Raw genomic sequence first — 46063 nt, forward strand, 5'->3', positions numbered from 1 at the left:
GATGGGTTGGCGCAACCACTGACCTTGTCTCCTAGTCGTTCAGCGAGACGATTGCCTCGATTTCCACGGTGATATTGCCCGGCAGCGAGCCGAACCCGACGGCCGAACGGGCATGCTGTCCCGCATCCCCGAACACCGAGATGAAGAGGTCCGAGCAGCCATTGATGACGCTCGGATGATCCTCGAAATCCGGTACGGCATTGACCATGCCGAGCAGCTTCACCACCCGCTTCACCCGTGAAAGGTCGCCGAGCGCCTCGTGCATGACGGCAAGCAGGTTGATGCCCACCAGCCGCGCATGCTGATAGGCGAGGTCGACGCTGACATCGGCGCCCACCTTGCCAGAATGCAGATGGCCATCCGCCTCACGCGGCCCCTGGCCGGAGAGGTAGAGCATGTTGCCTTCGCGGACATGCGTGACGAAATTGGCGATCGGCGGCGGCGGCGGCGGCAGCTTGATACCGAGCGCGATCAGCCGATCGTAAGGTGTCTGTGCCGCGGGAGCGGCCTTTGCTGAAGACGTGTTCACGTCAACTCCTGTCATGCGATTTCAACAATGCGCCTCAGCGCCACGAGTAACCGTGGCTGTGGCGGACGAGCTTGCGGGCCCGTGGGATATAGCGGCTGGCGGTGATGGCTTCCGAACCGATGACCGCGTAACGCGGCTCGAACAGTTTCTGGAGACGCGAAACGTCGCCGTTGGAATCGGTCGCTTCCAGATCGGCATCGATGAGATCGAAGATCGTGAAATCGGCGCGTTCGCCGACCGACAACCGGTTTTCCATCGAAAGCTTGATAACCGAAGCCGGCGCGTGGGTGACCGCTTCGACAACCTTGTCGAACGGCATGCCGACCGACAGCAGCTTGGACATGGTGGTCGCCAGGTCCCAGACCGGGAAGTTCATCGAATGGCCGTGCAGGTCGGTCGAGATCGAATAGGGCAGCAGTCCGCGGGCGATCGCCGCCTCCGCCACTTTGAACGAGAAGGACGCGCCGCCATGGCCGATGTCGAGGCGGATCCCTTCGCCGGCGCAGCGTTCGGCGAGATTGTAGAGGTCCTCGTCTTCCATGATGCTCGAACCGGCCTTGCCGTTGAAACAATGGGTGACGACGTCGCCGGGGCCGAGGATTTCAAGCACCTCATCATAGAGCGCCGGCGGCTCGCCGACATGCACCATCATCGGCACCTTCAGGATCTTGGCGATCTTCTTGCCGAGCTTGACCGGCGTGACGCCCCAGGAACCGGTGATCACATGGCTCGCCCGCACCTTGATGCCGACGATATACTCCTTGTTCTCCGCGTAACATTCGAGGATGCGGTCGAGATCGATATCACGGATGTCGCGCAGTTCGGCGACGCGATTGCAGGCGACGAGGCCGATCGAACCGAGGTTCAGGAACGCCTTGATGCGCTCCCTGGACGGCTCGATGATGTACTCGCGAAAACCATGAAAATTGGCCTCGCCCGCAGAACCGGCGTCGACCAGCGTGGTGACGCCGCGCTCGGCGCCGCATTCCGATGGGCGGATCGAGATATCGGTGCCGCCATGCCAGATATGCACATGCAGGTCGATCCAACCGGGAGAGATGAAGGCGCCCTTGCCGTCGACGCGGATCGCCTCGGCAGGTGCTGCGAGCGACGAGCCGATAGCGGAAATCCGCCCGTCGGCGCCGACCAGGATATCGGTCGTGCCGGAGGCCGCATTGCCGCCGAAAGCCATCGGCTTCACATTGGTGAGGAGGAGCGGCTGGCCCGCTGTTTCACCGGTCATTTAGAGGTCCTTTCGAAGTCTTGGATCGAGCATGTCCCGCAATCCGTCGCCGACCATCTGCAGCGACAGCACGGAAAGAATGATGGCAAAGCCGGGGAAATAGGTCATCCAGTCGGCCTGGCCGATATATTGGCGCCCGCTGGCAATCATCGTTCCCCAGGTGGGAATTTCCGGGCTGACGCCGAGGCCGAGGAAGGAAAGTCCGGCTTCGGCGAGCATGGCGCTGGCGAACAGGAACGTGCCCTGCACCAGGATCGGCGATATGAGGTTGCGCAGCACGTGCCGCGTCATGATGTGGAAGGTCGAGATGCCCAGCGCCTTCGCCGCCTCCACGTAAGGCAGTTCGCGGATCACCAGCGTCGAGGCGCGGACGATGCGGGCGAGCCTCGGCGAATAGACGATCGACAGCGCGATGATCACCGTCACCAGCGATGGCCCGAGCGCTGCGACCAGCGCGATGGCAAGCAGGATATCCGGAAAGGCCATCATCGCGTCGATCAGCCGGGCGATCGGCGTATCGAGCTTCTGGAAGAAGCCGGCCAGCAGCCCGAGCGTCACGCCGATGATCGCCGAAAGGCTGACGACGGCAGCGCCGACCAGCAGCGACAGCCGCCCCGCAAAAATGGTGCGCGAGAAGATGTCGCGGCCGAACTCGTCGGTGCCGAACCAGTAGATCTCGCTCGGCGGCTTCAGCCGGTTGACGATCGACAGTTTCGACGGCGAATAGGGCGCGATCCACGGCGCGAAAACCGCAAGCAGGACAAAGACCACGATGACGATCAGTCCGAGCGCGACCGTCTTGCGTTTCAGGAAACGGCGAAAGAACTTGGCTCCTTCGCTCGAGGCCGGCTTGGTGGTGACAATCTCCGCCATCAGTAGCGCACCCTTGGATCGACCAGCAGATAGAGCATGTCGATCGCGAAATTGATCAGGACATAGAGGGCGGCGATGACGAGCAGCGCGCCCTGGATGACGGGGTAGTCACGCCGCAGCACCGCCGAGACCACCAGATTGCCGACGCCCGGCAGGCCGAACACCGTTTCGGTGACGACGGCACCGGAAATCAGCACGGCGGCAGTGAGGCCAAGCACTGTGAGGATCGGGATCAGCGCGTTCTTCAGCGCATGTTTCAGCACAACCCGCCGCTCGATCAGCCCCTTCGCGCGGGCGGTGCGGATATAATCGTCGCCGAGTACGTCGAGCATCGAGGCGCGGGTAAAACGCAGGATCAGCGCTGAGGAGACGAGGCCGAGCGCGAAGGCCGGCAAAGTCAGGTGATACATGCGCTCGGCAAAGCTGGCGCCCGGCCCGCCATAGCCGGAAACGGGGAAGAAATTCATCCGCACGGCGAAGAACTGCATCAGGATGAGGCCGAGCCAGAAGCTCGGAATGCTGGCAGCCAGCATTGCGACCGTCGTCGCGGCCTGGTCGACGAAGGACCCGCGCCGATAGGCGGCATAAATGCCGATCGGCAGTGCGATGACGCTGGCAATCGCCAACGAGAAGATCGTCAGGAAAAATGTCGGTTCGGCGCGGTCAAGAAGCGCTGACGTCACCGGCATGTTGAGAAATATCGACTGGCCGAGGTCGCCCCTCAGAAGCTGGCTGATATAGAAGACATATTGAACTGCGATCGACTGATCGAGGCCGAGACGCGTGCGCAATTCGGCGACGTCCTCGGCCGTGGCATCCGGTCCGAGCATGACCGCGGCCGGATCGCCGGGCGTCACCCGAACGATCACGAAGACGATCGTGACGACGAGGAACATCACCACGATCATGCCGGCAAGGCGTTGAAGGATATAGCGTATCATACGACGGTGTTCCTGTGTCCGGCATTGCGGACATCATCGAAGACGGATGCCGGTCCGTAAACCGGCATCCGATCCCTGGGAGGATTATTACTTCTTGATCGATGCATTCCAGAAATAGGGCCACGGAGCCGGATCTACGCCCTGAAGCTTGGTCGAAATCGCGGAAACCGCGTTGAAATCGCCGATCTTCATGAAAGGCGCCTCGTCATAAAGGGCCTTCTGGACATTGGCCCAGAGCTCGACGCGCTTCTTCGGATCCGACTCTGCCGAGAAAGCGTCAACGGCCGCCTTTCTGGCAGGTGTATCCCACCAGCCCGGCGAGCTCGGCGCCAAAGAACCGATCAGTGCCGGCTCCGGCAGGAAAGGGCTGTGGGTGATGTAGATGTCCCAGAGCGCCTTGTCGGTGCGGCGCTGGGTAAGCGTTGCCCAGTCGACTACCTGCATGTCGACCGCAAAGCCGGCAAGCTTCAGATACTCGGCAGCGACCTGCGCCATCTTGTAGTGGAACTCGTATTGGCGGCTGGTCAGGATGCGGATCGGCTTGCCGTCATAGCCCGCGGCCTTCGCGGCAGCGGCAGCACCTTCCGGATCGGCGGCGTTATAGTTGCCTTTCACGCCGGCATCCGTGCTCCAGCTGAAGGAGGCCGGGTAGATATTGCCGTTGAGGGCGTAGAAATCCTTGCTGCCGAAGGCGGCGGCCAGCATGTCTTCCATGCTGAGCGCCTGGCGGATCGCCTTGCGGACGGCGAGGTTCTTGGCAGCGCCTTCCGCGGTGTTGAAGACGAAGACCGGATAGCCGAACGGCTTCAGGAGCAGCGGCTGGGTGGCCTTCGAGGCTTTCAGCTTGTCGAAGGATTCGACCGGCAGGGAATCAATATAATCGTATTGCCCGGAAACGGCAGCTTCCACGCGGGTGTTCGGGTCCGGAACCGGCACGAAACGGATCTCGTCGAGATATTGGTGGCGGGCGCCGCCATAACCATCGCTCCCGCCCGAACGCGGCTTGTAGTCCTTGAAGCGGACGAGCTGGATATATTGATCCGCCTTGCGCTCCTTCAGCATATAGGGTCCAGTACCGACAAAGTCGGTCATCGTGTCTGCCTGCTTCTCAGCCGGGATGATGATTGCGGCGGAGTTGTTGAAGGCGAGCAGCGAGACGAGCGGCGCATAGGGCTGCTTCAGCTTGATCGTTACGGTCGCCGGATCGGCGGCGGAGACGGACTCGATGAAGCCGGCGGCCTGCTTGCCGCGCGAGGCGAGCTTGGTCCAGCGGGTGAGCGAGGCGACGACATCTTCCGAGGTCATGTCGCTACCGTCATGGAATTTGATGCCGGTGCGCAGCTTGATCGTATAGGTTTTGCCGTCGTCGCTGACCGCAGGCAGGCTTTCCGCGAGAAGCGGCGTGACGCCCCACTTCTTGTCGAACGTATAGAGCGTCTCGAAAATGTGCTGCGTGACGATACCAACAAGGTCCGCCGTCGACGTCATCGGGTCGAGCGTCGGCGGCTCGCCGATGGTCGCGACGTTGATGACGCCGCCCTTCTCCTGCGCCATCAGGAATGACGGCGTGGCGACGAGCGCGGTTGCAACAAGGAATGCAAGCTTCAGCTTCATGATAGTCTCCCGTTTTTGTTCCACAATTATGTTATATAAGCTTTTATAACAGAATACAGAACGCAAATGCCCTGTCAATGGGGAGGTGGAGACGAGCAGCGGCGGCCGCTGAGAACGGGATTTGCAGCTCAAACGCCGAGAGGTTTCAGCCGAGGTGGTTTGCCGAGCTCCTCGATCGGCAGTGCGACGCGCCGGCGCCCCCACAAAATCTCGATCTAATTTGTCGCCTGGGGCTGGACGAATGCGTCTTCGACAGCGAAAACACACAGCCTTGGCTGCGAGCTGGAAACCGGCTTCGCGCCAAGCGGCAGAACAAGACAAGATAGAGTGGCCCGTTCGGCCACATCTAACGGGAGGAGATACACCAGCATGACCGACAATCTCATCGATACGTTTGCCAACGGACTTTTTGTCGGCCGCGTCTGGAATCCTGCTGTTTCCGGCCCGAGCGTCGTTACCCTGCGTGACGGTGCCCTGGTCGATATCACCAGCAAGGAAGCGCCGACCCTCAGCGCGCTTCTGGAGCGCGCCGATGTTGCGGAATTTGTCCGAAACGCTACTGGCCCGGTCATCGGCACGTTGGAAGAGCTTGCCAGGAACAGCGCAGGCAAGCCCGATCCGTCGCGTCCCCATCTGCTGGCGCCCGTTGATCTCCAGGCGATCAAGGCCTGTGGCGTGACGTTCGCGCAATCGATGATCGAGCGTGTCATCGAGGAGAAGGCCGCCGGCAATCCGGACAGGGCGGCCGCCATCCGGCAGACCGTCAGCACGATCATCGGCGGCAGCCTCAAGGACCTGAAGGCCGGCTCCCCGCAATCCGCAAGCGTCAAGGAAGCGCTGATCAGGGAGGGCATGTGGTCGCAGTATCTGGAAGTCGGGATCGGCCCGGATGCTGAAGTCTTCACCAAGGCGCCGGTGCTTTCCTCGGTCGGCTGGGGCGCGGATGTCGGCCTCCACCCCGTATCGACATGGAACAACCCCGAGCCGGAAATCGTGCTGGCGGTCAACAGCCAGGGCGAGATCAAGGGAGCGACCCTCGGCAACGACGTCAACCTGCGCGACGTCGAGGGGCGTTCCGCGCTTCTGCTCGGCAAGGCAAAGGACAACAATGCCTCCTGCTCGATCGGGCCCTTCATCCGCCTCTTCGATGAGGGTTACGGACTGGACGATGTCCGCAATGCCGAACTCGACCTGCGCGTCACCGGGCCGGAAGGATATGTCCTCAACGGCAAGAGCTCGATGTCGCAGATCAGCCGCGACCCGCTCGACCTCGTCAAGCATACATGCGGCCAGCATCATCAGTATCCGGACGGCTTCATGCTGTTTCTCGGCACGCTGTTTGCACCGACCGAGGACCGCGACGTGCCGAACCAGGGCTTTACCCACAAGATCGGCGACATCGTCGAGATCTCCTCTCCGGGCCTCGGCACGCTGCGCAACACGGTACGCCTCTCGACCGAATGCCCTCCCTGGAGTTTCGGCATCTCGGCACTGATGAAGAACCTCGCTGCCCGTGGGTTGCTCTAGATAGAGCGACCCTCCTTTCTTCTCGCATCGCCGACTGCCGACCCTCGCCACGGCAGCCAAATCGGTCTATGAGACAGGCATGGACGAGACGGGACGCCGAACAGAATGAATACGCCTTGGAACAAGCCGGTCGTCATATCGATCGGCGAGCCGCCGGCCGAAACCGCGATCGAAACGACGCAGGCCGCAGCATGGGCGATGATCGAAGACTGGCCGGTAGAGGATGGCACGGCGCTCGACCGGGCGCTCGAGGTCTGCGCCGCGGTGGATGCCGGAAAGCGCAAGCCTGAAGAAGCCAGAAAGGCCTTCGTCGACGCTGCTATGGAAGCGCATATCCTGATCCGCGCCTGACCTTTCCGCCCGATCGATCCGCGTCATCTCCAAGGACGAAACAGGCTGCTCGCTCCCTTGCCGGGACAAGCGTCAGACGCTGCGCTCGTCGGTTACGCGAAGAAAGGCGTTGACAGGCGCGCGGCCGGTTGGGGACAACGGGGAGCTGATTTCGCGCCTTGCCTGGTTCGCGGCCCGCGTCGAAAATGAGGATGGCCGATCGAGTTGACCGGCAGGATGACAAAAGGGGATTTGAGAGCATGACCGATTTCGATGCGGTGCACGAACGCCGGGGCACCGGCAGCTCGAAGTGGAGCAAGTATCCGGACGACGTGCTGCCCATGTGGGTCGCCGACATGGACTTCCCCGCGGCACCGGAGATCGTCGATGCCATCCGCAACCGGCTCGAGCATCCCATGCTCGGCTACGGCGTCGCCCGCGACGAGCTGCGCACCCGGATCGTTGCCGACATGCAGGAAAAATACGGCTGGACGGTTTCGCCGGACGAGATCGTCTTCCTTCCGGGCGTCGTTCCCGGTTTCAACATGGCGCTGCACGCGATGCTCAAGCCCGGCGACGGCGTGCTGGTTCAGCCGCCGGTCTATCGTCCAATCCTCGAAGCTCCGGCGGACTGGAACCTTGTCCGCCGCGAAGCGCCGCTTTTGCCGACCGCCGAAGGCCATGTGATGGACACCGACGTTCTGGCCGCGGAGCTGGCGAAGTCAAAGGCGCTTCTTTTCTGCAACCCGCAGAACCCGACAGGCAAGGTATTCACGGCGGAGGAGCTGAAGACGATCGCCGACCTCTGCCGTCAGAATGACACGCTGATCATCTCCGACGAGATCCATTGCGACCTCCTGTTCGACGGCCGCCGCCACGTGCCGATCGCCGCGCTTTCGGAAGACGCCGCAAACCGCACGATCACCCTGATGGCCGCCAGCAAGACCTACAACATCGCCGGCCTCAAGACCGCCTTCGCGATCATCGGCAACAAGGCGATCCGCGAAAAATTCAATCAGGCACGCCTCGGAATGGTCGACAACGCCAATATCATCGGGCTTGAAGCGACACTTGCGGCCTTTTCGAAGGCCGGCGACTGGAAGACCCGGATGCTCGCCTACATCGAGGCGAACCGCGATTATCTGTCCGCCGAAATCGCGCGCCGGTTTCCCAAGATCAAGCTCATCCCCTCGGAAGGCACGTTCCTCGCCTGGCTCGACTGCACGGAAGTCGGTCTGGAACCGGATGCTCAGAGCTATTTCCTCGAGCACGGCAAGGTCGGTTTCAATGCCGGATCGGACTTCGGCGCGGCCTACGGCAACTTCGTCCGCGTCAACTTCGGATGCCCGCGCGCCCTTCTCGAGGAGGGCCTGAGCCGCATGGAACGCGCACTCGGCCGGAACACCTGATCGGATCACAAGAATTGACCGCCGGCGGAGCTCATCCGCCGGCATCATTACAGGCTGGAGGGATCAGACGATCCCGCCGCCGCCGCTGGTCGAGGCCGGGCGTTCCGCGGCGACCTGTTTCCGATAACCGCTGGCGCGATAGGTCGCAACCGGGTCGATCGCTCCGCCTGCGCGGCGGCGGGCTTCGGCAAGGATCGGTTCCACATCGGTGCGATAGGCGCGCTTCAGCGTCTCGGACGCCATCAGCGCATCGTTTTCCTGCTGGAATCCGTCAAGCGCTGTCCGGTCGACCAGCAATGCCTGGGCATAGGCGCGGCGAATTTCGTTGGCGCTGGAAATCAGGCTCTCGATCGGATCGGTAACATTGTGCGACTGGTCGATCATATGCGCCGGGCGGAAATCCTTGATCCCGCGATGTTCTGCATCCACCAACTCGTTGAAGACGAGGAAAAGGCGGTAGGGCTCGATCGCACCGGCATCGAGGTCGTCGTCGCCATATTTGGAATCGTTGAAGTGGAAGCCGCCGAGCTTTCCGAACTGGATGAGGCGGGCGACGATCATCTCGATATTGGTATTCGGCGCATGGTGGCCGAGATCGACGAGGCAGAAAGCCTTTGGTCCGAGCGTATTGGCGATCAGGTAATTCGTGCCCCAGTCCTGCACCACCGTCGAATAGAAGGCCGGTTCATACATCTTGTGCTCGGAAAACAGCCGCCAGTCCTCCGGCAGCGCCTTGTAGATTTCCGCCATCGAAGCGAGATAGCGTTCGAAAACGCGGGTAAAATGGCTCTGGCCCGGAAAATTCGATCCGTCGCCGATCCACACCGTCAACGCCTTGGAGCCAATCGCCTGGCCGATCTCGATACATTCGAGATTGTGCTCGACCGCCTGGGCGCGCGTCGCAGCATTCGTATGGCTGAGCGAGCCGTATTTGTAGGAATGCGCCTGCCCCGGTGCATCGGAAAACGTATTCGAGTTCATCGCGTCGAAACCGAGCCCAAGCGCATCGCCCTTGGCCAACAATTCCTTCGGATCCGCCTTGTCCCACGGGATATGCAGCGAAACCGTCGGCGTCGCCCGGGTCAGTTGTTGAATGACGGCGCAGTCATCGAGCTTGTCGAAAATGCCGCGCGGCTCGCCTTGACCGGGAAAACGGGCGAAACGCGTACCACCGGTGCCGACGCCCCAGGAGGGCACTGCGACGAAGAACTTTTCGACATCCCGGGTGATCGTTTCGATATCGATGCCGCGCCGCGACAGGTTCTCGCCGAGCGCATCGTAATCGGATTTGAGAGCTGCTGTGCGTTTGTCGTTTTCAGCGGCGATCACATTGGTCGTGATCTTGAGTTCAGTCATTGAAAATCCTCCCTTCGGGGTCTGCCCCTCATCCGGCTGCCGCCACCTTCTCCCCATCATAATGGGGAGAAGGGATATGCCGCGCTGTCATCAAGTCCCTTGAACGTATCGTGTGCCACGTCCCCTCTCCCCGCATGCGGGGAGAGGGCTAGGGTGAGGGGCAAGTTCGCCTACCGCGTAAAGCTCTGGGCGTTGCCGGCATCCACGTTGATGATGTTGCCGGTCGACTTAGCCGATGCGTCCGATGCGAGGAAATAGATTGCCTCCGCAATATCCTCCGGGAAGACATTGAGCTTGAGCAGCGACCGCTTGCGGTAGTGCTCCTCCAGGTCGTCGACCTCGATCTTGGACGAGGCGGCCCGCTGTTCGCGCCATTCGCCGTTCCAGATCTTCGAACCGCGCAGCACAGCGTCCGGATTGACCGTATTGACGCGGATGCCGGCCTCGGCCCCTTCGAGCGCCAGGCAGCGGGCGAGATGGATTTCAGCGGCCTTGGCGGTGCAGTAGGCCGACGCATTCGGAGAAGAGGCAAGCCCGTTCTTGGAAGCGACAAAGACGACATTGCCACCGAGCTTCTGGCGCCGGAACAACCGGAAGGCCTCGCGCGAAACGAGGAAATAACCCGTCGCCAGGATGTCGATATTCTTGCTCCACATGGCAAGCGTGGTTTCCTCGACCGGCGCGGAAGACGCGATCCCGGCGTTCGAGACGAGGATATCGACGCCGCCGAATTCGACGCAGGCCTCGGCAAACGCAGTGATCACCGCGTCCTCGGTCGTCACGTCGAGCAGAACCCCACGCACCGCGTCTTTGCCGAACGACTTTTCGAAATCGGCTTTGGTCGCGTCGAGTGCGCCGCCGTCGATATCGGCAAGCACCACGCAGGCGCCCTCGCCCATCAGCCTGGCGGCCGTCGCCCGCCCGATGCCGCCGGCGCCACCGGTGACGAAGGCCACCTGTCCGGCAAGGCTTTTCGGCTTCGGCATGCGCTGCAGCTTGGCCTCTTCGAGCAGCCAGTATTCGATGTCGAAGGCCTCCTGCTCCGGCAGACCCTGATATTCGGAAACCGTGGACGCCCCTCGCATCACGTTGATGGCGTTGACGTAGAACTCGCCGGCAATACGGGCCGTCGCCTTGTCACGCGCAAACGACAGCAGGCCGACGCCCGGAACCAGGAAGATCACCGGGTTGGGGTCGCGCATGGCGGGCGAATTGCTGTGTTTGCAGGTCTCGTAATAGCGGCTGTAATCGGCGCGATAATCTTCGAGCGCCTTGTCGAGCGCGGCGATCACCGCATCGACATCCGGCTTTGCGGGATCGAAATCGACGATCAGCGGACGGATTTTCGTGCGCAGGAAATGGTCAGGGCAGGAGGTACCGAGCGCGCCGAGCGGCTTCAGGTCCTTGGAATTGACGAATTCCAGCACCGCGTCCTGGTCGTCGAAATGGCCGAGCTTGCGCTCCGCCCTGCCGATCCGGCCGCGGATTTCCGGCATCAGTTTCGAGACGATCGCCCGACGTTCCGGCGCGGGCAGGCTCTTGGTCGCGGCGCCACCGAAGATCGTCTTGCCTTCGGTCTCCTTGGCGAACCATTCGATCGCCTTGTTGATGATGTCGAGCGTCAGTTCGTAGCAGGCCTTGGCATCATTTGCCCAGGTGAACAGGCCGTGGCTTTCCAGCACGACGCCCTTGGCATTCGGGTTCGCCTTGACGAACGCTTCGAGATCGAGCCCGAGCTGGAAACCCGGCCGCCGCCAGGGCAGCCAGCCGATTTCGGCGCCGAAGACCTGTTGCGTCAGCTCCTTCGAATTCCTGGAAGCCGCAATCGCGATGATCGCATCCGGGTGCATGTGGTCGACATGCGTGAACGGCACGAAACCATGCAGCGGGGTATCGATGGAAGCGGCGCGCGGATTGAGGTTGAAGGTGCAATGCGGCAGGAAGCCAACCATGCGGTCCTCGTCCTCGACGCCCTTGTAGATCCCCTTCAGCGCTTCCAGCTTGTCCATGTAGAGGGTGGCGAAACCGTCGAGCTTGATCGTGCCGACATCGCCGCCCGACCCCTTCACCCACATGACCTTCACTTTTTCGCCGGTCAGCGGATCAATTTCCATCACCTTGGCCGAGGTATTGCCGCCGCCGTAATTGGTGATGCGCTTGTCGGCACCGAGAAGATTGGAGCGATAGAGCAGCTTGCCGGGCTCATCGAGCTTGGCGGCCTGGGCATCGTCCCAACGGTTTTCGAGAAGGCGGGTTTGGCCCGACATTGCTTGTCCTCCCAACGTGTTTCGGCTCACGGCGACGAGGCGGCCGCCATCTCCCTGTTGCCGGTATCGCGCATAGTCGCGTCGTCTGTCAATCATAAACGATCATAAAGTTTCATTGTGCAGCGCATCAAAAGCGAATTTGATCGTTTGTGATTGACAACGTAAATTTTCCAGTAATAGTTGTCGCCGAGGAGGAGCCAATGCACGAACGTGAACGCCATCGCATCATCTTGAGCGCTATCCAGGAAAAGCCTGTCATCACGGTGCAGGATATCGCCGAATTGACCGAGGCCTCGGAAGCGACGATCCGGCGCGATATCGCTTCGCTGCACGTCCAAGGCAAGCTCCGGCGCGTCCGCGGCGGCGCGGAAGCCGTTCATCCTCCGCAGATCGGCCAGCTTTCGGCCCGATCGTTCCGGGTGTCGGAATCGGTCAACATCGACAAGAAGCGCGCAATCGCCCGCCGCGCAGTCGAACTTTGCGACGAAGGCGACAGCGTCATCATCAACGGCGGCACGACGACGTTCCAGATGGTGCATTTCATGTCGGCCCGACGCCTGCAGGTGATGACCAATTCGTTTGCGATCGCCGAACATCTGGTCAAGCATTCGAAGAACACGGTGACGATACCGGGCGGCGCCATCTATCGCGAGCAGAGCCTGATCCTGTCGCCCTTCGACAACGATGCGATCCGCAATTTTTATGCACGGCGCATGTTCATCGGCGCGCAGGGGGTCGGCCCGCTCGGCGTGATGGAAGCCGACGCGCTGGTGATCCAGAGCGAGCAGAAGCTGATGCACCAGGCCGAGGAGCTGATCGTGATGGTGGATTCGTCGAAGTTTTCGCGCCGATCGAGCCTCATCCTCTGCCCGCTCGACCGGGTGACGACCGTCATCACCGATGACGGCGTGACCGACGATGCCGCACGGATGATCGAGGATGCGGGCGTCAAACTGATTATCGCCGGTGCCGCCGCAGCGGACACGGCCAAGGAGGATTCTTCGTCGGCCGCGTGAGGAGCGACCGGCGGGAAAGAGATTAAACTATCAACTGGGAGGACCAACAATGAAACTTGCAAAGAAACTCGCCCTCGGCGCGGCATTCGCCTTCGCCGCCCTGACATCGACAATGACGACGGCGGCAAGCGCTGCCGACATGAAGATCGCGCTGGTCGTCAAATCGCTCGGCAACGGCTTCTTCGAAGCGGCCAACAAGGGCGCGCAGGAAGCTGCCAAGGAACTCGGCGGCGTCCAGGTCATCTATACCGGCCCGACCTCCACGACGGCCGAAGGACAGATCGAAGTGATCAACTCGCTGATCGCTCAAGGGGTGGATGCAATTGCCATCTCCGCCAACGATCCGGATGCCGTCATTCCGGCGCTAAAGAAGGCAACTCAGCGCGGCATCAAGGTCATTTCCTGGGACTCGGCGGTGGCCAAGGAAGGCCGCATCATGCATTTGAACCCGTCTTCCAACGACTTGATCGGTAAGATGTGCCTGACGCTTGCCAAGAACCACCTGGAAGGTGGCAAGGGCGGTTTCGCCATCCTTTCGGCCACCACCACCTCGACGAACCAGAACACCTGGATCGCCGAGATGAAGAAGCAGCTCAAGGATTTTCCGGGCCTGAACCTCGTCACGACAGTCTATGGTGACGACCTCGCCGACAAGTCCTATCGCGAAGCACAGGGCCTCCTGACCTCGCAGCCGAACGTCAAGGTCATCGTCGCTCCGACCACGGTCGGCGTTCTCGCTGCCTCGCAGGCCGTCAAGGATGCCGGCAAGATCGGCCAGGTCTATGTGACGGGTCTCGGCCTGCCGTCCGAAATGGCCGGCGCCATCAAGTCCGGCGCCACCAAGGAATTCGCCATCTGGAACCCGATCGACCTCGGTTACTCGGCCACCCAGATCGCCTATCACCTCGTCAAGGGCGATACCGACGCCAAGCCCGGTTCGGCGATCAAGGCCGGCCGCATGGGCTCGATCAAGGTGGGCGACAATGGCGAAGCCGCCATGGCCGACCCGTTCGTCTACAACGCCAAGAACATCGACGAGTTCTCCAAGATCTTCTGATCTGAAGAACTCGACCTGCCGGCAGGCGCGAGCCCCCTCATCCGCCTGCCGGCACCTTCTTTCCCACCGGGGGAGAAGAAATATGCTGCAACGTCTCCGTTCCTCCTCTCCCCTTGGGGAGAGGGTGACCGAGCGAAGCGGAGGTGGGTGAGGGGCGCTGCCGCCTCGACGCCACGATTCTTGCCATCGGAAAACGGCCACCCATAATGAACGGCGTTACGAAAATTCAAGACCGATCGCCCCGACCGGCACCGACGACGGAAGCAAAGCCGATCCTGGAAATGCGCGGCATCAGCCAGATCTTTCCGGGCGTCAAAGCCCTCGATGGGGTCAGCATCAAGCTCTATCCCGGCCAAGTAACGGCGCTGATCGGCGAAAACGGCGCGGGCAAGTCGACGCTCGTCAAGATTTTGACCGGTATCTACCGCCCGAACGAGGGCGAGATCCTGATCGACGGTCAGCCCACCACATTCACCAGCGCGCAGGCGGCGATCGACGCCGGTGTTACCGCAATCCATCAGGAAACCGTCCTCTTCGACGAGTTGAGCGTCGCCGAGAACATCTTCCTCGGCCATGCGCCGCGCACCCGTTTCGGCACGATCGACTGGCGGAAGATCAATTCCGGCGCCAAGGCCCTCATGCTTCAGCTCGAGAGCGATATCGACCCGACGATCCGCCTGCGCGACCTCTCGATCGCCCAGCGCCATCTCGTGGCGATCGCCCGGGCGCTGTCGGTCGAGGCCCGCATCGTCATCATGGACGAGCCGACCGCAGCCCTTTCGCGGAAGGAGATCGACGATCTCTTCCGCATCGTCGAAGGCCTGAAACGGCAGGGCAAGGCGATCCTCTTCATCAGCCACAAGTTCGACGAGGTCTATGAGATCGCCGAAAACTTCGTGGTTTTCCGCGACGGCCGCGCCGTCGGCCAGGGCCGGTTGAAGGAAACGCCCCAGGACGAGATCGTCCGGCTGATGGTCGGCCGCGACGTCAAGGACGTTTTCCCGAAAGTAGAGGTCGCGATCGGCGCACCGGTTTTCCGCGTCGAGAACTACTGCCATCCGACCGAATTCCGCGACATCTCCTTCGAGCTTCGCCGCGGCGAAATCCTCGGTATCTACGGCTTGATCGGCGCCGGGCGCTCGGAACTCTGCCAGTCGCTGTTCGGCGTCACCCGGCCCTCATCCGGCCGGCTGGTTCTGGAAGGCAAGCCGCTCGACATCCGCTCCTCGGGCGATGCGATCCGCGCCGGCATCGTCTACGTGCCGGAGGAACGCGGCCGCCACGGCCTGGCGCTCCCCATGCCGATCTTCCAGAACATGTCGCTGCCATCGCTCGGCAAAACCTCCCGCTCCGGTTTCCTCAAAGCCGCCAACGAGTTGGCGCTGGCGCGAAAATATGCCGAGCGGCTGGATTTGCGCGCCGCCGCCCTTTCGGTGCCGGTCGGCACGCTCTCCGGCGGCAACCAGCAGAAGGTCGTCATCGGCAAATGGCTGGCGACGCAGCCGAAGGTGATCATTCTCGACGAACCGACCAAGGGCATCGACATCGGCTCCAAGGCCGCCGTGCACGCCTTCATCGGCGAACTCGCCGCCGAGGGCCTGTCGATTATCATGGTCTCGTCTGAGCTTCCCGAAATCCTCGGCATGTCCGACCGGGTGATGGTGATGCGCGAGGGCCTGGCCGCCGGCGTTTTCGAGCGTGAAAGCTTAAGCGCCGAAGTGCTGGTCCGCGCCGCAACCGGCAACCAGTGAGGAGAACCAGATGAACCGCCTCCTGAAGAACCGCGAAATCCTGCTGACCGTCATCATTGCCGCGCTGATCGCCGGCTTCTCCACCCGCGCGCAGGGCTTTGCGTCTCCCGGCAACCTCGCCAACATCTTCAACGACACCTCGATCCTGATCATCCTGGCGCTCGGCCAGATGACGGTGATCCTGACCAAGTCGATCGATCTCTCTGTCGCGGCCAACCTTGCCTTTACCGGCATGGCGGTCGCCATGACCAACGCCGCCTATCCCGATCTGCCGCTGGCCCTGCTCATCGTCATGGCGGTCGGCATCGGCGCCTTCCTGGGCGCTATCAACGGTTACCTCGTCTGGGCGCTGCAGATCCCGCCGATCGTGGTGACGCTCGGAACGCTGACCATCTATCGCGGCATGGCCTTCGTGCTGTCGGGCGGCGGCTGGGTGAACGCCCACCAGATGGCACCTTCCTTCCTGAATGTCCCGCGAATGCCGGTGCTCGGCCTGCCGATCCTCTCCTGGATCGCCATCCTCATCGTGCTCGGCGCCTGGTTCGTGCTGACCCGCCTGCCCTTCGGCCGGGCGGCCTATGCATCCGGCGGCAACCCGACCGCGGCGATCTATGCCGGCATCGATATCGGCTGGACCAAGTTCATTGCCTTCGTCGTTTCGGGCGCGCTCGCCGGCCTTTCCGGTTATCTCTGGGTGTCGCGTTACGCGGTCGCCTATGTGGATATCGCGGCCGGTTTCGAGCTGGATACGGTCGCCGCCTGCGTCATCGGCGGTATCTCGATCGCCGGCGGCATCGGCTCGGTCGGCGGCGCCGTGCTTGGCGCCCTCTTCCTCGGCGTCATCAAGAATGCGCTGCCCGTCATCGGCATCTCGCCTTTCGCGCAGATGGCGATCTCAGGCATCGTCATCGTGCTCGCCGTCGTCTTCAACGCCCGCGCCGAACGCAAGGCCGGCCGCATCATCCTGCGCGATCGCGGCGCGAAAGAGGTGTCCGCATGAGCGATGTCGTTTCCTCGAAACGGGTCATTCCCGACCGCCTCGGCAGCAAGACCTCGCGCCTCCTGGCGAGCTGGGAAGTGCTGCTCTTCGGCGTGGCGGTGCTGATCTTCGTCTTCAATTCGTTCGCCTCGCCTTACTTTCTGAATGCCTGGAACCTCTCCGACGCCACCTTCAACTTCACCGAAAAGGCGATGATCGCCTTCGCCATGGCGCTGCTCGTCATCGCCGGCGAGATCGATCTGTCGGTGGCAGCGATCATCGCGCTCGCCTCGACCGCCATGGGCGCGGCAGCCCAGGCCGGCATCGGTACGCCGGGACTGGTGGCGATCGGCATCGGCACCGGACTTGTCTGCGGCGCCTTCAACGGCCTGCTCGTCGCCGGCCTCAGGCTGCCGTCGATCGTCGTGACGATCGGCACGATGAGCCTCTTCCGCGGCATTTCCTATATCGTCCTCGGCGATCAGGCCTATGGCAAATACCCGGAAACCTTCGCTTTCTTCGGCCAGGGGTATGTGGCCTGGGTGTTTTCCTTCGAATTCGTGCTGTTCATCATCCTCGCCGCAGCCTTCGGCATCCTGCTGCACGCCACCAATTTCGGCCGGCAGGTCTATGTGATCGGCAACAACGAATTCGCGGCACGTTTCTCCGGCATTCCGGTGGAACGGGTGAAGTTCATCCTCTTCCTGCTGACCGGCGTGATGGCGGGTGTCGCATCCGTCTGCCTCACCTCCCGCCTCGGCTCGACCCGGCCTTCGATCGCGCAGGGGTGGGAGCTGGAAGTCGTCACCATGGTCGTACTCGGCGGCGTCTCCATTCTCGGCGGCGCGGGCACCATCGCCGGCGTTGTCATCGCCGCCTTCGTCATGGGACTCGTCACCTTCGGACTGGGGCTCCTCAACGTGCCCGGCATTGTCATGTCGATCTTCGTCGGCCTGCTGTTGATCATCACCATCGCCATCCCGATCATCGCCCGCCGCATCAAGGAAATGAGCCGATGACGCTCGAAAAACACGCCTTCAAGATGAAGCTCAATCCGGGAATGGAAGCGGAATACCGCAGACGCCACGACGAGATCTGGCCGGAGCTTGTCGATCTCCTCCACCAGGCCGGCGCCAGCGACTATTCCATCCATCTCGACCGTGAGACGAACACGCTGTTCGGCGTGCTGACGCGACCAGTGGACCATACGATGGCGAACCTGCCGGAACACCCGGTGATGAAGAAATGGTGGGCCCATATGGCCGACATCATGGAAACCAATCCGGACAACTCGCCGGTCCAGAGCGACCTGGTGACGGTCTTCCACCTGCCATGACCACGCCGGAAAAGATCGCCGTCCTCGATATCGGCAAGACCAATGCCAAGGTCGTCGTCCTCGACTGCGCGACCGGCGAGGAGATCGCGGAAAGGCGCGCGCCGAACCGGGTTCTGCCGGGTCCACCCTATCCGCACTACGATATCGATGCACTGTGGACCTTTGTGCTCCAAGCCTTGTCCGACTTTGCAAAACAGCCCGGCTTCGATGCGATCTCCATCACCACCCACGGCGCATCGGCGGCGCTTCTCGACTCCGAGGGCAAACTGGCGCTGCCGGTGCTCGATTACGAACACGAATATCCCGAAGACATCCGCCAGGCCTACCGGTTGATCCGCCCGCCTTTTTCTGAAACCTTCTCGCCTGCCCTGTCCGGCGGGCTGAATGTCGGCGCCCAGCTTCACTACCAGAAGACCGCCTTTCCTGAAGCCTTTGCCCGCACGCACACCATCCTCACCTACCCGCAATATTGGGCGTTCCGGCTGACCGGTGTTGCGGCGAACGAAGTCACCTCGCTCGGTTGCCATACGGACCTCTGGCGCCCGCGTGACGGCGCCTATTCCCCATTGGTCGATACGCTCGGCATCCGTGACCTGATGGCACCGGTGCGTTCGGCCTTCGACACGCTCGGTCCGCTATTGCCACACGTTGCAGCGCAGATCGGCGTCACGACACCCATCTCCGTCCATTGCGGTATTCACGACTCCAACGCCTCGCTGCTGGCGCATCTGGTCGGCCGCGAACCGCCCTTCGCGGTGGTCTCCACCGGCACCTGGGTCATCAATTTTGCGGTCGGCGGCAATCTCGACCATCTCGACCCGCAGCGCGACGCGCTTGCCAATGTCGATGCCTATGGCCGCGCCGTGCCCTCGAGCCGTTTCATGGGCGGCCGCGAGTTCGAGATGCTGACGGTAGAACTTGGTCCATTATCGCCGGAAGCAGCCCTCGCAGCCATGCCTGATGTCATTGAAAAAGGCCTGATGCTTCTGCCGAACGTTTCAGGCGGCTCCGGCCCCTTCCCGGGCCGCGAGCGGCAATGGATCAACGACATAGAAGTCTCGACAGACCAGCGCTGGGCTGCAGCCTGCCTCTACCTTGCGCTGATGACGGAGACCTGCCTCGATCTCATCGGCGCCAAGGGACCGGTTCTGGTTGAAGGCCCCTTCTCGGCCAACCCGGCCTATCTCCAGGCGCTCGCCGCGCTGCTCGGCCGCCAGGTGGTCGCCCTCCCCGGCTCGACCGGCACCAGCCAGGGGGCAGCGCTTCTGGCAGGCATTTCGCCGGCGACCAAACCAGGCCGCATCGTGCCGGCGCCGATCTGGAACATCGACGCTTATCGCACCACCTGGCACCAAAGGCTGAGGCGCTGATCAGCCTGCATTGGCCGGCCGGCGGTTGCGGCGAAGACGCCGGCCCGTCTGCTCCTCAAGCGCATTTTCCAGAATACCGAGCCGCCGCTCGGTAATATCGGCAATCTGTGCCGGGTCGCCGGATTCGATCGCCTGCATCATGGTCTCGACCAGTTCGAGCGACAACACGAGGTCAGCGCGGCTATGCAGCGTCCTGTGCCGCATCGGCTCCACCCACTGCAGCAGCAGTTCCATCAGTTCCAGCACGAGGCCGTTGCGGGTCGCCCGCGCCAGGGCGAGGTCGAAGCGCATCGATGCGATGATGATCGAGCTGATGTGCTCGGGGCTGCTTTTGGTCACCTCCGGCGGCGGCAGCGAATCCCGGCCGAACCGGATCGCCTCCCGCATCCGGTCGAAATCCGCATCCTCGGCATATTGCGAGGCGATCTGCGCCACCCAGGGCAGGATCAGCCGCCGCACTTCGATCGCCTCGTCGATATCGCCCGGCCGCATGTCCGGCCTCGGCACGATCAGGTCGAGCGGCACTATTTCGCTGCTGACGAACGTGCCACCGCCGGCACCCGGCCTGACGGTGAGGATATTCGCCTCGACCAGCAGCTTTACCGCTTCACGCACCGTCGGACGGCTCACCTGCATCTGTTCGGCGATGCTGCGTTCGGACGGAAGGCGCGAGCCGAGCCGGAAAAACCCGGCCCTGATGGCATCGGCAAGCCGGCGTGCCACCTCCTCGTTCGGAAGCAGCACTTTGACAGGCTGAAAATGTCGATCCACCAGCACCTCCTACCGCTCAGACGGAAAGCACTTTGCCGGTATTCAGAATGTTGTCGGGATCGAGCGCCAGCTTGATACGCGCCATCAGCGCCAGCTCCTCCGGGGTTCGCGACAGTTTGAGATAGGGCTTCTTCAGGAGGCCGATCCCGTGTTCGGCGGAAATCGTGCCGCCTTCGCGGGCGATCGAGCCGAAGACAAGTTCGGTGATCTCCTTATGCGGCTGGTCGTTGCCGGCGGACGGGATGTTGCAGACGAGATGCAGGTTGCTGTCGCCGATATGGCCATAGCTGACCGCAATCGCATCCGGCCAGCGGACCTTCATCGCCGCCTCGATCTCGTCGACCACCTGGCCGGCGGCACTGGTCGGCAGGCCGACGTCGAAAGCGGTCAGCGGCCCCATCAGCTTGCCGTATTCCGATACGCTTTCGCGCACCGCCCAGAGGTCCTTGGTCTCACGCTCCGAGGACGGCAGAACCGCATCGGAAACCCAACCAGCTTCCAGCGCATCCGCCAGCACCTGCTCCAGCAGCGCCCGGTTCTCTTCCGCGTTGCGCCCGCCGGTTTCGATCAGCACATAGATCCCATGCGGCTCCTTGAAGGCGCGGCGCAGGTCGGGCAACTTGCCCGTCATGAAGTCGTAGAAGCTCGGCCACATCACCTCGAACGAGGTCAGCGCAGATCCCATGCCCTGGCGGGCGCTCTTCAGCAGCTCCAGAAGCGACGGGAAATCCGGGCAGCCGCAGAAGGCGCTGGCAAGCTCCGCGGGCTTCGCCTGCAGGCGCAGCACGGCGCGGGTGATGACGCCGAGCGTGCCTTCAGAGCCGATGAAAAGCTGCTTGAGGTCGTAGCCCGCATTGTTCTTCAGCATCTTGTTCAGCGACTTGACGATCGTGCCGTCCGGCAGCACCACTTCGAGGCCCAGCACATGTTCGCGGGCCATGCCGAACCGGATGACACGGTTGCCGCCGGCATTGGTGGCGAGGTTGCCGCCGATGACGCAGGAATCGCGGGCGCCGAGATCGAGCCCGAAGAACAGCCCCGCCTCCTCAGCCTTCGCCTGGATGACGCTAAGCGGCGTGCCCGCCATCACCGTCATCGTCGCCATCACCGTATCGACTTCCTCGATGCCGTTCATGCGATCGAGCGACAGCGCCACGCCATTCTCGATCGGCCGCGCGCCACCGGCGAGACCGGTCAATCCGCCCTGCGGCACCACCGGCACCCTGAACTCGTTGCAGAGGCGCAGCGTCACCGAGACCTGTTCCGTCGTGCGCGGCCGCACCAGCGCAAGCGGCACGACCGGCGAAAGGCCGCCCCAATCATTGTGGAAGCGAACCGGGATGTCATTCCCGAAAAAGACGTCGGGGCCGAGTTCGCGCATCAGCGCCTGGATGAATTCCTGTGTCATGAGAAGCCTTACCTGCGAATTCCACCGAATAAAGGTAAACTTAACTGCCACCTTCGGTAAAGCAAGTGTACCTATGGACTTTTCGCAGGAGGGCTTCGCGCCAGCGCTTCCGCCATCGAATGCCTCGTGTGAAGCGCTATTCGATGGCGAACACAGCTCGGAGGGCCTCTCGACAGGGCCTACAAAGGGATGGGATGCGGTTTGGCGAAATGGCAGGCGGCGAGGTGACCGCTGGCGGTTTCGAGAAGCGGTGGACGTTCCGCCCTGCAAATCGACTGGGCGATCGGACAGCGGGTATGGAAACTGCAACCGGTCGGAACATTGGCCGGGCTCGGCACATCGCCCTTCAGGATGATCCGGGATTTCCGCGTTTCCGGGTCGGGCTCCGGCACCGCCGAGAGAAGCGCCTGGGTGTAGGGATGGCTCGGGAAATCGTAGATCCGCTTCTTAGGCCCGATTTCAACGATCCGACCAAGATACATGACGGCGACGCGATCCGCGATATGGCGCACGACCGAGAGATCATGAGCGATGAAGAGGTAGGAGAAACCGCGGCTTTTCTGCAGGTCCTGCATCAGGTTGACGATCTGGGCCTGCACCGAGACGTCGAGCGCGGATACGGGTTCGTCGGCAACGATGAACTGCGGATCGACCGCAATGGCGCGAGCGATCCCTATACGCTGCCTCTGGCCTCCGGAGAACTGGCGCGGATACCGGTCCATAAAGGTCGGCGACAGCCCCACCTGGATCATCAGTTCAGCGACACGATCGCGACGCTGCTTCCTCGATTGGACCAGCCCGAAAATTTCCAGCGGCTCGGCAATGATCTTCGCAACCGAGCGACGCGGGCTGAGCGATCCGTAGGGGTCCTGGAAGATCATCTGCACGCGCGCCCGCATCTGGCGCATGTCATTGGAACTGAGACGCAGGATATCCACGCCGTCGATAGTGATTTCGCCTTCGCTTGCATCTATCAGCCGCAGCAGAAGCCGCCCGAGGGTGGATTTTCCGCAGCCGGATTCCCCCACCAGCGCCAGCGTCTCGCCGCGCCTGACCTCGAAGGAAGCGCCATCGACCGCCCGAACGCTCGGCTGGGAGCGGCCGAACACCAGGCCTCCCGCTTCCGAAAAGGTCTTGCCCACGTCTCTGACCACGACGAGGTCATCTCCGGTCACAGCAATATTCATGACGTCGCCCCCGCCGAGACCCAACAGGCCGCCTTCTGTTGCGGTGTGATTTCAAGGAGAGGCGGCGTCTCCCGCGCGCATTTGTCGATGCGATCGGGACAGCGCGGGAAGAACGGACAGCCTTGCTTGATCGTGCCGGGCAAGGGCACCATGCCGGGGATCTGGTAAAGACGCGTATTCTCGTCCTTCAGCCGCGGGATCGATTGCAGCAAGCCTCGCGTATAGGGATGTTTCGGGCTGCGGAAGATCGTCTTGACGTCCGCATCCTCGACCACCTTGCCGGCATACATGACGATCACCCGCTCGCAGATATCGGCGATCACACCGAGATCGTGCGAGATCAACAGGATGGTGGTGTTCAGGGTGCGGCGGATCTTGTGCATCAGCTCGAGCACCTGCGCCTGGATGGTGACGTCGAGCGCGGTCGTCGGTTCGTCGGCGATCAGGAGCTTCGGGTTGCAGGCGACCGCCATGGCGATCATCACCCGCTGGCGCATGCCGCCGGAGAACTGGTGCGGATAGGCGCCGAGCCGGCGCTCCGGATCGGGAATGCCGACGAGTTTCAGCAGCTCGACCACGCGCTGGCGCCGCTCCTCGCGGCCCATCTTCTGATGCAGCTTGATCGCCTCGCCGATCTGGTCGCCGATCGTCATCACCGGATTGAGCGAACTCATCGGCTCCTGGAAGATCATCGCGATGTCGCGGCCGCGGATCTCCGGCATCCTGGAGCGCGGCAGGCCGAGCAGATCGACGCCCTCGAACAGGATCCGCCCGGTGGCGATGCGGCCCGGAGGGCTGGGGATCAGCCCCATCACCGCAAGCGAGGTCATCGATTTGCCGGAGCCGGACTCGCCGACGATGCCGACCGCGGCGCCGGCGTCGATGGTAAAGCTGACACCTTCCACCACACGCACCGCCGTACCCTTCGGGCCGAACTCGATCGAGAGATCCTCCACTTTCAGCAAGGGACCGGGATGAACGGAGGCAACCGGCTGCTGCCTGGAAAGCGAGGGAGCAATCATCATCGCGTTGTCTCCGGATCGAGGACATCGCGCACCGCATCGCCCATGAGGTTGAACGACAGCACGACGCAGGTAATCGCAAAACCAGCCGCGATGATCGGCCATGGCGATCCGAACAGGTTGTTCAGCCCGTCGCGGATGATATTGCCCCAGCTCGGATTGGGTGCCCGGGTGCCGATGCCAAGGAAACTCAGCGACGCTTCCAGCCGGATGGCGGACGCGACCCAGAGGGTCATCAGCACCAGGATCGGCGCTGCGATATTCGGGATGACGTGCCGGATGATGATCGTCGGGGTGCGAAGGCCGACCGCAACCGCGGCTTCGATATAAGGCTCCTGCTTGACTGCGAGCGTCGAGGCGCGCGCCACCCGCGCAAAGCCCGGTATGAAGGCGACGGTGATGACGGCAATGATGTTCCAGAAAGCCCCGCCGAGCACCGCTGCGATCATGATCGCCAAAAGCAGTTCCGGGAAAGCCAGAAGAAGATCGACGACACGGCTGATCACCCGGTCGATGACGCCACCGAAATAACCGGCCGTCACCCCGAGTATGGTTCCGAAAAAGGCGGCCAAAGCAGGCGAGATCAGCCCGAACAGCAGCGAATTGCGCGACCCGTGGATCATCCGGGACAGCACGTCCCGGCCGAACTGGTCCGTTCCGAGCCAATGCGCCCAGGACGGCTGCTTGTTGATCGACAGGATGCTTTGCGCCAGCGGATCGTAGGGGGCGAGCCAGGGCGCCAGGATCGCGACTAGAAGAAAAATCACCACGACGGAAAAGGCAAAGATCGTCGAGGCCTGGCCGAACAGCATGTCCTTCAGCAGCGCCGTCCTGCCGGGTTCCGGCGCGATCGCATGTTCGATATCGTCGGATGCGGACAGGGTTCCGACGGAGCCTGGGAGTATTGTCATTACTTCACCCGAATTCGTGGATCGATGACGACATAAAGGAGGTCCATCATCAGATTGACGAAGACCACCATCAGCGCGAAGACCACCACTCCGCCCTGGATGACGCCGTAGTCTCTTTCGGTAATCGACTGGATGAGCAGGCGGCCGATGCCGGGGCGATTGAAGACCAGTTCCACCGCGACGGATCCCGACAGGGTTGCCAGCAGGCTCAATCCCATGCCCGTCGCAAGCGGCAGCAGGGCGTTGCGCAGGGCATGGCGGTAGATGACGCGGTTTTCGCGCGCTCCCTTGGCGCGGGCGGTTCGCACATAGTCCTTGCCGAGAACCTCAAGCACGGAGGTTCTCGTCAGGCGCCCGATGAAAGCAGCCTTGACCAGCGCCAGCGTCAACGCCGGCAGGAAGAGGTGGTGGAGGATATCGAAAAACCCGCTGCCGGCCCCATTGATCGGAAACCATCTGAGGTTCAGCGCAAAGCCTATCAGAAACAGCGCGCCCAGATAAAAATCCGGAACCGCATAACCGACCAAGGAAAAGATCCGCATGCCGGAATCCGGCAGTTTTCCCCGCTTGACGGCTGCGAGCACCCCGAACGGTATGCCGATCACGGTGCCGAGGATCATCGCCGCCACGGTCAGCTGGATCGTGTAGGGCAGATTGCGGGCGATGAGATCGAGAACCGGCGCGCCGTTCATGTAGGACTTGCCGAAATCGAGCGTCAGCGTGCCGATCAGGAAGTTGAAATATTGCTGCCAGATCGGGACGTTCAGCCCCATTTTCTCCCGGAACTCGGCAAGCTGCTCCGGGAGAGCACCGTCTCCCAGAGCAGCGATTGCCGGGTCACCCGGGAGGATGCGCATGGCGACGAACACGAGCGTCAGGACCAACCATATGGTCGGTATCGCGTCGGCTAGCCTGTAAAGCATGTACCTGCCCATTGGCCTGTCACCCGTGCTTTGAAGCCGTCAGGCTTTTTTCGTGGCGCGATGGAAACGCCAACGGGCGTAACCGCTCTTGACCTTGTAGCCCATGTCCAGCCGCGCATTGCGAGCCACGGTGAAGGACAGGGTGGAAAGCCCGATCAGGGGCAGGTCGCGCAGCGCCTGCAGCTCGATCTGCTTGCAGGTGTCGACATAGGTCTTGTAGTCGGTCACCATCAACGCCTTGTCGAGCAGCGCGTCGATCCCCGGCATGGCGACCCCGTAATGGCTGTAGTTGCCGCCGCCCTTGCCGTCGGACTTCACTTCCGATTTCGACGAAAGCTGCTGGAAATAGAGCTGCGTTGGGATCGGCGGATAGCTCGACGAATGCATGGCAAGCGTATTCTTGTCGCTGCGATTGTCGGCGTGATAGGCCGTGTGGTCGCCGATCTTCAGGTTCATGCGCAATCCGACGGCGCGAAGCTGTTCCTGCACGATCAGCATGGTCGAGGAATAGTCCTCGCGCTGGCTGCAATTGCTGTCGAAATCGAAGCCGTTCGGAAAACCCGCCTCGGCGAGCAGCGCCTTGGCCTTCTTCGGATCGTACTTGTACTGCAGTTCGGGCGGCAGGTCGGCAGTCTTGAAACCGGCGGGGAAGAAATCCGGCTGCAATCCGGCCATGAAACCACCCATCGGCTTCAGGGCATCGGCGACCGCCTGCCGATCGATCGCATACATCACCGCCTGGCGAACTTTCAGGTTGTCGAAAGGCTTGCGGGTCAGGTTGATGTGCAGCGTGTTGAAGGATCCCGGTATCGTCATGTCGAATTTCAGGGTCGGATCGCGCTGCAGCATGGAATCCACCCAGCCGGGCGCACGCACCGCCTCGATCAGATCGACGTCGCCGGAAAGGAGCGCCAGCGTCCGGGCCGTGGTATCGGCAATATAGACGCATTCCACGCCGGCGATCTTGGCCTTCTGGCCCCAGTAACCCTCATGGCGTTTCATCGCCGTGCCCCACTCGGCGTCGAAACGGGTGAGCTCGTAAGGCCCGGTGCCGACCGCGTCGGTCATGAACTTCTCGGCGCCGATCTTGTCGAAGGCTTTCTTGGAGACGATCGAGGTATTGTTGGAAAAGCCCGTCGTGCCGAGGAAATTCACGTCCGGAGACTTGAGCTGAACGGCAACCTCGTAGGGACCCTTGGCGACCACGTCGGCGACATTCGCCATGATCGTCTTGTTGGTGCCGTCGGTGATTGCCCGCTTGAAGGAAAAGACCACGTCGTCCGACGTCATCTCGCCGTAACCCTTGTGGAACTGGACACCCTGGCGAAGCTTGAACGTCCAGGTTTTCGCATCCGGCGATGCGGACCATTCGGTCGCCAGCGTCGGCACGTACTTGTCCGGCGTCGTGGCGAAATCACCGTCTTCGGGGCGCACCAGCTGTTCGTAGATCTGTTCGGTGGCCCAGTTGTCGGAGCCCTGCGTCGTCTGGTTCGGGTCGCTGGTGCGCGGCCCGTTGGCGGCAATGCCGATCCGCACCACGTCGGCGCTCGACGCTGCGCGGGCCGTACCCGCTCCCACGACGCTCAGAGCCGTCGCCGCAGCGGCGAGCTCCAGGAATTCTCTTCTGTTCACGTTCATCATCTCCTCCCAAAGACAAGTTACGTTCGCCGCTTGTCCAACTCGGCATCCTTGATCATGAGGCCCAGGCCCGGGCCTCCCGGCACCTTGAACTTGCCGTTTTCCGGCTTTGGCGGGTTCTCGAAGGCCACGTGCATTCGTGTCGACGGATCTGCGAATTCGGCCGGTTTGGTATTGTGCATCAGAGTCGCCAGCACCTGCAGGTTGGCCATGTGGGCGATCGTCGGCTGGGTCTGATGGGGGACGAGTTCAACGCCGTGCGCAAAGCAGATCGCAGCGCATTGCATCAGGCCGGTAATGCCGCCCATCTTGATGATGTCCGGCTGGACCATCCGCACGCCGGCATTGATCATGTCGACCACAGCCTGTGTGGTGTAGGTCTGCTCGGCCGCCGAGACGGTGATGTCGAGCCGCTGCGCCACTTCTCCCATGGCGCGAACGTTGTAGTGCTGTACCGGCTCCTCGAACCAGATATAGCCGAGCTCCTCCAAAGCCCGGCCGACCCGGATCGCACCGCCGACCGAATATTGATTGTTGGCATCGAAGGCGAGCGGGAAGTCCTCGCCGACCAGCTTGCGTACCGCCTTCGCCTTGGCGATATCTCCGGGGATGTCGTAGTCCTGCCGGGTGCGGTCGCCGTCCCAGCGAATCTTGATCGCCGCCGGCGTTTCCGACTTCCAGCGTGCCTCGACCACCTTGACGGTCTCATCCACAGTGCGGTCGGCATTGCCGCCGATCGAGGAATAGAAGGGCAGCTCGGTGCGCCAGGCGCCACCGAGCAGCTTGTAGATCGGCTGGTTGAAGACCTTGCCCCGGATGTCCCAGAGCGCGATATCAAGCGCCGCCAACGCCCCGGTGACCGCTCCTTCCGGGCCGAGCTTCACGTATTTATGCAGGAGCTTGTCATAGAGCACCGCGTGATCGAGCGCATCGGCACCAATGAGCGACGGCGCAAAATCCCTGACGACGCCAAGGGAATGCTCGCCGCCCATCATCGGGGATGCCTCGCCGTAGCCGACAATGCCCTCCACCGTCGTCACCCGCACGATGGCGCTTCGGCGCCCCGGCGGCTCGTTCGGCTCCCACATGACCTGAAAAGCTTCGACTGATTTGATCGTCGTCGGCACTGGCACGATTAGGTATCCACAAACCTGGAAAAAGATTGCCCCAAAGGGCCGCGAAAACCCGCCATAGCGGGAGCCGGCACGCTAGGCGCTAAACGCTCGCGTCTCTGACATCCTCGAAATCCTCCTCTTCTTACCGGGGCACTTTGAAAGCGCCCCTTCCTCCAACCGAAGCATCACTCACTTTGCATCCGTATGCAAGCAACTTTGCCGTTAAATTTCGAACCGCCGCGAAAAGGCGCCACGCCGCCCCCCTAAACGTTTTCGTAGCCGTAGATCTGCGTCCGCAAAAAGCGCGCCACGAGACGTCCGTCGGCGCGAAGGAATTCCTCGCTCTGGAAATAATGCTTGCCGTTCCCGACCCAGGCGTCCGCGATTCTGCCCACCGTCGTCAGCCTCTGCCCCGGCCGAACGCAGGCGAAATGCTGCGCCTCGACAGCCGTCAGCACGATCGCGGACGGGAACCGGAAACTGCTGTGCGTATCGCCCATGGCGAGCCGCATCAGGCACCCCGAATGCACGATCCCGTCGCGCGCATGCAGGACATGCTGCTCGTCGAAGGCAGAGAGGGATCGCCTGAATTCCTCTTCGGTCAGCACCCTGTCGGCGGTCGTCAACGACGTTCCGGGTTTCAACTGGCCGACCGAGACTGCCGGCGGCGGATCGGGACGCGGTAATACCGCGAAGGCTGAAAGGTCCGGAACCGACGGCGGCAGGCCCGGCAAGCCGACCCACCCGCTCGCGACCTCCTCGCCGTCCGCGTTTGTCGCGACGATGGCAGATCTGCGCATATCGGCATCGCCCGACAGCGCCGAGGCGCGGATCGTCAGCCGGTCGCCATTGTAGACCGGGCGCCGGAAACTCGCGTCCATGCCGCCGCGCTCCAGCCAGGAGAGACCCCAGGCCTCCACCGCCACGCGGCCCATATGGCCATAAACGAAGGCGCCGGGAACCAGTGCCGCCTTGTAACCCCGCGCCCGCGCCACTGCGTCGTCGTGGATGCTGCCCCTGTATCGCGGGTCGTCGTCGAGGCGGATATCGACGACAAGGCTTCGCGGAAACAGTGCTTCTGTCTCTGTTTTCATCGGTCTATCCATCCGGAAAGGGAACGGTGGTCATCGCATCGCTGGCCATGATGCGGGCGACCTCTTCCGGCGGCAGCGCCAGGATCCGCTCGAGCACGAACCGGTTATGGCCGCCGAACTGGGGCGCAGGCCTGCTCTGCCCTCCCGGCGTCCGGCTCAAGTGGATCGGCAGGCCGGGATGGGGGTGCGATCCGGCATCCGGATGTTCGAGTTCGGTGAAGAACCGGCAATGCGCAAGATAGTCGCTGCGTGCCAGATCGCCGGCGTCGTTGACCGGAGCCGCGGCAACTCCCCTGCCCTGGAGCAAACGGGCGATATCGTGCTTGTCGCGGCCACGCGTCCAATCCGAAAGGATTTCCGCCAACGCATCCTCGTTCCGCCGGCGCGCCTCGAGCGTCGCAAAACGTCGGTCGGAGGCGAGTTGCGGCATGCCGATCGTTTCGCACAACGCCTGCCATTGTGCCTGATCCTGCGCTGCGATAACGACCCACTGGTCTTCCCCGAGGGTCGGAAAGGCGTCGTGCGGCACCATGCCCGCGAGCCGATTTCCGTTCGGCACCGGGTCTTTTCCCGTCTCTGCCGCCAAGAGCAGTTCCGCACCGATGAACTGCATCGCCGCTTCGACCTGCGGCACCTCGACATATTGGCCGCGGCCGGTCCGCTCCCGCCAGTAGAGCGCGGTCAGGATCGCCGCGGCCGCATTGAAGCCGCCGATCGGGTCGAGATAGGAAGGCCCGCTGTTTTCCGGCTGCCCGTCGGGATAGCTCATCATCGCCGACATTCCGGTCGCCATTTCCATGGTCGGACCGAGGGCCGCATATCCTGACATCGGCCCGTCGCGCCCGAAGGCGGGAAGCTCCGCAACGATAATATCCGGCTTGATCGTCGAGAGACGCTCGTAATCCAGGCCCAGCTTTGCAAGCGTGCCCGGCCGGAAATTGCAGATCAGCACATCGGCCTTCGCAACCAGCCGCTCCAGTGTCTTTCGCCCTTCCTGGGTCTTCAGGTTGAGGATGCAGGACAACTTGTTGACGTTCTGGGAATTGAACAGGAAAGACCGGTCGAACGGCCGCTCGCCCGGCTCGCCCCCGGGAAAATTGATCGGGTTCGGCCTTTCCTTGTTCAACCGCCAGGAATTCACCCGGTTGGGCGATTCCACATGGATGGACTCGGCCCCGAAATAAGCAAGTACCCGTCCGGCCATGGGCCCGGCCCAGGCGGTGGTAATCTCGATGACCCGCAGCCCCTCGAGCGGCGGCCGGCCGGCCGCCGCCGGTTTTGGCGTCTCGGACGGGTCGGTTCGGCGCGGCGCAATCCGCCCCTGCGCCTCGCCAGGAAGGGGCGCTCCGCCCCGCACCCTGCGAGGTGTCGCACTCATCCGGAAGGGTGGCCCAAGAATGAGCCGGCCATCGACGGCTTCCCAATAATGGCGGGCGGTGAGGTGGCCGTTGCGGACCTGTTCGGCGGGACGATAGGCCTTGGCCGCGATGATCTGGGCGCGCTGCAGCCGGTCGACCAAATCCTCCGCGTCCATCTCCGCGACCTTCGCCTGGATGATCTCGTAGAGCACATCCCAGTGCTGCCGGCGCGGGCCCGGCTCGGCGAAGCGGGGATCGTGCTGGATATCCCGAAGATCCAGTGCAGCGCAGAGAGCTTCCCAGCGATGGTTGTAGATCCAGACGCAGACCCAGCTGTCATGGCATTTCACCTGCCCTGCCGGGATCGTCTGGTCCCGCCGACTATGGACCGAGCCGTTGTAGATATGGCGCAGCACATAGGGGAAACACATCGATACCGCCGTCTCGGCCGAGTCCACCCGCACAGCCTGACCAAGCCCGGTCGTGCGGCGAGCAAGCAGAGCGGTGATCACGCCGATATAGGCGGCGAGCCCTGCGGCATAGGATGCCCGATCGCCGACACCGTAGAGAGGTTCGCGGCCGATCTGGCCATTATTGTACATCATCCCGGAAAGCGCCTGAAGCACGATCTCCGGCCCCTTCCAATCGGCAAGCGGCCCATCCGTCCCGAAAGGGGTGACGGAAGCGGTGATGCAGCGCGGATTGATATCCGCGACTTCGTCGAACGTGAGGTCCGCAGGCGGAATAACGACATCCGCGCCAGCGATCAGCGCCTTCAGCTCCTCCCGCCCGGCCTCCGTCGACCGGTCCAGGATGACGGACCTCTTTCCTGTGTTCAGATGCCAGAACGGCAAGGACAGTTGTGGATCGGTCACCGAGAACGGCGGCATTCGCCTGATCGCCGATCCCCCCGGAGGCTCGACGAGAACAACCTCCGCGCCATAGTCCGCCAGAAGCCGCGCGCAGTATTGGCCTGAAAGCGTGTCGGACAAATCCAGCACGCGAAGATCGTCCACGGCCGAGGCGCCTGGCTCGGCCATTTCCTTCAAAAGCATGATCGACGGCTCTCCTCCCGATCCTGAAAGAAAGACTAGACGCCATTGCATACGGATGCAAGACACGGAGACGCATTTGATGATATTGATCCGTGACCGCGCCAGGGGTATCGACAGCAGCGCCGTCCGCCGGCAGGGAGTTGGAGAGTTTCTTGGACAAGCCAGAGATACCGGATGACAAGGCGAAGCGCCGGCCGATCACCGCGCGCCAGCTCGCCCGTATGCTCGGCGTCAGCCAGTCGGCCGTCTCCCGCGCGTTCACGCCGGGCGCCAGCATCGCCCCGGACCTGCGCGACAGGATCAAGCAGTTTGCGGAAGAGGTGGATTATCACCCGAACGCCATAGCCAGCATGTTGTCGAAGAGCCGCACCAATATCGTCGGCATCGTCGTCTCCGACATGCAGAACCCCTTCTACCCCGCGCTCATCGAAAAGCTCTCCCGCAGCCTGCAGCGCGTCGGGCTGCAGAGTCTGCTCTTCAACATCACCAAGGGTTCCAACCTCGAAGAGCAGCTTTCGGCCCTGCGCCGCTACAATGTCGATGCGGTCATCATCATTTCCGCCACGATCCTCTCCGGCCAGACCTTGCGCTGGGCAACCGAGGGCCGCGCCGCCCTGCTGATCAACCGCGTCGTCGAGGATGCGGACTTAAGCTGCGTCATCTGCGACAATGTCGCGGGCAGCCGGGCGATCGCAGACCATTTCTATGAGACCGGCCGGCGTCGCGTCGCCTATGTGTCCGGCCTCAGCCACACGACCACCAATCGCGAAAGACAGAACGCCTTCGTGACGCGTGTTGCCGAACTCGGCATGACGCTTTGCGCCCGCGTCGATGCCGGCGAATACAGCTATGAGGCCGGCCGGCAGGCCGCGATGGAAATCGTCGAACGCGGCGGAGCGGATGCGATCTTCTTCGCCAACGACATTCTCGCGGCAGGCGGCCTCGATGCGCTGAGGGAAGAGGCCGGGCTCAGCGTGCCCGACGATATCGCGGTCGCCGGTTTCGACGACATCGCGCTCGCCAGTTGGCCGCATTATGCACTGACCACATTCCGCCAGCCCGTCGACGAGATCATAGCGGTGGCCGTCGGAATGATCGAGGATGGCTCCTGTTATCCCGGCCGGCCGATCACGATCAAACGGCTCCCCGGAGAACTGATCGTCCGGTCCTCGAGCTACAGGATTTCCGACAGCTGAAAATGAACCCGGCGGGCCGGCATCAAGCTCGCCGGCTCGTGATGAAACATATCTTACCAAAAAATAATTGTGCAGTGCAGCAACGCTTCCCATATAGGGGGACATTGTCGTTGATCACTGCCACCCCGGCAATGATCGCCAGGAGGCATGATGAGATCGTTGTCGGATACGCTGGAGCGGCTCGCCCGCTTGAAATCACTGGGTTGGGAACCGACCGACGCGCCCAGCCATCTGGAGGCGCTCGAAAGCTTCGGATCCAACCCCGGAGCGCTGGCAGCCAAGGTTTACGTGCCCTCCCTGCTTCCCAAACACCCCGCCCTCGTCGTCGTTCTCCACGGATGCACGCAGACCGCCTCCGGTTATGACCACGGCACCGGATGGTCGAAGCTCGCCGAGCGGCACGGCTTCGCGGTGCTCCTGCCGGAACAGGTCCGCGCCAATAACGGCAATCTCTGTTTCAACTGGTTCCTTCCGGGCGACACGCGCCGCGGCCAGGGCGAAGCGCACTCGATCCGCCAGATGATCGATGCGGTGATCTCCCGGCACGGGATCGACACTTCGCGCATCTATGTGAGCGGCCTGTCCGCGGGTGGCGCTATGGCCAATGTCATGCTGGCCGCCCACCCCGAGGTTTTCGCCGGCGGAGCGATCATCGCAGGCCTGCCCTATGGCGTCACCGAGACGGTGCCCGAAGCATTCGACCGGATGCGCGGTCACGGCCTGCCGGCACCATCGACGCTTCAATCGCGGCTGAGAGCCGCTTCCACCCATCAGGGGCCATGGCCGACCATCTCGGTGTGGCAGGGCACCCAGGACAAGACGGTCGCCGAGGCGAATGCGCAGGCGATCATCGACCAGTGGCGGGCCGTTCACGACGTCGGTGCACCGCCCGACTTGTCGGAAACGGTCGACGGCCAATCGAGAACCGTGTGGAAGGACGCCCGCGGCCGGCGGGCAATCGAATATTACAGCATTGCCGGAATGGGCCACGGGACACCGATCGACCCCGCGCTCGGCGACGAGAATGCCGCGCCTTATCTGCTGGATGTCGGCATATCGTCGACGCTTCATTCGGCAAAAAGCTGGGGCCTGCTTCGCGAAGGCGTGGAGCCCCTGCGGGCGAAGAGCGACGGCGCCAAGCGCGCATCCGCTTCTTCCCAAAAGGCAAAAGAGCCGGAAGGCATCCAGCAGATCATCGAGAACGCGCTTCGCATGGCTGGCCTGATGCGCTGACCAACTGTGCCGGATTTCGCGCAAGATGAGGCTGGGACGGTAAGCGCGGCGGCGGCCAAGGGGAGAGGGAATGGCCGCCGCCGGGCGCTCCGGCTTAAACGCCGGAAGCAGCAATATCCGCGTCGAGACGTTCGCGAGCCTTCTTGGGCAGTTTCGCAGTCTTGATGGCCTCCAGGTTCGCAGGCTCGTTGCCGACAACGATAAGGCCGATCATGCCCATGCCGACATGCGGCGCGCACTTCACGGCATAGGCACCCTCGACGTCGAACGTGATCTTGACGCTTTCGTTCATCTGGCCCTTGAAAGGCTTTGCGCCTTCCGGGATCAGCCCGTCGATGGTTTCGGCGTTGTGGGATTTGTCGGTCGGGACGAAGGTGACGGTATCGCCCTTGGCGACCTTGATGGAGCTCGGCTCGAATACCATCGCGCCGTCCTTGCCCTTGTTGAGCATTTGCACTTGGAAATCGGCAGCCGAAGCCACCGTTGCGCAGAAAGCCGTAGCGATTGCCGCGCCGACCAGGGATGCCAAAATCTTCTTCATTTCCTTACTCCTTTTCTCGAAAGCCCTCGGCTTCGTTGAATTCACACTAGGGCAAAAAAGCCGGTCCTCTTTGACCTACGACAAACGGTTCGGAGTATGCTCGCGGCCCGCTTTGACGTTGGCTCGGGGCGGATGGCGCGGATGACGATCACGTTGTCCAACCCGCCTGGCGAAGCGTCTTGAGCAGCGGCGCATACCACCGGGTGGACTTGACCAAGCGGAAGCCGAGATTGTCCGGCGGCGTCCCGACCGCGCAGCCGCCGCCTTTCGGATCGCGGACGAAGGAACTCATCGGCGAGCGATGCGGACCGACGGTCACGTAGACGCCGCAAATCTCTTCGGAGGCTCGAACGGACCCGTTCACGTAAAGATGGACCCTGCGATGGCAGGTGGACGTCCATTCCCAGATGTTGCCGCCAAAATCGGCCAGACCATATTCGTTCTCCCCGAAACTTCCCGTCGGCCGCGGCACCGGATCGCCTTTCGCCCGCTCACGCGCTTCGCGCTCGTAGTCGGCGAGCCATCGCAGCGCGGGGTTCTTGCTGTCCGGATCGAGGCCGAGGGCATCGTCCGGAAACCGCTTGCCCGCGGCCTGAGCCAATTGTTCGTCGGTTGGCAAGGTCCAGTATTCGCCGGTCACATCCGAGAGCCAGTGGACATAAGCCGTGGCATCGTCGAAGCTCACGCCAGTGGCGGGAACGTCCGGCTTCAATGAGGTCGCCTCAGAGGATTTGCAGGCGCGCGCGGCGACGCACTCCCGGTATTCCGAGGCCGTGACGTGATTTTTCGTGATCGTCAGGCTCGACGCCGCAACCACCGTCTTCATCGGCGGATCGATGGGTGCCGTGCCCTTCAGGAACTCTCCGTCGCTCCTGTAGCTGTAGCTGCGGGGAGGAACAACGACCGTCGCGGGCTCATAGACCGCGCCCTCTGGGGGCGCCGGTTTCATGAAACCCGCCTGGTGGAAGATACCCGCCGCCAGCACGGCGATCAGCGTGATCGGAAGCCCGGTATGGAGGAGCGAGAGCTTTGGCCTGTCGTATGTCCATCGCATGTTCGCCTCCCGAGGCGAAATCCAGCTTGCAGGGGGATGAAGGTCGGCCGGGGGCATGCACATCTGATGCTCCCGGCCGTTTCTGATCAGGTGCCGCTCGGCGCCAGGACCGACGTCATCAGGTCGTCGTTCCAATCACCGGTGACCTTGAAATGTGCCGCCGCGCCCAGTTCGAAGGCCTCGATCAGGTTATGGTTGACGTAGGCGTATATGCCGGGCTGCTGGAAGGTGTAGAATGCAGCGCCTGCCGCACCGCCCGGGATGAACCATGTTTCCTGGTCGATTTCCGGAGGGTTGGCGAACTTGCCCGTAGCCCAGACATAGTCGCCATGGCCTCCGATGAGGTGGGGCCGCGTATCGCGGTTTGCCTGCGAATGGACGATGAGCACCCTCTCGTTGACCGCGGCGGTCATGGCGTTCTGGCCCGTCAAGGCACCAACCGCCCCGTTGAAGACGATGTGCGTCGGGGTCAGCGTCCGCATGACTTTGAGGGTGTCCTCATAAGCTTCGCCGGCACTTGCGTATTTCTTGAACTTGCCGTTCTCGTCGCGCGGGACGTAGAAATCCTGTTCGCCCACATAATAGATCTTGTCGTAGGTCAGCGGTTTCCCTTTGCCGTCCTTGAGGCCATCGCGCGGGAGCACCATGATGGCGCCGTTCATGCCCGAGGTAACGTGCCACGGCACCATTCCGGGAGGTGCGCAGTGGTAAACGAAGACACCGGCCTTGGTTGCCTTGAACCTGAGAATGGTCTTCTCGCCGGGGTTCACCACCGTCAGCGCTCCGCCGCCCAAGGCACCGGTGGCCGAGTGGAAGTCGATATTGTGCTGGAGTTCGTTCGTATCGGGATTGATGAGCGTGAGCTCGACATAGTCGTCCTGATGGACGACCATGAGCGGACCCGGAACCGACCCATCGAAGGTCATCGCATTGATTTCGGTGCCTTCCTTGTCGAGAACGAGCTTCCTCTCCTGGATGGTCAGCGTAAATTCGACGACCTTCGGCGGGCCATCGGCTTTCTGGGCATGGGCATGGACGAAAGGCGGCTTCACGAGCTCGACCTTCTCGCGGCGGAGGCGCGAGAGGTCGCCCGGTTTCATCTTTGCGGGGGGCGCTTCGTCCGCATGGGCAAAGGAAGCCTGCACGACCGGTGCGATCGCGCCAACAAAGGCTGCCCCCGCAAGGATCGAGCGTCTGGTCATCTGAATCTTGTCGGTCATGGTTTCTTTCCTTCGGAACAAGGGGCGGAGTAAATCGCCGTCCTCTGGAAATAGAATTTATGTCTACGCCAACCTCTTCTCTTTGACGTGAAACAAACAGGGCATGGGCATTTGCTTGCGCTTTCGCAAGAAAACGAGGCAAATCTCGTCCTATGCGGATTTCAGCCTAGAGAGCGTGGTGGCTGATCGCATCCCGGTCCAAGGACATCCCCCAGCCGGGCGCATCCGGAATTTGGGCCGTCCCGTCAATGAGCTTTATCTTCTCTTCGTAGAGCGGCGTGAACCATTCCACGTATTCCAGGGAATGGGCGGTCGGGACATGCGCCAGCAGCTGCAGACTCATTTCGGGGAAAAGATGCGATGAGATCGGCAGGTCAAAGCTTGCCGCCAGTGCGCCGACGCGGGAAAATTCGGTGACGCCGCCAACCCGCTGGAGATCCGGCATGAGAATGGAGGCGGCACCCGTCTCGATCATCCGCCGGAAGCCGTAGCGCGTATATTCATTCTCACCGGACGCGATCGGCATCCGCAGGGCTTTTGCCACCTTGGCCGAATCCTCCAATGCGTGGGCCGGCACCGGCTCCTCGAACCAGGCGATATCGAACGGCGCCAGCGCATCGCCGAGCCTGATCGCCGCATCGACGTCGAGCACCTGGTTGGCATCGATCATCAGCCCGATATCGCTGCCGATCGCCGCCCGAACGGCCTTCACGCGCGGCAGGTCGACATCGATCCGCCCCGCAAGCCGCAGCTTCATCGCCTTGAAGCCGGCTGCGACGAAACCTTCCGCCTGCCGGACGAGCGAGGGAATGTCCTGGGTAAGCCAGAGGCCGCCGCTCGCATAGGCTGGAATAGTCTCACGGCACCGTCCCAGCATCCGCGAGATCGAAAGCCCGGCGCGCTTGGCCTTCAGATCCCACATGGCGCCGTCGATCGCCGAAATGCCCATGATCGAGACGCCGGTGAAACCGATGAAGTTGATACGTCGCCAGGCGTCCTGCCAGAAGGCGCCGGTATCGTCCGGATCGCGCCCGATCACCGCATCCCGCAGCACATGCACCATGCTGTCCAGAAGCTTCAACTGCTCCGGCCGGATGGTGAAGATCAGGTTTTCACCCCGCAATCCTTCGTCGGTGACGAGATCGATCACGATGCAGGAGAATTGATGGATGGTCGCCGTGGCGTTGCCGAGCGGTTCGGCCAGCGGCAGGCTGACGGCGGTGGTGGTGAGGTCGGTGATTTTCATGGGGTCGTTACCGGTTCAGGGAACGGGGAGGTTCGGTGTAGATGGGATCGTCGACGAAACCGCCGCCCTGCCACTTGGCTTGTGACGATCCCTTGTCCGGAATGCCCGGATTGCGTTCCACCTCCGAGCGATAGATCTCGGAACTGTCCTTCGGCACCCAGCCCAGATAGGCGGAAGCGGAGTTGTCCCACCATTTCGGCTGATTGTCCGAAACGCCCCAGATCGTCGGGCAACCGAGATAGGGAGCCTTGAAGACCCTCTCCGCAAGTGAAGCCATGTCGTCAAAGCTCAGCCAGATGGACAGCATCCGCACCGTCGTCGGCTTCGGCCAGCAGGCACCGATGCGGACGATCGCCGTCTCCTGGCCGAATTTGTGAAAATACATCTGCGCCAATCCCTCGCCGAAGCATTTCGAGACGCCATAAAGGCCGTCAGGCTTGGTGGGCCGATCAACCCCGATGAACTGGTCCTGCCGATAGAAACCGACCGTATGGTTGCTGCTGGCAAACAGGATACGCGGTTTTCCGTGCTTTCGCGCCGCTTCATAGAGATTGTGCAGGCCCCGGATATTGCTGTCGAGAATGCTGGCAAAGGTGTTCTCGGAAGGAATGCCGCCGAAATGCAGGATGCCGTCGCATCCTTCCACCATGCCCAGGACGGCATCGGAATTCGCCAGGTCGCAGGCAAAAGGTTCCTCGTTGGCCGCGACATCGTCCAGCGGAGAGATGTCGGAAACGCGGATGACCTCCGCCAGGTGCCCCAGCCGCCGGCGCATGGCCTTGCCCATATTGCCGGCCGCCCCGGTGATCAGAAGCCGCTTCATCTCCATTCCTCCTCGACATGCTGCCTGCAATCTAGAAGGTGCCTCGAATGCACGTCAACTCATAATATGACTGGAGGCTCGAAATAGGATATCAAGGCATCGGCCGCGCCACTCCGAGGTCAAAAGAGCGCGAGATGCATTATTTTCTAGGCCTGTCTCAGTTGACGAGGGTTATCTTTTCCGTCTTCATACAACGCAGCAGTCATGTGACGTCATACTCACTTGAGTGCCTGGAATGGAGGAACCCCAGATGAAATGGATGAAGCATGTGGCTCTGGCCACGGCTCTGACGCTGTCTGCGCCGGTCGGCGCATACGCAGATACCCCCGCCGACCAATTGATCGTCGGCCTCAGCATGAACAATATCTTGACCCTCGACCCGGCGGCGATTTCCGGCCGCGAGGCGACGGGCGTCATCGCCAATCTCTATGATACGCTTGTGGAACTCGCGCCGGACAAGAAGACCGTCAATCCGGGTCTCGCCAGCGCCTGGACGGTTGCCGATGACGGCTCGATCACCTTCACGCTGAGGGAAGGCGCGAAGTTCACGTCCGGCAACCCGGTCCGAGCCGAAGATGTCATCTGGTCGATCAAACGCAACATCAGCCTTGGCCTGGTCGGCGCGGGCGTCTGGTCGTCCTTCGGTTACAAGGCCAACAATATCGACCAGCTGCTGACGGCCGACGGCAACAAGATCACCCTCAAGCCGGCTCAGCCGACCGATCCGCAGCTCACGCTCGACATTTTTGGCAAGCCGGATGCCAGCGCGGTCATCGACATGAAGACCGCCATGAGCCACGAGACGAACGGCGACAAGGCCGCTGCCTGGCTGAAGATCAATGTCGCCGGTTCCGGCGCCTTCAGCCTGACGCGCTGGTCCTCCAACGAAATGCTCATCCTGACGCGTTTCGACGATTACTGGGGCGAGAAGCCCAAGATGAAACGCGTGATCTTCCGGCATATGCCGGAATCCCAGACCAAGCGGCTGATGCTGGAAAAGGGCGACGTGGACGTCGCGGTTGGCCTTTCGGTTCCGGATATCGCCGCGCTCGGCAAGAACAAGGACGTCGAGGTGCAGCGCACGCCAAGCTCTGGCTTCTATTTCCTCGCCGTGAGCATGAAGGACGAGCGCTTCAAGAACCCGGATGTGCGCCTCGCGATCCGCCATCTGATCGACTATGACGGCATCAACAAGTCGATCATGCCGAACTACGGCACGAAGCGTCTTCGCCCGGTCGCCGACGGCGTCATCGGCAGCCTGCCCGATCCGGACTACAAGCTCGATGTCGCCAAGGCAAAGGAACTGCTCGCCAAGGCAGGGTATCCCGACGGTTTCCCGGTCAGGCTGCTGACGCTCAACGAGCCGCCTTTCACGGACACCGCCACCGCGATCCAGGCAACCCTTGCCCAGGCCGGCATCAAGGCCGAAATCGTCCAGGGCGCCGGTGACCAGATCTATGGCCCGATGCGCGAACGCAAGTTCGAAATGCTCGTCGGTCGCGGCGGCGGCGGCCAGGAGCCGCATCCGCATTCCAACCTGCGCGCCCTCGTCATCAACCCGAACAACGCCGACGACGCCAAGCTCAGCGGCATCATCGGCTGGCGCACGTCCTTCTTCGACCAGCAACTGAACGACATGTCCGCCAAGGCACTGGTGGAGCGCGATCAGGCGAAGCAGAAGACGGCCTATGAAGACATCCAGAAGCGATACGAGGAACTCGTTCCTGCGCTGCAGCCGATCTCGGCGGTCATCGACAGCGTCGTCTATCGCGCCGACGTCAAGGGTTACGTGAACCACTACGGCTGGACGGTTCGTCTGCGCAGCGTGTCCAAGCAGCGCTGACCCACTTAAGCGATAAGTCCCTCCCAGGACGAGCGCTCGCAACCCCGGTTGCGGGCGCTTTTTTATGGGCGCCAACGCTCGGCAGCAGACACGAAAAAACCGGCAGGGCGGACCTGCCGGCTGATGCACTCGGGGAGAGGGTTGGAGAGGAGGACGCCTATTCGGCCGCCTGCACCCCGAGAGCGTCATTGCGGTAGGGCTCGCAGAGAGCCTCCATCATCTTGACTTCTTCGGCGGTCAGGTCGGTCAGCGGCGCGCGAACCGGACCGGTATCGAAACCCATCAGCCGCACGCCGGCCTTGATGGCGGAAACCGCGTAACCCTTCTGGCGGTTGCGGATCTCCATGAACGGATAGAAGAAGTCGATGAGGATCTGGTTGGTGGCCGCCGTATCCCCGGCCCGGAGCGACTTGTAGAACTTCTGGGCCAGCGCCGGGACGAAGTTGAAGACCGCCGACGAATAGGTGGTGACGCCCGCGCCGAGATAGGCGTCCGCAAAAAGCTCGGCCGTCGGCATGCCGCCGAGATAGGTCAGGCGGTCGCCCATGACCGCAGTGATCTTGCGCACCAAGCCGATGTCGCCGGAACCGTCCTTGAAGCCGACCAGATTGGGGCAGGCCTCGCAAAGGCGCGCCAGCGTTTCCGCCGTCAGGATCGAGTTGTCGCGATTGTAGACCATCACGCCGATGCCGACCGACTGGCAGACGGTCTTGATATGCTGATAAAGGCCCTCCTGGCTGGCATCCATCAGGTAGTGCGGCAGGAGGAGAATGCCGTCGGCACCGGCCTTTTCGGCAGACTTGGCGATCGAGACGGCGATGCGCGTGCCGTAACCGCAGCCGGCAACGATCGGCGTGCTGCCTGCCGAAGCCTTGGCGGCGACGATGATTTCCGGAATTTCGGAGGGCTCCAGTGAAAAGAACTCGCCCGTGCCGCCGGCGGCAAAAAGCACCGAAGCATCGAACCCGGCCAGCCAGCCGACATGCTGCTCATAGGCCTTGCGGTTGAAGAGGCCATCTTTCCCGAACGGCGTGACGGGGAACGACAGGAGGCCGGCGCCGAGCGCATGCTTCAGTTCATTTGGATCCATAGACATGGCAGTCCCTTCCTGGTTGATTTCCAGAAGGCTACCAAGTCATATTATGACTGTCAATAGTTGTATTATCTTCAAGGGCGCATCAGGGCCGCCGTATCAGCGAGCGATAGCGTTGTTGGCTCCCCTTGAGATGCATGCGCATGGCGTCGCGAGCAGCCGAATCATCGCCATCGGTGATCGCGCGGGCGATACGGGCATGTTCATCCTGGATCTGGGCCAGGTATTCAGGCGGCGAAATCTCCACTTCGCCCTCCTGCAGCAGCGATCGCGGAATCATCTGCTTGCCGATCGCCTCCAGCAGTTCCCGGAAACGCGGGTTGTTGGTAGCGTCCGCGATGGCCAAATGGAAAGCCCTATCGCTTTCGACCGTTGCCGCACCGGCAGCGATCTGCCGCTTGATCGTCTCGAGACATTCGAAGATCAGTTCCTGCTGCGCCGGCGACGAACGGACCGCAGCAAGACCCGCAGCCTCTATCTCGATGGCAGCGCGGACTTCCAGCATTTCGATGATGGAGGAAACGCGGCTGGCATCCACGGTGCGGAAGCCCGCCTGCAGCCCGCCTTGCGGCGCCAGAACGAAGACGCCGACGCCATGGCGGACCTCGACGAGATTGTCGGCCCGCAACGAAGCGATCGCCTCGCGGATGACCGTGCGGCTGACCTCGTATTGCAGCGTCAGCCCGCTTTCGGTGGGCAGTTTGTCGCCGGGCTTCAACGCACCGCTCGCGATCGCATCCCGCATCCGCCGGCCAACCGTCTCGACCAGATTGCGGCCTTTTCGCGAGGGTGCCTCCCCGGTGATGTTATCTGCTCTCTTCAATGTCAGCCCGCTCTCTCGCTTTGCCATTTCAGCTACTTAGAGGGGTAAAACCTGCCCTTGTTGTCAAGCGCCGAGCAAGAATTTTATTGACGCCCAGCCATGGACCTATAGTATGAGATGACCTATGAGGTATGATGACAAGGCGAACCGGCGCATATTCACCGACGGCCCGCCCATGAGGGAAGAATGCTCAAGAGACTGCTTTTAACCGGCGCCGCGGGGGGTGTCGGCCGGGCAATCCGGCCGATGCTGAGGGAGATCGCCGAGCATGTCGTGCTGTCGGACATCGGTGAGATCGCCGATGCGGGCGCCGGCGAAACCTTCGTCCAATGCGATCTGGCGGATGCCGCCGGTGTCGCCAAACTGGTCGACGGCGTCGACGGCATCATTCATCTCGGCGGCATTTCCCTCGAAAAGACGTTCGACCTCATCGTCCAGGGCAACATCGTCGGCCTCTACAATCTCTACGAAGCCGCCCGCCACAACGGTCTGCCGCGCATCGTCTTCGCAAGCTCCAACCACGTCGTCGGTTACTATCGGTGCGATGAAAGGCTCGACAACACGGTCGTGCCGAAGCCGGACTCGCTCTACGGGGCTTCGAAGGTCTTCGGAGAGGCGATTGCCAGCCTCTATTTCGAGAAATTCGGACAGGAGACTTTGTCCGTCCGCATCGGTTCGTGCTTCGAAAAACCGGCCAACACGCGCATGCTGGCGACCTGGCTCAGCTACCGTGATTTCTTTTCCCTCTGCCGGCGCGCCTTTGCTGCACCGCGGATCGCCCACACCATCGTCTACGGCGCCTCTGCCAACGACGAGCAGTGGTGGGACAATCGCAATGCCGCTTTCCTCGGCTGGAAACCCGAGGACACATCCGCAAAGTGGCGCGTCGAAGTGGAGGCGGCCGCCGGCAGGCAAGACCCGACCGATCCCGCCGTCATCTATCAAGGCGGCGCCTTCGCCTCGGCCGGCCATCCGGACGATGCGTGAAAGACAGACTTCCGCCCCCCCACGGGCGGCTCCGATCCGGCCCTCGCCGGGTCCCGAAATGAAATGGCGGAGGTTCATCCCTCTGCTTCTGACAGGAGGAATTTCGTGAAGATCGTAGACGTCAATGTGCGCGTATTCTCCCATACCACGCGCCGTCACCAGGATGCCGCCGGCCATGCCCATCCGGGCCCGCCGCACAAGGTCAACCTGGCGCTGCTGACCATCGTCGACGACGACGGTGCGGAAGGCTATTGCTTTGCCCCGCCGGAAGTCGTTCGCCCGCATGTGATCGACAAGTTCGTCAAGAAGGTGCTGATCGGCGAAGATCCGTTCGCCCGCGAACGGCTGTGGCAGGACCTCGCGCACTGGCAGCGCGGCAGCGCGATGCAGCTGACCGACCGGGCGCTCGCGATCGTCGATTGCGCCCTCTGGGACCTTGCCGGCCGCAAGCTGAACATGCCGGTTCACAAATTGATCGGCACCTACCGCGAAAAGATCCCGGCCTATGGCTCGATCATGTGTGGCGACGAACTGGAGAACGGCCTCGCCACGCCAGAAGATTACGGCCGGTTCGGCGAAAAGCTCGTCAAGCGCGGCTACAAGGGCATCAAGCTGCACACCTGGATGCCGCCGGTCTCCTGGGCGCCTAATGTCAAGATGGATCTCAAGGCCTGCGCCGCAGTCCGCGAGGCGGTCGGCCCGGATATCCACCTGATGATCGACGCCTTCCACTGGTATACCCGCACGGAAGCGCTGGAACTCGGCAGGGGCCTCGAAAAGCTCGGCTTCGACTGGATCGAGGAGCCGATGGACGAGCAGAGCTCGGCTTCCTACGCCTGGCTTGCCGAAAACCTCGACATTCCGGTCCTCGGTCCGGAAAGCGCCGGCGGCAAGCATTTCAGCCGCGCCGAATGGATCACCTCGAAGGCCTGCGACATCCTGCGCACCGGCGTCCATGACGTCGGCGGCATCAGCCCGGCAATGAAGACCATGCATCTGGCCGAATCCTTCGGCATGAACTGCGAAATCCACGGCAATGGCGCTCCGAACCTGATCATTGCTGCCTGCACCAAGAACGCGAAATGGTACGAGCGCGGCCTGCTGCACCCGTTCCTCGAATATGACGACGGCTTCGAATACCTGAACGCCCTCGTCGACCCGATGGACGAAGACGGTTTCGTTCATATTTCCGACAAGCCGGGCATGGGCGAAGACATCAACTTCGACTTCATCAACGCCAACCTGGTCGAGTGAACTATTTATTCTGCCTCCCAAGCAGGAAAGAGAAGCCCGGTCCCCTTTGGGGCCGGGTTTCTTGTTTTTGCAGTCCGCCGAGCCTGTCGTCGGTGATTGGATCCTCGGGTCAAGCCCGAGGATGACGACGGAGAGGTGTGCCAAAGTAAGCAGTGCAGTGGGCTGAAACGGTGCTTTTGTGAGAGACAGCCCCACACACTCGTCGTCCTCGGGCTTGACCCGAGGATCCGATCACCGAGGATCAAAAGCCTTCGGCCAACATTCCGGAGTCCCGCGCAGTCGCCTGCCGTGGTTTTCAAAGATCGGAGAGCCACACGAATGCGGAACCTCATAGTAAAATAATAGTATGGCTCCGCATTCGCGTGGCCTTCGGCGTCTTTTCGGGGCTTCCGGCCCCTACAGGTGATCATCTCGCCTCGCTGCGTGGCTTTGTTCGCGACTTCCTTTCGGGAAATCATGCCACTTGCACGGCTCAACCGAACCGGACATGGCTGTCCGGGGGAGGCTTGATAGGCGGCTCCATCCGAAGACATCGCCGCCATGGCTTTCACCTCTTCCACCATCCCCGCACGTTACGGTTCCGATGAAAGCGCCGGCTCCCGCCTGCCCGCGAACGTCTCGCGAAACACTCCGGCAACGGAAGCGAGGGGATTGTAGGCATGGGCTGGGA

Annotated in this window: 40 protein-coding genes (1 of these 40 cut by a window edge); 16 read left to right on the top strand and 24 right to left on the bottom strand. The window is 62.2% G+C overall.

Features of this window, described 5'->3' with window-relative positions; translation table 11 throughout:
• Window positions 1-22: the final stretch of an IclR family transcriptional regulator gene (locus C5J22_RS20615; protein WP_371412654.1), read on the top strand. 818 nt of this gene lie to the left of the window's left edge; 22 of the gene's 840 nt are visible here — the last part of the coding sequence; the start codon falls outside the window, past its left edge; it ends in the stop codon at window positions 20-22.
• A 9-nt stretch (window positions 23-31) separates the two neighbouring features.
• On the opposite strand, the gene C5J22_RS20620 is transcribed toward C5J22_RS20615, so the two are convergent.
• From C5J22_RS20620 to C5J22_RS20640, 5 genes are all read right to left on the bottom strand, one after another.
• A complete protein-coding gene (locus C5J22_RS20620; RefSeq protein WP_105431484.1) occupies window positions 32-544 on the bottom strand; it encodes a RidA family protein in 513 nt (170 codons plus the stop codon).
• Between the two features lie 19 nt (window positions 545-563).
• Window positions 564-1772, bottom strand: a complete 1209-nt coding sequence (locus tag C5J22_RS20625; RefSeq protein WP_105439733.1) for an amidohydrolase/deacetylase family metallohydrolase — start codon at window positions 1770-1772, stop codon at window positions 564-566.
• The gene (locus C5J22_RS20630) at window positions 1773-2645 is read right to left on the bottom strand and encodes an ABC transporter permease (protein WP_105439734.1); all 873 of its coding nucleotides are present in this window, start codon (window positions 2643-2645) and stop codon (window positions 1773-1775) included.
• The gene (locus C5J22_RS20635) at window positions 2645-3586 is read right to left on the bottom strand and encodes an ABC transporter permease (protein WP_172746723.1); all 942 of its coding nucleotides are present in this window, start codon (window positions 3584-3586) and stop codon (window positions 2645-2647) included. Before C5J22_RS20635 ends, C5J22_RS20630 begins: the two co-directional genes overlap by 1 nt.
• 87 nt (window positions 3587-3673) lie before the next feature.
• Entirely contained in the window at window positions 3674-5200 is a 1527-nt protein-coding gene (locus C5J22_RS20640) for an ABC transporter substrate-binding protein (protein ID WP_105439735.1), read from the bottom strand.
• A gap of 369 nt (window positions 5201-5569) precedes the next feature.
• Here C5J22_RS20640 and C5J22_RS20645 point away from each other — a divergent pair, with 369 nt between their 5' ends.
• The 3 genes from C5J22_RS20645 (at window position 5570) to C5J22_RS20655 (ending at window position 8466) form a co-directional block, all read left to right on the top strand.
• Complete coding sequence (locus C5J22_RS20645) at window positions 5570-6727, top strand: fumarylacetoacetate hydrolase family protein (RefSeq protein ID WP_105439736.1); 1158 nt, start codon at window positions 5570-5572, stop codon at window positions 6725-6727.
• Window positions 6728-6832: 105 nt separating this feature from the next.
• Window positions 6833-7078 carry a DUF982 domain-containing protein gene (locus C5J22_RS20650; RefSeq protein WP_046634074.1) on the top strand — a complete coding sequence of 82 codons (246 nt, stop codon included), beginning with the start codon at window positions 6833-6835 and terminating at the stop codon, window positions 7076-7078.
• Between the two features lie 239 nt (window positions 7079-7317).
• Window positions 7318-8466 carry a MalY/PatB family protein gene (locus C5J22_RS20655; protein WP_105439776.1) on the top strand — a complete coding sequence of 383 codons (1149 nt, stop codon included), beginning with the start codon at window positions 7318-7320 and terminating at the stop codon, window positions 8464-8466.
• 63 nt (window positions 8467-8529) lie between these two features.
• On the opposite strand, the gene rhaI is transcribed toward C5J22_RS20655, so the two are convergent.
• Both rhaI and C5J22_RS20665 read right to left on the bottom strand, forming a co-directional pair.
• Window positions 8530-9822 (bottom strand): L-rhamnose catabolism isomerase, encoded by a 1293-nt coding sequence (gene rhaI, locus C5J22_RS20660; protein ID WP_105439777.1) that lies wholly within the window; start codon window positions 9820-9822, stop codon window positions 8530-8532.
• A gap of 170 nt (window positions 9823-9992) precedes the next feature.
• A complete protein-coding gene (locus tag C5J22_RS20665; RefSeq protein WP_105439737.1) occupies window positions 9993-12089 on the bottom strand; it encodes a bifunctional rhamnulose-1-phosphate aldolase/short-chain dehydrogenase in 2097 nt (698 codons plus the stop codon).
• A 200-nt stretch (window positions 12090-12289) separates the two neighbouring features.
• Here C5J22_RS20665 and C5J22_RS20670 point away from each other — a divergent pair, with 200 nt between their 5' ends.
• The 7 genes from C5J22_RS20670 to C5J22_RS20700 all read left to right on the top strand — a co-directional run bounded on the left by C5J22_RS20670 (window position 12290) and on the right by C5J22_RS20700 (window position 19598).
• A complete protein-coding gene (locus tag C5J22_RS20670) occupies window positions 12290-13105 on the top strand; it encodes a DeoR/GlpR family DNA-binding transcription regulator (RefSeq protein ID WP_046634068.1) in 816 nt (271 codons plus the stop codon).
• 49 nt (window positions 13106-13154) lie between these two features.
• Complete coding sequence (gene rhaS / locus C5J22_RS20675; protein ID WP_105403152.1) at window positions 13155-14162, top strand: rhamnose ABC transporter substrate-binding protein; 1008 nt, start codon at window positions 13155-13157, stop codon at window positions 14160-14162.
• A gap of 206 nt (window positions 14163-14368) precedes the next feature.
• Window positions 14369-15913: a sugar ABC transporter ATP-binding protein gene (locus C5J22_RS20680; protein WP_371412650.1), complete on the top strand. Its 1545-nt coding sequence runs from the start codon at window positions 14369-14371 to the stop codon at window positions 15911-15913.
• Window positions 15914-15923: 10 nt separating this feature from the next.
• On the top strand, window positions 15924-16913 hold the full coding sequence (locus tag C5J22_RS20685) for an ABC transporter permease (RefSeq protein WP_105439738.1): 990 nt from the start codon (window positions 15924-15926) through the stop codon (window positions 16911-16913).
• Entirely contained in the window at window positions 16910-17911 is a 1002-nt protein-coding gene (locus C5J22_RS20690) for an ABC transporter permease (RefSeq protein WP_105439739.1), read from the top strand. Before C5J22_RS20685 ends, C5J22_RS20690 begins: the two co-directional genes overlap by 4 nt.
• Window positions 17908-18228, top strand: coding sequence for an L-rhamnose mutarotase (gene rhaM, locus C5J22_RS20695; protein WP_105439740.1), 321 nt, complete (start codon window positions 17908-17910; stop codon window positions 18226-18228). Before C5J22_RS20690 ends, rhaM begins: the two co-directional genes overlap by 4 nt.
• Window positions 18225-19598: an FGGY-family carbohydrate kinase gene (locus C5J22_RS20700; protein ID WP_105439741.1), complete on the top strand. Its 1374-nt coding sequence runs from the start codon at window positions 18225-18227 to the stop codon at window positions 19596-19598. Before rhaM ends, C5J22_RS20700 begins: the two co-directional genes overlap by 4 nt.
• Here C5J22_RS20700 and C5J22_RS20705 read toward each other — a convergent pair whose 3' ends face one another.
• The 10 genes from C5J22_RS20705 to C5J22_RS20750 form a co-directional block, all read right to left on the bottom strand.
• Window positions 19599-20369, bottom strand: coding sequence for a FadR/GntR family transcriptional regulator (locus tag C5J22_RS20705; protein WP_172746724.1), 771 nt, complete (start codon window positions 20367-20369; stop codon window positions 19599-19601).
• Window positions 20370-20385: 16 nt separating this feature from the next.
• Complete coding sequence (locus tag C5J22_RS20710) at window positions 20386-21777, bottom strand: FAD-binding oxidoreductase (protein WP_105439743.1); 1392 nt, start codon at window positions 21775-21777, stop codon at window positions 20386-20388.
• 179 nt (window positions 21778-21956) lie between these two features.
• Window positions 21957-22964 carry an ABC transporter ATP-binding protein gene (locus tag C5J22_RS20715; protein ID WP_105439779.1) on the bottom strand — a complete coding sequence of 336 codons (1008 nt, stop codon included), beginning with the start codon at window positions 22962-22964 and terminating at the stop codon, window positions 21957-21959.
• Window positions 22961-23989, bottom strand: a complete 1029-nt coding sequence (locus C5J22_RS20720) for an ABC transporter ATP-binding protein (RefSeq protein WP_245440482.1) — start codon at window positions 23987-23989, stop codon at window positions 22961-22963. The genes C5J22_RS20715 and C5J22_RS20720 overlap by 4 nt, the downstream gene beginning before the upstream one ends.
• The gene (locus C5J22_RS20725; protein ID WP_105403160.1) at window positions 23986-24897 is read right to left on the bottom strand and encodes an ABC transporter permease; all 912 of its coding nucleotides are present in this window, start codon (window positions 24895-24897) and stop codon (window positions 23986-23988) included. Before C5J22_RS20725 ends, C5J22_RS20720 begins: the two co-directional genes overlap by 4 nt.
• Window positions 24897-25820: an ABC transporter permease gene (locus tag C5J22_RS20730; protein ID WP_205837210.1), complete on the bottom strand. Its 924-nt coding sequence runs from the start codon at window positions 25818-25820 to the stop codon at window positions 24897-24899. Before C5J22_RS20730 ends, C5J22_RS20725 begins: the two co-directional genes overlap by 1 nt.
• 39 nt (window positions 25821-25859) lie before the next feature.
• The gene (locus tag C5J22_RS20735; protein ID WP_172746725.1) at window positions 25860-27452 is read right to left on the bottom strand and encodes an ABC transporter substrate-binding protein; all 1593 of its coding nucleotides are present in this window, start codon (window positions 27450-27452) and stop codon (window positions 25860-25862) included.
• A 26-nt stretch (window positions 27453-27478) separates the two neighbouring features.
• Window positions 27479-28591 carry a mandelate racemase/muconate lactonizing enzyme family protein gene (locus C5J22_RS20740; protein ID WP_172746726.1) on the bottom strand — a complete coding sequence of 371 codons (1113 nt, stop codon included), beginning with the start codon at window positions 28589-28591 and terminating at the stop codon, window positions 27479-27481.
• Between the two features lie 245 nt (window positions 28592-28836).
• Window positions 28837-29667 carry a MaoC family dehydratase gene (locus C5J22_RS20745; RefSeq protein ID WP_105439747.1) on the bottom strand — a complete coding sequence of 277 codons (831 nt, stop codon included), beginning with the start codon at window positions 29665-29667 and terminating at the stop codon, window positions 28837-28839.
• Between the two features lie 4 nt (window positions 29668-29671).
• Complete coding sequence (locus C5J22_RS20750; RefSeq protein WP_172746727.1) at window positions 29672-32080, bottom strand: CaiB/BaiF CoA-transferase family protein; 2409 nt, start codon at window positions 32078-32080, stop codon at window positions 29672-29674.
• A gap of 152 nt (window positions 32081-32232) precedes the next feature.
• On the opposite strand from C5J22_RS20750, the gene C5J22_RS20755 reads away from it, so the two are divergent.
• Window positions 32233-33276, top strand: a complete 1044-nt coding sequence (locus tag C5J22_RS20755; RefSeq protein WP_105439749.1) for a LacI family DNA-binding transcriptional regulator — start codon at window positions 32233-32235, stop codon at window positions 33274-33276.
• A 150-nt stretch (window positions 33277-33426) separates the two neighbouring features.
• A complete protein-coding gene (locus C5J22_RS20760; RefSeq protein WP_105439750.1) occupies window positions 33427-34509 on the top strand; it encodes a PHB depolymerase family esterase in 1083 nt (360 codons plus the stop codon).
• A gap of 94 nt (window positions 34510-34603) precedes the next feature.
• Here the strand turns inward: C5J22_RS20760 and C5J22_RS20765 are convergent, their stop codons facing one another.
• From C5J22_RS20765 to C5J22_RS20785, 5 genes are all read right to left on the bottom strand, one after another.
• Complete coding sequence (locus C5J22_RS20765; RefSeq protein WP_105439751.1) at window positions 34604-35050, bottom strand: pseudoazurin; 447 nt, start codon at window positions 35048-35050, stop codon at window positions 34604-34606.
• A 148-nt stretch (window positions 35051-35198) separates the two neighbouring features.
• Entirely contained in the window at window positions 35199-36104 is a 906-nt protein-coding gene (locus tag C5J22_RS20770) for an SUMF1/EgtB/PvdO family nonheme iron enzyme (protein ID WP_105439752.1), read from the bottom strand.
• A gap of 86 nt (window positions 36105-36190) precedes the next feature.
• Window positions 36191-37324 carry a copper-containing nitrite reductase gene (gene nirK, locus C5J22_RS20775; RefSeq protein ID WP_105439753.1) on the bottom strand — a complete coding sequence of 378 codons (1134 nt, stop codon included), beginning with the start codon at window positions 37322-37324 and terminating at the stop codon, window positions 36191-36193.
• A gap of 166 nt (window positions 37325-37490) precedes the next feature.
• Entirely contained in the window at window positions 37491-38570 is a 1080-nt protein-coding gene (locus tag C5J22_RS20780; RefSeq protein WP_105439754.1) for a mandelate racemase/muconate lactonizing enzyme family protein, read from the bottom strand.
• Between the two features lie 7 nt (window positions 38571-38577).
• Entirely contained in the window at window positions 38578-39393 is an 816-nt protein-coding gene (locus tag C5J22_RS20785) for an NAD(P)-dependent oxidoreductase (protein WP_105439755.1), read from the bottom strand.
• A 259-nt stretch (window positions 39394-39652) separates the two neighbouring features.
• On the opposite strand from C5J22_RS20785, the gene C5J22_RS20790 reads away from it, so the two are divergent.
• Window positions 39653-41236, top strand: a complete 1584-nt coding sequence (locus tag C5J22_RS20790; RefSeq protein ID WP_371412655.1) for an ABC transporter substrate-binding protein — start codon at window positions 39653-39655, stop codon at window positions 41234-41236.
• Between the two features lie 157 nt (window positions 41237-41393).
• On the opposite strand, the gene kdgD is transcribed toward C5J22_RS20790, so the two are convergent.
• Window positions 41394-42326 carry a 5-dehydro-4-deoxyglucarate dehydratase gene (gene kdgD, locus C5J22_RS20795; protein WP_105439757.1) on the bottom strand — a complete coding sequence of 311 codons (933 nt, stop codon included), beginning with the start codon at window positions 42324-42326 and terminating at the stop codon, window positions 41394-41396.
• A gap of 88 nt (window positions 42327-42414) precedes the next feature.
• A complete protein-coding gene (locus C5J22_RS20800) occupies window positions 42415-43158 on the bottom strand; it encodes a FadR/GntR family transcriptional regulator (protein ID WP_105439781.1) in 744 nt (247 codons plus the stop codon).
• A 180-nt stretch (window positions 43159-43338) separates the two neighbouring features.
• Here C5J22_RS20800 and C5J22_RS20805 point away from each other — a divergent pair, with 180 nt between their 5' ends.
• Complete coding sequence (locus C5J22_RS20805) at window positions 43339-44139, top strand: NAD(P)-dependent oxidoreductase (protein WP_105439758.1); 801 nt, start codon at window positions 43339-43341, stop codon at window positions 44137-44139.
• Window positions 44140-44244: 105 nt separating this feature from the next.
• On the top strand, window positions 44245-45393 hold the full coding sequence (locus C5J22_RS20810) for a mandelate racemase family protein (RefSeq protein ID WP_105439759.1): 1149 nt from the start codon (window positions 44245-44247) through the stop codon (window positions 45391-45393).
• Window positions 45394-46063: the final 670 nt, after the last annotated feature.

Source organism: Neorhizobium sp. T25_13 (genome assembly GCF_002968675.1).
Classification (GTDB): Bacteria; Pseudomonadota; Alphaproteobacteria; order Rhizobiales; family Rhizobiaceae; genus Neorhizobium; species Neorhizobium tomejilense.

Coding starts and splice junctions, on each gene's coding strand:
- C5J22_RS20700 (WP_105439741.1), top strand. CDS start 18,225: ATGACCACGCCGGAAAAGATCGCCGTCCTCGATATCGGCAAGACCAAT.
- C5J22_RS20625 (WP_105439733.1), bottom strand. CDS start 1,772: ATGACCGGTGAAACAGCGGGCCAGCCGCTCCTCCTCACCAATGTGAAG.
- C5J22_RS20805 (WP_105439758.1), top strand. CDS start 43,339: ATGCTCAAGAGACTGCTTTTAACCGGCGCCGCGGGGGGTGTCGGCCGG.
- C5J22_RS20655 (WP_105439776.1), top strand. CDS start 7,318: ATGACCGATTTCGATGCGGTGCACGAACGCCGGGGCACCGGCAGCTCG.
- C5J22_RS20790 (WP_371412655.1), top strand. CDS start 39,653: ATGAAGCATGTGGCTCTGGCCACGGCTCTGACGCTGTCTGCGCCGGTC.
- C5J22_RS20690 (WP_105439739.1), top strand. CDS start 16,910: ATGAGCGATGTCGTTTCCTCGAAACGGGTCATTCCCGACCGCCTCGGC.
- rhaM (WP_105439740.1), top strand. CDS start 17,908: ATGACGCTCGAAAAACACGCCTTCAAGATGAAGCTCAATCCGGGAATG.
- C5J22_RS20630 (WP_105439734.1), bottom strand. CDS start 2,645: ATGGCGGAGATTGTCACCACCAAGCCGGCCTCGAGCGAAGGAGCCAAG.
- C5J22_RS20760 (WP_105439750.1), top strand. CDS start 33,427: ATGAGATCGTTGTCGGATACGCTGGAGCGGCTCGCCCGCTTGAAATCA.
- C5J22_RS20635 (WP_172746723.1), bottom strand. CDS start 3,586: ATGATACGCTATATCCTTCAACGCCTTGCCGGCATGATCGTGGTGATG.
- C5J22_RS20645 (WP_105439736.1), top strand. CDS start 5,570: ATGACCGACAATCTCATCGATACGTTTGCCAACGGACTTTTTGTCGGC.
- C5J22_RS20770 (WP_105439752.1), bottom strand. CDS start 36,104: ATGCGATGGACATACGACAGGCCAAAGCTCTCGCTCCTCCATACCGGG.
- C5J22_RS20680 (WP_371412650.1), top strand. CDS start 14,369: ATGAACGGCGTTACGAAAATTCAAGACCGATCGCCCCGACCGGCACCG.
- kdgD (WP_105439757.1), bottom strand. CDS start 42,326: ATGGATCCAAATGAACTGAAGCATGCGCTCGGCGCCGGCCTCCTGTCG.
- C5J22_RS20685 (WP_105439738.1), top strand. CDS start 15,924: ATGAACCGCCTCCTGAAGAACCGCGAAATCCTGCTGACCGTCATCATT.
- C5J22_RS20640 (WP_105439735.1), bottom strand. CDS start 5,200: ATGAAGCTGAAGCTTGCATTCCTTGTTGCAACCGCGCTCGTCGCCACG.
- nirK (WP_105439753.1), bottom strand. CDS start 37,324: ATGACCGACAAGATTCAGATGACCAGACGCTCGATCCTTGCGGGGGCA.
- C5J22_RS20765 (WP_105439751.1), bottom strand. CDS start 35,050: ATGAAGAAGATTTTGGCATCCCTGGTCGGCGCGGCAATCGCTACGGCT.
- C5J22_RS20780 (WP_105439754.1), bottom strand. CDS start 38,570: ATGAAAATCACCGACCTCACCACCACCGCCGTCAGCCTGCCGCTGGCC.
- C5J22_RS20715 (WP_105439779.1), bottom strand. CDS start 22,964: ATGAATATTGCTGTGACCGGAGATGACCTCGTCGTGGTCAGAGACGTG.
- rhaI (WP_105439777.1), bottom strand. CDS start 9,822: ATGACTGAACTCAAGATCACGACCAATGTGATCGCCGCTGAAAACGAC.
- C5J22_RS20670 (WP_046634068.1), top strand. CDS start 12,290: ATGCACGAACGTGAACGCCATCGCATCATCTTGAGCGCTATCCAGGAA.
- C5J22_RS20785 (WP_105439755.1), bottom strand. CDS start 39,393: ATGAAGCGGCTTCTGATCACCGGGGCGGCCGGCAATATGGGCAAGGCC.
- C5J22_RS20720 (WP_245440482.1), bottom strand. CDS start 23,989: ATGATGATTGCTCCCTCGCTTTCCAGGCAGCAGCCGGTTGCCTCCGTT.
- C5J22_RS20665 (WP_105439737.1), bottom strand. CDS start 12,089: ATGTCGGGCCAAACCCGCCTTCTCGAAAACCGTTGGGACGATGCCCAG.
- C5J22_RS20650 (WP_046634074.1), top strand. CDS start 6,833: ATGAATACGCCTTGGAACAAGCCGGTCGTCATATCGATCGGCGAGCCG.
- C5J22_RS20730 (WP_205837210.1), bottom strand. CDS start 25,820: ATGCTTTACAGGCTAGCCGACGCGATACCGACCATATGGTTGGTCCTG.
- C5J22_RS20725 (WP_105403160.1), bottom strand. CDS start 24,897: ATGACAATACTCCCAGGCTCCGTCGGAACCCTGTCCGCATCCGACGAT.
- C5J22_RS20745 (WP_105439747.1), bottom strand. CDS start 29,667: ATGAAAACAGAGACAGAAGCACTGTTTCCGCGAAGCCTTGTCGTCGAT.
- C5J22_RS20710 (WP_105439743.1), bottom strand. CDS start 21,777: ATGACACAGGAATTCATCCAGGCGCTGATGCGCGAACTCGGCCCCGAC.
- C5J22_RS20750 (WP_172746727.1), bottom strand. CDS start 32,080: ATGCTTTTGAAGGAAATGGCCGAGCCAGGCGCCTCGGCCGTGGACGAT.
- rhaS (WP_105403152.1), top strand. CDS start 13,155: ATGAAACTTGCAAAGAAACTCGCCCTCGGCGCGGCATTCGCCTTCGCC.
- C5J22_RS20620 (WP_105431484.1), bottom strand. CDS start 544: ATGACAGGAGTTGACGTGAACACGTCTTCAGCAAAGGCCGCTCCCGCG.